60 protein-coding genes, 2 tRNA genes and 1 pseudogene are annotated in these 54,946 nt (G+C 63.9%); 40 read left to right on the forward strand and 23 right to left on the reverse strand.

What is annotated here, in order from left to right; translation table 11 throughout:
* Window positions 1-353 precede the first annotated feature (353 nt).
* Entirely contained in the window at window positions 354-1,133 is a 780-nt protein-coding gene (locus tag QCE64_RS05745; RefSeq protein WP_310003032.1) for an alpha/beta hydrolase, read from the reverse strand.
* Between the two features lie 355 nt (window positions 1,134-1,488).
* Between QCE64_RS05745 and QCE64_RS05750 the strand changes: the two genes are divergently transcribed.
* The 20 genes from QCE64_RS05750 (at window position 1,489) to ltaE (ending at window position 19,697) form a co-directional block, all read left to right on the forward strand.
* On the forward strand, window positions 1,489-2,022 hold the full coding sequence (locus tag QCE64_RS05750) for a hypothetical protein (protein ID WP_309915540.1): 534 nt from the start codon (window positions 1,489-1,491) through the stop codon (window positions 2,020-2,022).
* On the forward strand, window positions 1,946-2,812 hold the full coding sequence (locus tag QCE64_RS05755) for a hypothetical protein (RefSeq protein ID WP_310003034.1): 867 nt from the start codon (window positions 1,946-1,948) through the stop codon (window positions 2,810-2,812). The genes QCE64_RS05750 and QCE64_RS05755 overlap by 77 nt, the downstream gene beginning before the upstream one ends.
* A 200-nt stretch (window positions 2,813-3,012) precedes the next feature.
* On the forward strand, window positions 3,013-3,561 hold the full coding sequence (thpR, locus tag QCE64_RS05760; RefSeq protein ID WP_310003036.1) for an RNA 2',3'-cyclic phosphodiesterase: 549 nt from the start codon (window positions 3,013-3,015) through the stop codon (window positions 3,559-3,561).
* Between the two features lie 111 nt (window positions 3,562-3,672).
* Entirely contained in the window at window positions 3,673-4,236 is a 564-nt protein-coding gene (gene ddpX, locus QCE64_RS05765) for a D-alanyl-D-alanine dipeptidase (RefSeq protein WP_310003038.1), read from the forward strand.
* Between the two features lie 35 nt (window positions 4,237-4,271).
* A complete protein-coding gene (locus tag QCE64_RS05770) occupies window positions 4,272-5,864 on the forward strand; it encodes an ABC transporter substrate-binding protein (RefSeq protein ID WP_310003040.1) in 1,593 nt (530 codons plus the stop codon).
* Between the two features lie 8 nt (window positions 5,865-5,872).
* Window positions 5,873-6,940 carry an ABC transporter permease gene (locus tag QCE64_RS05775; RefSeq protein WP_309919660.1) on the forward strand — a complete coding sequence of 356 codons (1,068 nt, stop codon included), beginning with the start codon at window positions 5,873-5,875 and terminating at the stop codon, window positions 6,938-6,940.
* 45 nt (window positions 6,941-6,985) lie between these two features.
* Window positions 6,986-7,897: a nickel transporter permease gene (nikC, locus tag QCE64_RS05780; RefSeq protein ID WP_309931571.1), complete on the forward strand. Its 912-nt coding sequence runs from the start codon at window positions 6,986-6,988 to the stop codon at window positions 7,895-7,897.
* Between the two features lies 1 nt (window position 7,898).
* On the forward strand, window positions 7,899-8,771 hold the full coding sequence (locus tag QCE64_RS05785) for an ABC transporter ATP-binding protein (RefSeq protein WP_309915557.1): 873 nt from the start codon (window positions 7,899-7,901) through the stop codon (window positions 8,769-8,771).
* Window positions 8,768-9,526, forward strand: coding sequence for an ABC transporter ATP-binding protein (locus QCE64_RS05790; protein ID WP_310003042.1), 759 nt, complete (start codon window positions 8,768-8,770; stop codon window positions 9,524-9,526). The genes QCE64_RS05785 and QCE64_RS05790 overlap by 4 nt, the downstream gene beginning before the upstream one ends.
* A gap of 281 nt (window positions 9,527-9,807) precedes the next feature.
* Window positions 9,808-10,200: a DUF1992 domain-containing protein gene (locus QCE64_RS05795; protein WP_309919663.1), complete on the forward strand. Its 393-nt coding sequence runs from the start codon at window positions 9,808-9,810 to the stop codon at window positions 10,198-10,200.
* Window positions 10,197-10,823: a tRNA adenosine(34) deaminase TadA gene (gene tadA / locus QCE64_RS05800; RefSeq protein WP_404987298.1), complete on the forward strand. Its 627-nt coding sequence runs from the start codon at window positions 10,197-10,199 to the stop codon at window positions 10,821-10,823. The genes QCE64_RS05795 and tadA overlap by 4 nt, the downstream gene beginning before the upstream one ends.
* The gene (gene ldcA / locus QCE64_RS05805) at window positions 10,820-11,740 is read left to right on the forward strand and encodes a muramoyltetrapeptide carboxypeptidase (RefSeq protein ID WP_309915562.1); all 921 of its coding nucleotides are present in this window, start codon (window positions 10,820-10,822) and stop codon (window positions 11,738-11,740) included. Before tadA ends, ldcA begins: the two co-directional genes overlap by 4 nt.
* 303 nt (window positions 11,741-12,043) lie before the next feature.
* A complete protein-coding gene (locus tag QCE64_RS05810; protein WP_309915565.1) occupies window positions 12,044-12,799 on the forward strand; it encodes a GntR family transcriptional regulator in 756 nt (251 codons plus the stop codon).
* A gap of 324 nt (window positions 12,800-13,123) precedes the next feature.
* On the forward strand, window positions 13,124-14,617 hold the full coding sequence (locus QCE64_RS05815) for an NCS1 family nucleobase:cation symporter-1 (protein WP_309929897.1): 1,494 nt from the start codon (window positions 13,124-13,126) through the stop codon (window positions 14,615-14,617).
* Window positions 14,618-14,683: 66 nt separating this feature from the next.
* Window positions 14,684-15,418 (forward strand): aspartate/glutamate racemase family protein, encoded by a 735-nt coding sequence (locus tag QCE64_RS05820; RefSeq protein WP_309808113.1) that lies wholly within the window; start codon window positions 14,684-14,686, stop codon window positions 15,416-15,418.
* 146 nt (window positions 15,419-15,564) lie between these two features.
* Entirely contained in the window at window positions 15,565-16,515 is a 951-nt protein-coding gene (gene puuE / locus QCE64_RS05825; protein ID WP_309808114.1) for an allantoinase PuuE, read from the forward strand.
* The gene (gene uraD, locus QCE64_RS05830) at window positions 16,512-17,033 is read left to right on the forward strand and encodes a 2-oxo-4-hydroxy-4-carboxy-5-ureidoimidazoline decarboxylase (protein WP_310003044.1); all 522 of its coding nucleotides are present in this window, start codon (window positions 16,512-16,514) and stop codon (window positions 17,031-17,033) included. The genes puuE and uraD overlap by 4 nt, the downstream gene beginning before the upstream one ends.
* Before the next feature lie 40 nt (window positions 17,034-17,073).
* Window positions 17,074-18,087 carry an allantoicase gene (gene alc / locus QCE64_RS05835; protein WP_309915578.1) on the forward strand — a complete coding sequence of 338 codons (1,014 nt, stop codon included), beginning with the start codon at window positions 17,074-17,076 and terminating at the stop codon, window positions 18,085-18,087.
* Complete coding sequence (locus tag QCE64_RS05840; protein ID WP_309915582.1) at window positions 18,084-18,587, forward strand: ureidoglycolate lyase; 504 nt, start codon at window positions 18,084-18,086, stop codon at window positions 18,585-18,587. The genes alc and QCE64_RS05840 overlap by 4 nt, the downstream gene beginning before the upstream one ends.
* Window positions 18,588-18,692: 105 nt before the next feature.
* Entirely contained in the window at window positions 18,693-19,697 is a 1,005-nt protein-coding gene (gene ltaE, locus QCE64_RS05845) for a low-specificity L-threonine aldolase (protein ID WP_310003046.1), read from the forward strand.
* Between the two features lie 195 nt (window positions 19,698-19,892).
* Here ltaE and QCE64_RS05850 read toward each other — a convergent pair whose 3' ends face one another.
* The 4 genes from QCE64_RS05850 to uraH form a co-directional block, all read right to left on the reverse strand.
* Window positions 19,893-20,390, reverse strand: a complete 498-nt coding sequence (locus tag QCE64_RS05850; protein WP_310003048.1) for a hypothetical protein — start codon at window positions 20,388-20,390, stop codon at window positions 19,893-19,895.
* Between the two features lie 9 nt (window positions 20,391-20,399).
* A complete protein-coding gene (locus QCE64_RS05855; protein ID WP_310003050.1) occupies window positions 20,400-20,957 on the reverse strand; it encodes a hypothetical protein in 558 nt (185 codons plus the stop codon).
* Window positions 20,958-21,277: 320 nt separating this feature from the next.
* A complete protein-coding gene (locus QCE64_RS05860; RefSeq protein ID WP_309808121.1) occupies window positions 21,278-22,471 on the reverse strand; it encodes a urate hydroxylase PuuD in 1,194 nt (397 codons plus the stop codon).
* A gap of 87 nt (window positions 22,472-22,558) precedes the next feature.
* Complete coding sequence (uraH, locus tag QCE64_RS05865; protein WP_309915591.1) at window positions 22,559-22,912, reverse strand: hydroxyisourate hydrolase; 354 nt, start codon at window positions 22,910-22,912, stop codon at window positions 22,559-22,561.
* A 459-nt stretch (window positions 22,913-23,371) separates the two neighbouring features.
* Between uraH and QCE64_RS05870 the strand changes: the two genes are divergently transcribed.
* Complete coding sequence (locus tag QCE64_RS05870) at window positions 23,372-24,733, forward strand: 8-oxoguanine deaminase (protein WP_310003052.1); 1,362 nt, start codon at window positions 23,372-23,374, stop codon at window positions 24,731-24,733.
* Window positions 24,734-24,769: 36 nt separating this feature from the next.
* Here the strand turns inward: QCE64_RS05870 and QCE64_RS05875 are convergent, their stop codons facing one another.
* Complete coding sequence (locus QCE64_RS05875) at window positions 24,770-25,702, reverse strand: LysR substrate-binding domain-containing protein (RefSeq protein ID WP_310003055.1); 933 nt, start codon at window positions 25,700-25,702, stop codon at window positions 24,770-24,772.
* Window positions 25,703-25,973: 271 nt separating this feature from the next.
* Here QCE64_RS05875 and QCE64_RS05880 point away from each other — a divergent pair, with 271 nt between their 5' ends.
* From QCE64_RS05880 to QCE64_RS05895, 4 genes are all read left to right on the forward strand, one after another.
* Window positions 25,974-27,545, forward strand: coding sequence for an ABC transporter ATP-binding protein (locus tag QCE64_RS05880; protein WP_310003057.1), 1,572 nt, complete (start codon window positions 25,974-25,976; stop codon window positions 27,543-27,545).
* Window positions 27,546-27,552: 7 nt separating this feature from the next.
* Window positions 27,553-28,656, forward strand: a complete 1,104-nt coding sequence (locus tag QCE64_RS05885; RefSeq protein ID WP_309915597.1) for an ABC transporter permease — start codon at window positions 27,553-27,555, stop codon at window positions 28,654-28,656.
* A 21-nt stretch (window positions 28,657-28,677) separates the two neighbouring features.
* Complete coding sequence (locus QCE64_RS05890) at window positions 28,678-29,607, forward strand: ABC transporter permease (protein WP_310003060.1); 930 nt, start codon at window positions 28,678-28,680, stop codon at window positions 29,605-29,607.
* A 104-nt stretch (window positions 29,608-29,711) separates the two neighbouring features.
* Window positions 29,712-30,797, forward strand: coding sequence for a BMP family ABC transporter substrate-binding protein (locus QCE64_RS05895; protein WP_309915600.1), 1,086 nt, complete (start codon window positions 29,712-29,714; stop codon window positions 30,795-30,797).
* Between the two features lie 81 nt (window positions 30,798-30,878).
* Here the strand turns inward: QCE64_RS05895 and QCE64_RS05900 are convergent, their stop codons facing one another.
* From QCE64_RS05900 to QCE64_RS05915, 4 genes are all read right to left on the reverse strand, one after another.
* Entirely contained in the window at window positions 30,879-31,088 is a 210-nt protein-coding gene (locus QCE64_RS05900) for a dodecin (protein ID WP_309832023.1), read from the reverse strand.
* A gap of 255 nt (window positions 31,089-31,343) precedes the next feature.
* A complete protein-coding gene (locus QCE64_RS05905) occupies window positions 31,344-31,835 on the reverse strand; it encodes a hypothetical protein (RefSeq protein ID WP_309915602.1) in 492 nt (163 codons plus the stop codon).
* A 356-nt stretch (window positions 31,836-32,191) separates the two neighbouring features.
* Entirely contained in the window at window positions 32,192-32,635 is a 444-nt protein-coding gene (gene mscL, locus QCE64_RS05910) for a large conductance mechanosensitive channel protein MscL (RefSeq protein ID WP_309808131.1), read from the reverse strand.
* Window positions 32,636-32,817: 182 nt separating this feature from the next.
* Window positions 32,818-34,203, reverse strand: coding sequence for a DUF2252 domain-containing protein (locus QCE64_RS05915; protein WP_310003063.1), 1,386 nt, complete (start codon window positions 34,201-34,203; stop codon window positions 32,818-32,820).
* Between the two features lie 281 nt (window positions 34,204-34,484).
* On the opposite strand from QCE64_RS05915, the gene glgX reads away from it, so the two are divergent.
* Window positions 34,485-36,695, forward strand: coding sequence for a glycogen debranching protein GlgX (glgX, locus tag QCE64_RS05920; protein ID WP_309915605.1), 2,211 nt, complete (start codon window positions 34,485-34,487; stop codon window positions 36,693-36,695).
* Between the two features lie 161 nt (window positions 36,696-36,856).
* Entirely contained in the window at window positions 36,857-36,979 is a 123-nt protein-coding gene (locus QCE64_RS05925) for a hypothetical protein (protein WP_309808134.1), read from the forward strand.
* Window positions 36,980-37,060: 81 nt separating this feature from the next.
* On the opposite strand, the gene QCE64_RS05930 is transcribed toward QCE64_RS05925, so the two are convergent.
* From QCE64_RS05930 to QCE64_RS37900, 3 genes are all read right to left on the reverse strand, one after another.
* Window positions 37,061-38,263: a tetratricopeptide repeat protein gene (locus QCE64_RS05930; RefSeq protein WP_309915608.1), complete on the reverse strand. Its 1,203-nt coding sequence runs from the start codon at window positions 38,261-38,263 to the stop codon at window positions 37,061-37,063.
* Between the two features lie 160 nt (window positions 38,264-38,423).
* Window positions 38,424-39,104 carry a PspA/IM30 family protein gene (locus tag QCE64_RS05935; RefSeq protein WP_309915611.1) on the reverse strand — a complete coding sequence of 227 codons (681 nt, stop codon included), beginning with the start codon at window positions 39,102-39,104 and terminating at the stop codon, window positions 38,424-38,426.
* A 267-nt stretch (window positions 39,105-39,371) separates the two neighbouring features.
* The gene (locus QCE64_RS37900) at window positions 39,372-39,797 is read right to left on the reverse strand and encodes a plasmid mobilization protein (protein WP_404987299.1); all 426 of its coding nucleotides are present in this window, start codon (window positions 39,795-39,797) and stop codon (window positions 39,372-39,374) included.
* A 516-nt stretch (window positions 39,798-40,313) separates the two neighbouring features.
* Between QCE64_RS37900 and QCE64_RS05945 the strand changes: the two genes are divergently transcribed.
* Window positions 40,314-42,899, forward strand: coding sequence for a penicillin-binding protein 1A (locus QCE64_RS05945; protein ID WP_309915614.1), 2,586 nt, complete (start codon window positions 40,314-40,316; stop codon window positions 42,897-42,899).
* 91 nt (window positions 42,900-42,990) lie between these two features.
* On the opposite strand, the gene QCE64_RS05950 is transcribed toward QCE64_RS05945, so the two are convergent.
* From QCE64_RS05950 to QCE64_RS05965, 4 genes are all read right to left on the reverse strand, one after another.
* On the reverse strand, window positions 42,991-43,422 hold the full coding sequence (locus QCE64_RS05950; RefSeq protein WP_309915618.1) for a copper chaperone PCu(A)C: 432 nt from the start codon (window positions 43,420-43,422) through the stop codon (window positions 42,991-42,993).
* A 5-nt stretch (window positions 43,423-43,427) separates the two neighbouring features.
* The gene (locus tag QCE64_RS05955) at window positions 43,428-43,790 is read right to left on the reverse strand and encodes a copper resistance protein CopC (protein ID WP_309929912.1); all 363 of its coding nucleotides are present in this window, start codon (window positions 43,788-43,790) and stop codon (window positions 43,428-43,430) included.
* A 92-nt stretch (window positions 43,791-43,882) separates the two neighbouring features.
* On the reverse strand, window positions 43,883-44,278 hold the full coding sequence (locus QCE64_RS05960; protein ID WP_310003066.1) for a DUF2946 family protein: 396 nt from the start codon (window positions 44,276-44,278) through the stop codon (window positions 43,883-43,885).
* Window positions 44,279-44,489: 211 nt separating this feature from the next.
* Window positions 44,490-44,566, reverse strand: a tRNA-Met gene (locus QCE64_RS05965).
* A gap of 262 nt (window positions 44,567-44,828) precedes the next feature.
* On the opposite strand from QCE64_RS05965, the gene QCE64_RS05970 reads away from it, so the two are divergent.
* Entirely contained in the window at window positions 44,829-45,326 is a 498-nt protein-coding gene (locus tag QCE64_RS05970; RefSeq protein WP_309915627.1) for a heme-degrading domain-containing protein, read from the forward strand.
* 43 nt (window positions 45,327-45,369) lie between these two features.
* Window positions 45,370-45,708, forward strand: coding sequence for a multidrug efflux SMR transporter (locus QCE64_RS05975; RefSeq protein WP_309808146.1), 339 nt, complete (start codon window positions 45,370-45,372; stop codon window positions 45,706-45,708).
* A gap of 43 nt (window positions 45,709-45,751) precedes the next feature.
* Here QCE64_RS05975 and QCE64_RS05980 read toward each other — a convergent pair whose 3' ends face one another.
* Window positions 45,752-46,144 carry a hypothetical protein gene (locus QCE64_RS05980; protein WP_309915630.1) on the reverse strand — a complete coding sequence of 131 codons (393 nt, stop codon included), beginning with the start codon at window positions 46,142-46,144 and terminating at the stop codon, window positions 45,752-45,754.
* 330 nt (window positions 46,145-46,474) lie between these two features.
* Here QCE64_RS05980 and QCE64_RS05985 point away from each other — a divergent pair, with 330 nt between their 5' ends.
* The 6 genes from QCE64_RS05985 (at window position 46,475) to QCE64_RS06010 (ending at window position 49,876) form a co-directional block, all read left to right on the forward strand.
* Window positions 46,475-46,741, forward strand: a complete 267-nt coding sequence (locus QCE64_RS05985) for a hypothetical protein (protein ID WP_309915633.1) — start codon at window positions 46,475-46,477, stop codon at window positions 46,739-46,741.
* Window positions 46,738-47,094, forward strand: coding sequence for a hypothetical protein (locus QCE64_RS05990; protein WP_310003068.1), 357 nt, complete (start codon window positions 46,738-46,740; stop codon window positions 47,092-47,094). Before QCE64_RS05985 ends, QCE64_RS05990 begins: the two co-directional genes overlap by 4 nt.
* Before the next feature lie 160 nt (window positions 47,095-47,254).
* On the forward strand, window positions 47,255-47,548 hold the full coding sequence (locus tag QCE64_RS05995) for a DUF1488 domain-containing protein (RefSeq protein WP_309915639.1): 294 nt from the start codon (window positions 47,255-47,257) through the stop codon (window positions 47,546-47,548).
* Between the two features lie 231 nt (window positions 47,549-47,779).
* A complete protein-coding gene (locus tag QCE64_RS06000; protein WP_309808151.1) occupies window positions 47,780-47,959 on the forward strand; it encodes a hypothetical protein in 180 nt (59 codons plus the stop codon).
* A gap of 61 nt (window positions 47,960-48,020) precedes the next feature.
* On the forward strand, window positions 48,021-48,770 hold the full coding sequence (locus tag QCE64_RS06005) for a TetR/AcrR family transcriptional regulator (protein WP_310003070.1): 750 nt from the start codon (window positions 48,021-48,023) through the stop codon (window positions 48,768-48,770).
* The gene (locus tag QCE64_RS06010) at window positions 48,767-49,876 is read left to right on the forward strand and encodes an enoyl-CoA hydratase/isomerase family protein (RefSeq protein WP_309929922.1); all 1,110 of its coding nucleotides are present in this window, start codon (window positions 48,767-48,769) and stop codon (window positions 49,874-49,876) included. The genes QCE64_RS06005 and QCE64_RS06010 overlap by 4 nt, the downstream gene beginning before the upstream one ends.
* A 71-nt stretch (window positions 49,877-49,947) precedes the next feature.
* On the opposite strand, the gene QCE64_RS06015 is transcribed toward QCE64_RS06010, so the two are convergent.
* Window positions 49,948-50,373: a hypothetical protein gene (locus tag QCE64_RS06015; RefSeq protein WP_309929923.1), complete on the reverse strand. Its 426-nt coding sequence runs from the start codon at window positions 50,371-50,373 to the stop codon at window positions 49,948-49,950.
* 126 nt (window positions 50,374-50,499) lie between these two features.
* Entirely contained in the window at window positions 50,500-50,751 is a 252-nt protein-coding gene (locus QCE64_RS06020; protein WP_310003072.1) for a hypothetical protein, read from the reverse strand.
* 197 nt (window positions 50,752-50,948) lie between these two features.
* Between QCE64_RS06020 and QCE64_RS06025 the strand changes: the two are divergent.
* Window positions 50,949-51,570 (forward strand): annotated as a pseudogene (locus QCE64_RS06025) (IS3 family transposase).
* Between the two features lie 167 nt (window positions 51,571-51,737).
* Here the strand turns inward: QCE64_RS06025 and QCE64_RS06030 are convergent.
* Window positions 51,738-51,813: transfer RNA gene (locus QCE64_RS06030), tRNA-His, on the reverse strand.
* 121 nt (window positions 51,814-51,934) lie between these two features.
* On the reverse strand, window positions 51,935-52,939 hold the full coding sequence (dusA, locus tag QCE64_RS06035; protein WP_310003074.1) for a tRNA dihydrouridine(20/20a) synthase DusA: 1,005 nt from the start codon (window positions 52,937-52,939) through the stop codon (window positions 51,935-51,937).
* Between the two features lie 192 nt (window positions 52,940-53,131).
* Here dusA and QCE64_RS06040 point away from each other — a divergent pair, with 192 nt between their 5' ends.
* The 3 genes from QCE64_RS06040 to QCE64_RS06050 all read left to right on the forward strand — a co-directional run bounded on the left by QCE64_RS06040 (window position 53,132) and on the right by QCE64_RS06050 (window position 54,679).
* A complete protein-coding gene (locus tag QCE64_RS06040; protein ID WP_309915655.1) occupies window positions 53,132-53,434 on the forward strand; it encodes a hypothetical protein in 303 nt (100 codons plus the stop codon).
* Window positions 53,435-53,603: 169 nt separating this feature from the next.
* Window positions 53,604-53,807 (forward strand): hypothetical protein, encoded by a 204-nt coding sequence (locus tag QCE64_RS06045; RefSeq protein WP_309808158.1) that lies wholly within the window; start codon window positions 53,604-53,606, stop codon window positions 53,805-53,807.
* A 134-nt stretch (window positions 53,808-53,941) separates the two neighbouring features.
* Window positions 53,942-54,679, forward strand: coding sequence for an SDR family oxidoreductase (locus QCE64_RS06050; RefSeq protein WP_310003076.1), 738 nt, complete (start codon window positions 53,942-53,944; stop codon window positions 54,677-54,679).
* 46 nt (window positions 54,680-54,725) lie between these two features.
* Here the strand turns inward: QCE64_RS06050 and QCE64_RS06055 are convergent, their stop codons facing one another.
* Entirely contained in the window at window positions 54,726-54,926 is a 201-nt protein-coding gene (locus tag QCE64_RS06055) for a hypothetical protein (RefSeq protein ID WP_309808160.1), read from the reverse strand.
* Window positions 54,927-54,946: the final 20 nt, after the last annotated feature.

The following is a 54,946-nucleotide window of genomic DNA, read 5'->3' on the forward strand; positions in this document are numbered from 1 at the left end:
TGTACACCTGGTGCGGTACCTTGAACATCTATGCTTTCCTTTCTTTGGGTCGAGTTTATACGCGACCTGCTGGAAGGCGAAATTTCAGGGGAAGCTCAAACATTAAGGATGCAGGCGGACTGACGTGGCTCCAACATACGTTCCTGCGCGGCTTTACAGCAGACAATGTCACGAGCACCGCGATTCTCTGGAGTATCGCGTTGATATGCGGTGCGTCGATCGGCGTGATCCTGATCAAGAATGTACAAGCCCATTATGTGTATCAACAGGAATTGCTGGAGATGGCGCTGATGACGAAGGCTTCGGCCCGATTGACGCCTGAACACGAGCGCAGCCGCATCACGCGCCTGCCATCACCGCATCCGAAGCATGTCACTGATCGCCTCCGCCAACCCTTCCGGATTATCGTAAGCGATCATATGCGCGGTATCCGGCACGCATTGCACGACACACCCGGCCTGTTCGAACTTCCCGATATCCTCGCTGGTCGCCGAAGCCGACAAAATGATGCCTTTCTCGCATTCCAGCCGCGCGAGATCGCCGATCCAGTCGCTCGCGTTGTCATCCAGCGCTGACTGTGCCCACTGATGGATCGCATGCGGCGACGCGACTGAAAACGGCCCGAGCCACGCATCGTTCGTTCCTTGCGCTTCCAATTCCGCGAGAAACGCCGCAAAGCCTTGCTCGACGAATTCGTCTTCACTCATCGCGGTGATTTCAGACAGCATGGACACGCCATATTCGTTGAGTCCGGGCTCGCACAGAATGAGCGTGCCGCTTCGATCCGACAACGCCTGCGCCAGTTTCAGCGCAACGAATGCCCCGGCGCTGTGGCCGAAGAGATCGACGCCGGAGAACGTCTGAGCGTCGATGAATTTCGACAGCAATGCCGCCTGCGCTTCCGAGGAATACTTTCCCGAGTCGGGCTTGTCGCTGAAGCCCGATCCCATCAGATCCAACAAAAGCGATCGCTGTCTGGAATAACCCTTCGAAGCAATCACTGGCGGGTAATCGCTGCTCGACGCACAGCCTAAACCGTGAATGAAAAGCAGCGGCTGTTCCATATGCGAGTCCGGATAAAGATCGAAGAAACGGAGAATATCTTCTGATTCGTCTGCAACGAAGGTGTTCATTGTCATCCTTGAGAGCAATGCAAGCAGCAGAATGGCCCGGGTGATGAAGGCGCATTCTTCGATCGACAGGGAATGTCCAGTCCCATATTAAATCGACTCGACATCCGCAAAAGCCGTGCATTCAATTGTGACGATTCCAACCTTATGTCGTGCGGGGTGAGGGCGCTGTCGCTGCTTTGACGCAAGAAAAACTCCACCTGACCAGAATCCTGAAGCGAGGGGGCGTCGCGCTCGAACGCCACTGTCCACTCTCGTTCTAAAAAACCGAACACTACTGTCGCAGCGCGACACTTTTTTCACAAAGGACCGCGAATAGCATCAGGACCTGAACTCGGATGTTTGGGTGGAGCGCAACATGTCTTACAGGTCTTTCATGCCTTACAGATTTCGATCGGCAGCAACCAGCGCCCGCGTCGCGAATCTTGCCGTTCTTCTCGGCTTCTCGGTTTCCTGCGAGGCGGCGGCGTCTCGTTCTGGCTCGGTTCCGAACTTTCTTGCGCAAACCACGCTGGGCGCCGGCGTCAACCCCAACGGCATCGTGGCGTTCAACGAAGGCGCCGTGTTCGTGGCCACGACCGTTACGAATCAAAGCGGCACGCCGGTCGCCGAAGTGCTGATCTTCGGGAAGGTCAACAACACGTACCAACAAATGGGCATGGTCATGCTGAAGGTCGGCGGCTGGGCGGAAGGCATGAGCATCAAGCCGGACAAGACGAACTTGGTCGTTGCAATTAACCAGGGCAGCGTGGCGCCGGTGGACATCCGCGACGCGCTGGCCGGCACGGCGAAGCCTTCGTTCGTCAACCAAAGCAATGGCGGCACGATCGCCAACCCCGGCACCTTCGGGACATCCCACGCCGGACGGCAAATATGCGTTTATCGCCAATGAATGGGGCAAGCTGACGCCCACGTCCGATAAAGGCAACATCGGGATCATCGCGCTCGACAAGCAGCGCGACGGGCGAACCACAGGCACGCAGGTGGGCTTCATACCGATTGTCGGCAGTGGGCTGGCGGGCGTGTCCTTTTCCCCGAGCGGCAAGCGAGCCTTCGTGCCCGCCGAGTACGTGAACGCCACCGAAAACGAAACGCTATCGGGTACCAACAATGCATCGCTCATCAGCACGCAATGCTTCAAGGACAGTCCTCAAGCGACAGGTTCGAATGGCGCGCTCAATGTCATCGATGTGGCAAAGGCCATCCAAGGTGCCGCGACGTCAGGCAGTGCGCCGAACGTCATCAGCAATGCTGTCGTGACCTCTGTCGCTGCGGCCTGTTCGCCGGTTCGGGCCGAGGCAACTCAGGACGGATCCTCCGTGTGGATCACGGCGCGGGAAAGCAATGAACTCCTGCAATTCGATCGCGCCAGACTCGCCGTCGATCCTGACCATGCGTTGTTGCAGAGCGTGGGCAGCAATGGCCTGTTGCCGGTCGGGCTGTACCTGGATCCGGTGCGTCCCTATCTGATGGTGACGAACACGAATCGCTGGACACGAGCCCGACGAGCGCGACGAGCGGGGTGGCTCCGCCCCTCAACCCGGTGGACCTTTCGGTCTTTGATATCTCGGCGCCGCACGCCTGGCTGGTTCAGACGCTCCCGACCGGGCTGTTTCCACGCGAGATTGCCACGATCGACCGCGGGCGAACCGAATTTGTCTACGATTTCGATTCCTCCGTAGTGAGCGTGTTCAGGCAAACGGACGAGGGAACGGACTCCGGCGGCGCGGGCATCAGCCCGTCTGGATTCTTCGGCGCGCGCCCGGAACGGCGTTAATCTCATGGGGCGGACGACCGCGCGATCCGCAACCGCCCCTGAGGAACCCGCCGACATGCTTCGAACTCTCCTGTTTCGGCCCCTGATCGCATCGCGCGGCCCGACGTGAGCGCGCCTGCCACCGACTCGCTGTTCTTCGCCTTGTTCCCGGACGAAGCCGCGGCCGCGCGTCTTACCGACCTGTCCGCGCAACTCCGCACGCAGTACGGCCTGAAGGCGAGGGCGATACCGCCCGAGCGGCTCCACGTCACGCTGCATTATCTCGGCGCGTTCGCGGGCCTTCCAGACGAGCTGATTGCCCGGACGCATGCCGCTGCTTCAAGCATCGCGCTGCCGCCCGCCGAAATCGAACTCGCCTGGATCGAAAGCTTCCCGGGCCGTCGCGCGAAGCGTCCGCTGGTGCTTGCAGGCGATGCAAGCCCATCGTTTCACGCTCTCGAACGCACTCTCCACGCCGCGCTCGCTGACGCGGGCATCGCCGTCAAGCCTCATCCGCGATTCGTGCCGCATGTGACGCTGCTCTACGACGAACAGCGCGTGCCGCCCCATGCGGTCGCGCCGGTCGGCTGGCGCGCTGGCGAATTCGCGCTGGTGCGCAGCCTGCTCGGCCAGTCGCGCCACGAAGTCCTCGCGCGCTGGCCGCTCGAAGGCTGATCCGGCAAAACCATCGCACGGAAAGGCTTTCGAAGATTTTTCTGACGGGTTAAGGTTCGGGTATCGATACCCAAGCTGCACGCAACAGCGCTCCGCCCGGATCTCGAATACATGACTCGTTCCCGTCTGCTGCACGTCACGCCCGATACGCATCATGTCCAGATCGATCTGGTCTACGCGACCGATCGCAACCTCACCGGCAAGCCCATCTACAAGGCCCAGCACTGCCTGCTGCTGGAACCCGCAGAAGCCGCGTTGCGCAAGGCCGTCGGGATTGCGCGCAGCATCGGCATGACGCTCAGGATCTTCGACGCCTACCGTCCGCCGCAAGCCCAGAAGGTGCTGTGGGACTTCCTGCCCGATCCGACCTTCATCGCCGAACTCGGACGCGGCTCGAACCACAGTCGCGGCACGGCGCTGGACCTGACGCTCGTCGATCGCGACGGCCAGGAACTCGACATGGGCACCGGATTCGACGCGATGGTGCCCGCGTCCGAACACTTCCACGCGGTCCTGCCGGAGCACGTGCAGCGCAACCGCACCTTGCTGCTGGGCGTGATGCATGGCGCGGGCTTCACGCACATCAAGAGCGAGTGGTGGCATTACGAACTGCCGGGCTCGCGCGAACTCGAGGTGATCGACAACGAAGACAGCGGCCCGCTGCGGCTTATGTGATGGCGGCATTCAAAAGATCCACAGGACGACACCCGATGAAGAAGGCATTGACGGCGCTCGCGTTCGCGGCTGCGCTGACGGCAGGTTTCGGCACGCAGCCGGCGGGCGCGGCCACGCCGAAGGACATGTTCGTCATGGCGACCTTGCTCGACGAATTCACGTCGCTCGATCCCGGCGAGATCTACGAACTGGTGCCGGAGGAATACGTCGCGAACACGTATGACCGGCTGGTGCGCGTGGACCTGAAGGATCCGTCGAAATTCAATGGCGATGTCGCCGAGTCCTGGACCGTGAGCCCCGACGGCCTGACCTTCACCTTCAAGCTGCGTCCGGGCCTCAAGTTCCATTCCGGCAATCCGCTCACCGCCGCCGACGTCGCCTGGTCGATCCAGCGCACCGCGCTGCTCGACAAGGGCGCGGCGGCCGTGCTCGCGGGCATCGGGCTCACGAAGGCGAACGCGCTGCAGAACGTGAAGAAGCTGGACGACACCACGGTCTCCGTGACGACCGACCGCCGCTACGCCCCGACCTTCGTGCTGAACGTGCTCGGTTCGTGGCCGGCGTCGGTAGTGGATCGCAAGCTGCTCGAAACGCACGCGAAGGGCAATGACTACGGCAATGAGTGGCTCAAGACCAACGAAGCCGGCTCGGGCGCCTACAAGCTCGTCAAGTGGACGGCGAACGACAGCATCGTGTTGCAGCGTTTCGAAGGCTATCGCGTGCCGCTCGCGATGAAGCGCATCGTGCTGCGCCACGTGACCGAGGCCGCGAGCCAGCGGCTGATGATCCAGAACGCCGACATCGACGTGGCGCGCGATCTCTCGCCCGACGACCTCGACACGCTGTCGAAGTCCGGCGTCATCAAGGCGACGGCCGTGCCGCAGGCCACGCTGATGTACCTCGGGCTCAACAACAAGAACCCGAATCTCGCGAAGCCCGAAGTCTGGGAAGCCATGAAGTGGCTGATCGATTATCAGGGCATCCAGAAGAACGTGATCCGCACCACCTACAAGGTGCATGAAACCTTCCTGCCTGAAGGCTTTCTCGGCGCCTTGAACGAAAACCCGTATCACCAGGATGTCGCGAAGGCCAAGGCGCTGCTCGCGAAGGCCGGGCTCCCGAACGGTTTCACCGTGAAGATGGACGTGCGCAACGACTATCCTTACAGCGAGATCGCGCAGGCGGTGCAGGCCAATCTCGCGCTCGCGAACATCAAGGTGCAGCTCGTGCCGAGCGACAACAAGCAGACGCTCGGGCGCTATCGCGCGCGGGCGCATGACATCTACATCGGCGAGTGGTCGGCGGACTATATCGATCCGCACAGCAACGCCCAGGGCTTCGTGTGGAACCCGGACAACTCGGACGCATCGAGCTACAAGATGCTCGCGTGGCGCAACGCGTGGGACATCCCGCAACTGACGAAGGAAACCGATGCCGCGCTCGCCGAGAGCGACACGAAGAAGCGTGCGCAGCTGTACGAGAAGATGCAGCGCGAGGTGCTGGCGAAGTCGCCGTTCGTGATCATGTTCCAGAAGGTGTCGCAGGTGGCGGCGCGTCCGGGCGTGACCGGCCTCGAAGTCGGGCCGATCAACGATCTCGTGTCCTATCGCAATCTCAGGAAGCAGTGAGCGACGCCGTGCGCACGGTGAGCTTCTTCGAGCGCGTGCGCGCCGCCGGCGCGCGGCGCGGCGGCGTGCGCTTCGCGTGGGCGCTGCTGCGCTGGTTCGCGATGCTCGCCATCACCTTCACCGGGCTGCTGGCGATCACGTTCTTCATTGGCCGCAAGATTCCGATCGACCCCGTGCTGGCCATTCTCGGCGACCGCGCGTCCGCCACCGCCTATGCCGCCGCGCGGCTGCAACTCGGCCTCGACAAGCCGCTCGTCGAGCAATTCCTGATCTACGCGCGCGATGTGCTGCATGGTCATCTCGGCATCTCGCTGCTGACAGCGAATCCCGTCATCGATGACATCAAGCGCGTGTTTCCCGCCACCCTCGAACTGGCGACGCTGTCGACCTTCATCGGCGTGGCGATCGGCGTGCCGCTCGGCGTTGTGGCAGCAGTGCGGCACAACCGGATCGTGGATCATGTCGCGCGCGTGATCGGGCTTGCGGGCAGTTCGGTGCCGGTGTTCTGGCTTGCGCTGATGGGCCTGCTGCTGTTCTACGCACGGCTGCATTGGGTGTCGGGTCCGGGCCGCATCGATCCGCTCTACGACGGCATGGTCGATACCCGCACCGGCAGCCTGCTGATCGATGCGCTGCTCGCCGGCGAGTGGGATGTCTTCAAAAACGCGTTCTCGCACATCGCGCTGCCGGCGGGCGTGCTGGCGTTCTATTCCATCGCGTATCTGTCGCGCATGACGCGCTCGTTCATGCTCGAACAACTGAGCCAGGAATACGTGACGACGGCGCGCGCCAAGGGCCTGCCCGAGCGCCGCGTGATCTGGCGTCACGCGTTCGGCAATATCGCGGTGCCGCTGCTGACGGTGATCGCGCTCGCCTACAGCTACTTGCTCGAAGGTTCAGTGCTGACGGAGATCGTGTTCGCGTGGCCCGGCATCGGCTCTTATCTGACGGGCGCGCTGCTCAACGCCGACATGAACGCCGTGCTCGGCAGCACGCTCGTGATCGGCGCGACCTTCATTGCGCTCAATCTGCTGACCGATGCGCTGTACCGCGTCTTCGATCCCCGCGCGCGCTGACATGGAGCCCACACGCCGATGCAATCGCCCGCGGAACGCACGCCGATGACACGCGAACGTGGAAGCTTACGCGCCTGGCTGCTCACCGACACGCCCGCGTCCGCGCGTCAGGCGTCGCTCGGGCGCGCGTACCGGCGCTGGCGGAGTTTCGCGTCGAATCCACTCAGCATGCTCGGCCTCGCGATCCTGCTGGTGCTCGTGCTGATGGCCGCGTTCGGGCCGCTCGCCGTCACGCGCGATCCGTTGGCGCAAGTGCTCGCCGAACGCCTGACGCCGCCGGGCGCGGCGCACTGGTTCGGCACCGATCAGCTCGGCCGCGACATCCTCTCGCGGCTCGTGTACGGCTCGCGCCTGACGCTGGCGATCGCGCTGCTGGTGGTCGTGCTCGTCGTGCCGGTGGGCTTGCTGATCGGCACGGTGGCGGGGTATTGCGGCGGCATCGTCGATACGGTGCTGATGCGCGTCACCGACGTTGCGCTCGCGTTTCCGAAGATCGTGCTGGCGCTGGCCTTCGCCGCGGCGCTGGGGCCGGGCGTGCTGAATGCGGTCATCGCGCTCTCGATCACCGCGTGGCCGCCGTATGCGCGGCTCGCGCGCGCCGAGTCGCTGCGGCTCGCGCAGTCGGACTATATCCACGCGGCGCGCCTGCAAGGGGCCTCGCATCTGCGCATCGTGCTGCGTTATATCGTGCCGATGTGTTCGTCGTCGGTCATCGTGCGCGCCACGCTCGACATGGCCGGCATCATTCTCGCCGTCGCGGGGCTGGGCTTTCTCGGGCTGGGCGCGCAGCCGCCGAGCCCGGAATGGGGCTACATGGTCGCCGCCGGCCGCAACGTGCTGCTGGACGCCTGGTGGGTCGCGACCATTCCCGGCCTCGCGATCCTCGCGGTGAGCCTCGCCTTCAACCTGCTCGGCGATGGTCTGCGCGACGTCTTCGATCCCCGTCATGGAGGCTGACATGGATGAGCCGCTGGCACGGATCGACGGCCTGAAGGTGGCCTTCACCGCCACCGACGGCACGCTCACGCCTGCCGTGCGCGGCGTCTCGCTGACGGTGCAACGCGGCGAACGGCTCGGCATCGTCGGGGAATCGGGCTCGGGCAAGTCGCTGACCGGGCGCGCGCTGCTCGGCTTGCTGCCGCCCGAGGCGCGCTGGTCCGCCGACGCGCTGCGCTTCGAAGGGCAGGATCTGCTGGCGATGCGGCCGAAGGAACGGCGCCGGTTGTGCGGCACGCGCATGAGCATGATCCTGCAGGACCCGAAGTACTCGCTGAATCCGGTGATGACGGTCGCGCAGCAGATGCGCGAGACCTTCGTCCGGCAGACGCCCGGCGAGAGCCGGCGACAGCTGCGCGAGCGCATCGTCGCGGCGCTGGAAGCGGTGCATATCCGCGATCCGCAGCGCGTGGCCGATGCCTATCCACACGAGCTGTCGGGCGGCATGGGGCAGCGCGTGATGATCGCGATGATGGTGAGCGCGGGGCCGCGACTCCTGATCGCCGACGAGCCCACGAGCGCACTCGACGTCCTCGTGTCGATGCAGGTGCTGGCCGTGCTCGACGAGATGATCGAACGCCACGACACCGGGCTCGTGTTCATCAGTCACGATCTGCCGCTGGTGATGTCGTTCTGCGACCGCGTCGCGGTGATGTACGGCGGTCGCATCGTCGAGACCTGTGCGGCGCGCGATCTGCGGCACGCCACGCATCCCTATACGCAAGGTCTGCTCGCCGCGCATCCGCCGCTCGATCATCCCCCCGACGAACTGCCGACCTTGCGTCGCGATCCCGCCTGGCTCGCGGAGACGTTCGACGCGGGAGTCGCGCGATGATCGAAATCGAGCGCGCGCTGATCCGCTTCAGCACCCGCACCGGTCACGTCGATGCCGTGCGCGACGTGTCCTTGCAAGTGGAGGAGGGCGAGGTGTTCGGGCTCGTCGGGGAATCGGGCAGCGGCAAGTCGACGCTCCTGCGCGGCCTCGCCGGTCTCGTGCCGCTCGCAGGCGGGACGATGCGCATCGGCGGCGAGACGACGCCGCGCCGCGCGCGCCGCGATGTGCAGATGGTGTTCCAGGACCCGTACGGCGCACTGCATCCGCGCTTCACCGTCGACAAGACCTTGCGCGAGCCGCTCGCCATTCACGGCATTGGCGACCCGGACGCGCGCATCCTCGCCGCGCTGGGCGAAGTCGGGCTCGGGCCGGCCTTCAGGTTTCGCTATCCGCATCAGTTGTCGGGCGGCCAGCGGCAGCGGCTGTCGATCGCGCGTGCGCTGATCGTCGGGCCGCGCGTGCTGCTGCTCGATGAACCCACGTCCGCGCTCGACGTGTCCGTCCAGGCCGAAATCCTGAATCTGCTGCGGCGGCTGCATCGGGAACGCAAGCTTACGATGGTCCTCGTCAGCCACAACCTGTCGGTCATCGGCTTCCTGTGCAGCCGGATTGCCGTGATGCGCAATGGCGAGATCGTCGAGCAGGTGAGCGTGGACGCGGTGCGCGCGCGCCGCGTCGAACACGAGTACACGCGGCGCCTGCTCGCCGCCACCGAAGGCTATACGCGTCGTCCGCATGGGGCGCCACGGACGTAGTCGTCGTACAAGCATATCCGGCAGCGCGCGGTCAAACGCATGTTGCGCAAAGGACGCATATCGATGTCAGTAAGCCCTGTATACGGTGCTAACCCACAGAGCGCGCTTCATCAGACGAAAACCGCTCCGCGCCCGCTGATAGAATAGGCACTGGATTGTCGAGACGTGCCGAACACCACACGAATTGGGTCTTCCGGCTGCCCTCCGACTTCAGGCTAACCAACGCAAATCGTGACAGACCGTGCCCGCCCCAGACGGGCGCCAACCGGTCGAAATCCCCGATGAAATTGCTAGATGCTTTGGTCGAACAGCGGATCAATGAAGCCGCCGCACGTGGCGAGTTCAACGACTTGCCGGGCGCGGGCGCTCCGCTCCAGTTCGCAGACGACGTCCTCGTACCCGAGGAAGTGCGCGTCGCCAATCGAATTCTCAAGAATGCGGGCTTTGTCCCGCCTGCCGTCGAGCAACTCCGGGCCCTGCGCGGCCTCCAGGAGGAGTTCGACCGGGTGACGGATCCCGCCGCCCGCTGCCAGCTGCAAGCCAGGATGCTCGCCCTCGACATGGCCCTCGAATCGTTGCGTGGCGGCGGTTGCGTGCCGCACGAATATCGCCGGCGTATCGCCGAACGGCTCTCGGAGCGCGCGCTGTCCCGCGCGGCGCAACCGCCGAAGTGACCGTCACTTCCGACGCGCCGCCTCCGGGCGACTTGCCCGCAGCGCTTTCTGTTGCGGATTTCCCCAGCGAACGCGACCGCCGTTTCATGGCGCTCGCGCAGCGCGCCGCCGACGAAGCCCGCCGCGCGGGCGAGGTGCCGGTGGGCGCCGTCATCGTGCTGGGCGATGAAGTCATCGCCACCGGTTTCAACCATCCGATCCACGCGCACGATCCGTCCGCACACGCCGAAATGGTCGCGCTGCGCGCCGCTGCACAGAAGCTCGAAAATTACCGGTTGCCGGGCTGCGAACTCTATGTGACGCTCGAGCCCTGTTTGATGTGCTCGGGTGCGATCATGCATGCACGCATCGCACGCGTCGTCTACGGCGCCACCGATCCGAAAACGGGTGCCTGCGGCAGCGTAATCGACGTGTTCGCGAACGGGCAGCTCAATCACCACACGTCGGTGACGGGCGGCGTGCTTGCCGACGAGTGCGGCCACGCGCTGAAGAATTTCTTTGCCGAACGCAGGCGCCTGGCCCGGGAAGAACGCGATGCACGTCGCGCGCGGGAAGCCGCGGCTGCGTCGGGCGCGGGCGTTTCTTCTTCCGCAACGATCACGAATCCAACGACAACACCGTGAAAACACGCACCATCGACCTCGTTGCGCCCTCCGGTTATCCGGGCGATCCCGCCGCAGTGGAGCGCGGACTCACGCGTTTGCGCAGGGAAGGGCATCGGCTGGAGAACGCCGAGGCGACGCGCCGGCGCTTCCAGCGTTTCGGCGGCACGGATGCGGAGCGCGCGGCGGATCTGAACCGTCTCGCCGATCCTGGGCGTCCGCTGCCCGATATCGTGCTGGCGGTGCGCGGCGGCTACGGCGCGACGCGTCTTCTGCACGGGCTCGATTATCTGGGCCTGCGCCGTCTGGCGGATCAGCCGGTGGCGATCGTCGGTCACAGCGATTTCACGGCGATCCAGTGCGCGCTCTACGCGCATGCGGGCGTGAAGAGTTTCGGCGGGCCGATGTTCGCAGGCGATTTCGGCGCCGAGAACCTGAGCGCCTTCACGATGCAGCACTTCTGGAACGCGATCTCGCACGCGGAGTTCACGGTGCGGAGCAACGTGCCGCAGCGTGAGTCGGTCGATGCCACCGGCATGCTGTGGGGTGGCAATCTGGCGATTCTGGCGTCGCTGGTGGGTACGCCGTATCTGCCGCCGGTCGAAGGCGGGATTCTGTTCATCGAAGACGTCAACGAGCATCCGTTCCGTATCGAGCGGATGATCTATCAGCTGCATCAGGCGGGCGTTCTCGGGCGGCAGCAGGCGATCGTGATGGGCGAGTTCTCCGGTGGACGGCTCTCGGACTACGATAACGGCTATTCCCTCGACGCCATGATCGAGCAGGTGCGCACCGTGACGGGCGTTCCGGTGATCACGGGCCTGCAATTCGGGCACGTCGAGAACTTGCTGACGCTGCCTTTCGGTGCGACGGCGCATCTCGTCGCCGAGCCGCGCGGATTCATGCTGAAGCTGTCCGACTATCCGCACCTGAGTTGAGGCTCAATGCGGAACCGCAAAAGGCGCCGCAAGGCGCTTTTTTTTTCGTCTCCACGGGCAACTAACCGCCGAATTTTGCTTTGCACGCCGTATCAGGTACCGCCATTGGCCGCGAACGATTGTCGACAAAAACGTGCGTGCAATGCTGACAAAAACGGAAGTAATGGGCTGAGAGGCCCTTATTTACGGCGTCTCAGCGTGCATGAGCTGCTGAAAACAGTCGATTCGCAGCAATTAATTGAAATTGATTGTTGACAATCATTATGTCGCTTCTAAGATGGTCAACATGCAAGCGAGCACATCATGTCCGACGCCCAGTCCACTGCCGCACTGAATGCCTTATCGAGCGCCCCCGGCAACCCGGGCGCGGCGAATGCCGAGTCGATCGCCGAGAACATCCGCGACGCGATCCTCGAACATCGTCTGGCGCCAGGCGCCAAGCTGACCGAGGCGCAACTATGCGAAGTCTTCGCGGTGAAGCGCGGCACGGTACGTCAGGCGCTGGCGCAACTGGCGAACGAACGGCTCGTCGATCTGGAGCCGAACCGCGGCGCCTTCGTCGCGAGTCCGTCGCTGCAGGAAGTGCATGAAGTGTTCGAGATGCGCCGCATCATCGAGCTGGCGGTCGTCGAACGGATCGCGCAGGGGCATGGCACGCGCCGCCTCAAGTCGATCAGCGCGACGATCGGACGGGAACGCCGCGCCTTCGAAAGCCACGATTTTTCGTCATGGATCCGGCTCTCCGGCGAGTTCCATACGGAGCTCGCGGCGCTCACCGGCAACACGGTGCTGTGCGACTGTCTCGCCGGTCTGGTCGCGCGCTCGACGCTGATCTCGGCGCTGTACGAGTCACTCGGCAAGAGTTCGTGTTCGTTCGAGGATCACGAAGCCATCCTCGCCGCGCTCGACGCAGGTCGCGCACCCGAGGCCGCCGAATTGATGGCCCGCCATCTGCGCGATGTCGAACTGAAGATGCTGGAGCGGCCGGCGCGCGGCGCGGTCGATCTGAGGGAAGTATTCGCAAGGCCCGCCGGACGCGACACGCCGTCCGACACGTAGTAACCACACGATTCAGTCACACCGCGCCCCGTCATATACCGGGCGCGCGGCAAGTCGCATGCGTCGAAAACGCAATGCGCGTTGCATTGAACCGCACGCTCACATGAGCAGCACATGAGCGGCAGATGAACAACCGCCGCCGGGCGGGCGCCAAGGCACATGCCTGAAGCGCTCTCGGCTTCACGCCCGGCGGCGCAAACGCAAATCCAAAGAGTATCGCGCTGCGCCGGACAGGAAAGGACGACAGCGAAGGTATCCGGCCCGCAAGGGTCTTTCGGGAATCTGCAGTCATTCATCACGCAAGCAGCCAATGAAGGAGACGTCATGGCCCAGTTCAGTGCATCAGGCAGCTCAGCCCTGCCGCAATACGAAGAGCAGGCCCCCGGACACGATCCGGGCATGCCCGCCGGTTACAGCGACCGCCTCTACAACGAAGACCTCGCCCCGCTCAAGAACCAGACCTGGGGCGCCTACAACATCTTTGCCTTCTGGATGTCCGACGTGCACAGCGTCGGCGGCTACGTGTTCGCCGGCAGTCTGTTCGCGCTCGGCTTGACGAGCTGGCAAGTGCTGGTGTCTCTGTTGATCGGCATCGGCTTCGTCAATGTGCTCTGCAACCTGATCGCGAAACCGAGCCAGGTTGCGGGCGTGCCGTATCCGGTCGCGTGCCGCGCCACCTTCGGCGTGCTCGGCGCGAACATTCCGGCCGTGATCCGCGGCCTCATCGCGGTGGCGTGGTACGGCATCCAGACCTATCTCGCCTCGAGCGCACTGGTGATCGTGGTGCTGAAGTTCGTGCCTTCGCTGATGCCCTATGCCGATGTCCACAAGTACGGCTTCGTCGGGCTCTCCGCGCTCGGCTGGGCGGGCTTCATGCTGCTGTGGGTGCTGCAGGCCGTCGTGTTCTGGCGCGGCATGGAGATGATCAAGAAGTTCATCGACTTCGCCGGTCCCGCCGTCTACGTGGTCATGTTCATGCTCGCCGGCTACATGGTGTGGCGCGCGGGCATCAGGAACATCGGCCTGAACCTCGGCGGCGTGAAGTATCACGGCATGGAGGTGATCCCGGTGATGATCACCGCGATCTCGCTGGTCGTGTCGTACTTCTCCGGTCCGATGCTCAACTTCGGCGACTTCTCGCGCTACGGCAAGAGCTTCCGCAGCGTCAAGCGCGGCAACTTCTGGGGATTGCCCGTCAACTTCCTGGCGTTCTCGCTGGTCACGGTCATCACCACCGCGGCCACCTTGCCGGTGTTCGGCCAGCTGATTACCGATCCGGTCGAAACCGTCGGCCGCATCGATCATCCGACCGCCGTGATCCTCGGCGCGCTGACCTTCACGATCGCGACCATCGGCATCAACATCGTCGCGAACTTCGTGTCGCCGGCCTTCGACTTCTCGAATGTCGCGCCGAAGCTCATCAGCTGGCGCATGGGCGGCATGCTCGCCGCGACCGCGTCGATCTTCATCACGCCGTGGAACCTGTTCAACAACCCGGCCGTGATCCATTACACGCTGGATATCCTGGGCAGCTTCATCGGACCGCTGTACGGCGTGCTGATCCTCGACTTCTACATGGTCAAGCGCGGCAAGCTCGCCGTCGACGATCTCTACACCGTCTCTGAGCAAGGCCGCTACTGGTACACGAAGGGCGTGAACCGCCGTGCGGTGATGGCGCTGCTGCCGGCCGCCGTGATCGCGATCCTGTGCGTGATGCTGCCGTCGCTCGAAGGCGCTGCGAACTTCTCGTGGTTCATCGGCGCGGGCCTGGGCGCGCTGTTCTATTACTTCCTCGCGGACCGCAAGCATCCGGTCTGATGCCGTGGACCGACAAGACCAACAAGAACCTGAGAGCCTTTTCGAAGCAGTACGTGGAGAACCGCAATGCGCATCAAACTGATCAACCCCAACACGACGCAGCGCATGACCGACGCGATGGGCCACTGCGCCCGGCAAGTGGCCGCGCCCGGCACGGAGATCGTGGCGGTAAGCCCGACGATGGGCCCGCCGTCGATCGAAGGCTATTACGACGAAGCGGTGGCCTCGCTCGGCCTGCTGGCCGAGATCGAGGCGGGAGAGAAGCAGGGTTTCGACGGCTATGTGATCGCCTGTTTCGGCGATCCCGCCCTGTACGCGGCGCGCGAACTGGCGCGCGGACCGGTGATCGGCATCGCGGAGGCCGCGATGCATGCGGCGAGCGTGATCGCGCCGGGCTTCTCGGTGGTGACGACCTTGCAGCGTACGGTCGGCATGGCGTGGCATCTGGCCGAGCGCTACGGCATGTCGCGCTTCTGCAAGAACGTTCGCGCCACCGACGTCGCCGTGCTCGAACTGGACGAGCCGGGTTCGTCGGCGCGGCAAACGATCATCGACGAATGCCGGCGCGCGCTCGACGAGGACGGCTCGGACGCCATCGTGCTCGGCTGCGCGGGCATGGCGGAGTTCTGCCGCGAAGTGGAGGACGCGGTGGGCGCGCCGGTCGTGGAAGGCGTCACGGCGGCCGTGAAATGGACCGAGGCGCTCGTCGCGCTGAAACTCCATACCGCCAAGCGCGGCGACTACGCGCGGCCGCTGGCGAAGCGCTACGACGGCGTGCTGGCCGATTTCAGTCCGCGCTGAGCCTGCAACGGCGCGCCGGCGGGTTCCACATACCGCTGGCGTGACCCGGATTATCTGCCCTGATGTATGGGCGCGTCCGGGTCTTTTGGCTACACTGAATCGTCAACAATCCCGCTTTTTCAACGCCAGACTGCGAACGCCCAGCCATGTCACACGATCCGAACTATCCACGCGACCTGATCGGCTACGGCCGCCACCCGGTCCAGGCCAACTGGCCGGGGAATGCACGCATTGCCGTGCAATTCGTGCTCAATTACGAGGAAGGCGGCGAGAACTGCGTGCTGCACGGCGATCCGGGCTCGGAACAGTTCCTGTCGGAGATCGTCGGCGCGGCGTCGTATCCGTCGCGTCACATGAGCATGGAGTCGATCTACGAATACGGCTCGCGCGCAGGTGTGTGGCGCATCCTGCGCGAGTTCGAGAAGCGCGGTTTGCCGCTCACCATTTTCGGCGTGGGCATGGCCATCGAACGTCATCCGGAACTGGCGAAGGCGTTCGTCGAACTGGGACATGAGATCGCGTGCCATGGCTATCGCTGGATTCACTATCAGGATATGTCGGCGGAGCGCGAAGCGGAACACATGCGCCTCGGCATGGAAGCGATCGAACGCGTGACCGGCGTGCGGCCGCTCGGCTGGTACACCGGCCGCGACAGTCCCAACACGCACCGGCTGGTGGCGGAGTACGGCGGCTTCCTCTATGACTCGGACAACTACGGCGACGACCTGCCGTTCTGGACCGAAGTGGAGGTGACAGGCGGCGAGAAGAAACCGCATCTGATCCTGCCGTACACGCTCGACACCAATGACATGCGCTTCGCGACGCCGCAAGGCTTCAATACCGGCGATCACTTCTTCACCTATCTGAAGGACGCGTTCGACGTGCTGTACGCCGAGGGCGACGAAGCGCCGAAGATGCTCTCGATCGGCATGCATTGCCGTTTGCTGGGCCGTCCGGGCCGCTTCCGCGGCCTGCAGAAATTCCTCGATCACATCGAGCAGCACGACCGCGTGTGGGTCACGCGGCGCGTGGACATCGCGCGGCACTGGCGCGAGCACCATCCTTTCGATCAATCCAGCAACGGGACGGCGGCATGAAGGCGATGCACTACTCACTCGACCAACTCAATTCCATGCCCGCCGACACCTTCGTGACGGTGCTCGCCGGCATCTTCGAACATTCGCCGTGGGTGCCGGAAGCGGCGGCGCGGCAGCGTCCCTTCAAGGACATCGACACGCTGCATGCGGCGATGTCGCGCATCGTCGAGACGGCGGGCGAAGATAAGCAGCTCGCGCTGATCAACGCCCACCCGGAACTCGCGGGCAAGGCGGCGGTGCGCGGCGAACTGACCGCCGAGTCGACGCGCGAGCAAAGCGGCGCGGGCCTCGACCTGTGCACGCAGGAAGAATTCGACCGGCTGCAATCACTCAATACGCGCTATCGCGAGAAGTTCGGCTTTCCGTTCATCCTCGCGGTGCGCGGCTATGACCGGCACGGCATCATCGCGAACTTCGAGCAGCGCGTGCATCACGATCGCGCCGAAGAGCTGCGCACGAGCCTCGACCAGATCTACCGGATCGCCCGTTTCAGGCTGAACGACCTGATCCAGGCTTGATCCGCCTTCACCGCCACGCTCCACGATAAGGACTTGATAAATGGCTATTCCGACACTCGATCCCAACGCACCCGAATTCACGCGCCGCCATGTGAACCTGGCGGATCCGCGTCTGGGCGCGCAGGCACTCGAGGCGAGCGACGATTTCTTCGCGCCGAAGGAGCGCATGCTGAATCCCGAGCCGGCCGTGTTCATTCCCGGCAAGTTCGACGATCACGGCAAGTGGATGGACGGCTGGGAAACCCGCCGCAAGCGTTCGACCGGCTATGACTGGTGCATCGTCAAGCTGGCGCGGCCGGGCGTCATCAAGGGCATCGATCTCGATACGAGCCACTTCACCGGCAACTTCCCGCCGGCGGCGTCGATCGAGGGTGCGCATGTGATCGAAGGCGCGCCGAACCAGTCGACGCAGTGGACCGAGATCGTGCCGTCCACGACCTTGCAGGGCAACAACCATCACTATCTGGACGTGAAGACGGAGCAGCCGTTCACGCATTTGCGCGTGAACATCTATCCGGACGGCGGCATTGCGCGGCTGCGCGTCTATGGCCAGCCGCAGCTCGACTGGAGCCGTGCGGACCGCAATACGCTGGTCGATCTCGGCGCGATGGAAAACGGCGCCTATCTGGTCGGCACCAACAACCAGCACTTTGGCTTGGCGTCGACGCTGCTGATGCCGGGCCGCGGCGTCAACATGGGCGACGGCTGGGAAACGCGCCGCCGACGCGAACCGGGCAACGACTGGTGCATCGTCGCGCTGGCGCAACCGGGCGTCATCAAGAAGGTGGAAGTGGATACCGCGCACTTCAAGGGCAACTATCCCGACCGCTGCTCGCTCCAGGCGGCGTATGTGAAAGGCGGCACGGACAGCTCGCTCGTCACGCAGGCGATGTTCTGGCCGGTCCTGCTCGGCGAACAGAAGCTGCAGATGGACAAGCAGCATTTCTTCGAATCCGAGCTCGAAGCGCTCGGTCCGGTGACGCACGTGCGCTTCAACATCTTCCCTGATGGCGGCGTGTCGCGCCTGCGTCTTTTCGGAACCCTGGCATCATGAAGAAACTCGTCATCGAACCGTTGACGCGCGCTGCATTCGAGCCGTTCGGCGATGTCATCGAGCTCGATGGCGCGAAGCAGATCCCGATCAACCTGGGTACGACGATCCGTTTCCACGATCTGTGCCGTGTCGATGTGACGGACGGCGGCGGTCACGCGATCGTCAATCTCTTTCGCGGGCAGCCGCGCGCGCTGCCGTTCGAATGCACGATGCTGGAACGGCATCCGTTCGGCAGCCAGGCGTTCATTCCGCTGGATGACCGGCCGACTCTGGTGGTCGTCGCGCCCGCGGGCGATCTCGACGAAACGAAGATTCGCGCTTTCGTCACGCGCGGCTGGCAGGGCGTCAACTACGCGAAGGGCGTATGGCATCATCCGTTGCTCGCGCTGGACAAGGTGAGCGATTACATCGTCGTCGATCGTGGCGGCGGCGAAGGGCATAACCTCAACGAGCAGGACCTGAGAGAGTCGTTGTGGCTGACTGAAGAAGCCATGCGCTGAGACGCATCGTCGGGCGGACAGGCAAGGACCGGTTGCAGTCGAGCCGGTCCTTTTTGTTTTGGGGCGTTAAGATAGGCGGCTCATTTCCCCGACGACCCACACACGATGATCGATCTGCGCAGCGATACCGTTACCCGTCCCAGTCAGGCGATGCTCGCCGCGATGTCGGCGGCCGAAGTCGGCGACGACGTCTGGGGCGACGATCCCACCGTCCTCAAGCTCCAGGCGACGCTCGCCGAACGCACCGGCAAGGAAGCCGGACTGTTCTTTCCGAGCGGCACGCAAAGCAATCTCGCGGCACTGATGGCGCATTGCGCGCGCGGCGACGAGTACATCGTCGGGCAGGCGGCGCATACCTACAAGTACGAAGGCGGCGGCGCCGCGGTGCTGGGCAGCATCCAGCCGCAGCCCATCGAGAACGCAGCGGACGGCTCGCTGCCGCTCGAGAAGATCGCGGCGGCCATCAAGCCTATCGACAATCACTTCGCGCGCACGAAGCTGCTCGCGCTCGAGAACACCATCGGCGGGAAGGTGCTGCCGGCGTCGTATGTCGACGAGGCGACGCGTCTTGCACGCGCTCGCGGGCTGTCGGCGCATCTGGACGGCGCGCGCGCATTCAATGCGGCGGTGGCGTCGGGCAGGCCGATTGCGGACATCTGCGCGCCGTTCGACAGCGTGTCGATCTGTTTTTCGAAGGGGCTGGGTGCGCCGGTCGGCTCGGTGCTGGTGGGGCCGCGTGCGTTGCTGGACGTGGCGGGCCGCTGGCGCAAGGTGCTGGGCGGCGGGATGCGGCAAGCGGGACTGCTCGCGGCTGCTTGTCTGCATGCGCTGGACCATCATGTCGAAGGGCTCGCGCGGGATCACGAGAACGCCGAGCGTCTCGCCGCGGGGCTTGCGCAGATCGAACCGATCAAGGTGCTGTCGCAAGCGACGAACATGGTGTTTGCGCAGATTCCTGAAACGCATTGCGCTTCGCTGGAGGCGTATCTGAAGGAGCGGGGCATTCTGATGCAGATGCTGTATGCGTCGCGGTTCGTGACGCATCGGGATGTGTCGCGGGACGACATCGATACGGTGATTCAGGCGGTCAAGGGGTATTTTGCGCGGTGAGGTGTTTCGATTGCGTATCGGAGAGGCGGGCTCGATGAAATCGTCTGCCTGGTTGAATCGGCTCGGAGGAAAGGGCCGATTCAACCAGCGGTCAGCAGGAGCAGGGAGCATCCGATAGATGCTTCACTCATCCCGGAATTCGATTCCCTTCGGATATGCGAAGTCGAATTCAACGACTGTCGATAAAAAACTCGTTCAGCCGGATCTGCGCCAATAACCGTCTTCCGTTGCTCCAAACGCAAGCTTTTCATTGATTGCGTACCAGGAGGCCGCAGTGAACCAGGACAGATAGAGCGTGCCGTTTGTGCGTTCGTAGTAGATCCTCGGCTCTTCAATTCCTCCCGCGCGATTGTTTGAATCGACATCCGTCGAGAAGGTGAGTACGGACAGTGGCGCCTCGACATACGGGAAGGTGCAATCAATCCATTGCGCCGGATTCGCCAGAATATCCCAGTCAATCACTCGCTTTCTTGAATCGAGCGCCATTGAGAACGAACTGCCTGTGAGAACGTAGCCACGGGGATGGATACTGAACTGGCAGTCGAGCGCCTGACTTAGCGTCCCGGTGTCTGTCGTAGGTTCGCCATCACCATAAGTAATCTCGCACATCAATGAACAGGCGTTAACATCCCAGTAGCTTTTGACCAAAGGAGGTTCGTGCGGTGCCGGCTCTACCTTGATCATCAGGTTCATTTGATCTGCTTATAGAGAAAATGAAGAAATAGTATAGTCTTTCTCGCGTACCAGCACTTCGAGCACATACGCATTCCCGTTAATCTTGATGGCTTGTTCATACATGGATAACCCTTTCATGTTTCTCGGATCCGGGCCACGCTTTCCAAACATTATTGCGAGTCGCAGGATATGCACGGGCACGAATCGATGGGGGTTTCTCATGTGCGTCAGCGGTTGAGCCGCAAACTTTATCGGTGCCTGCGCCATCGCAAGATAGCGCGATCGCAATCCGGATAAGGTATGTTCGCCGACAGCCGCCCCTATACCCCGAAGTCCCGAGCGAGTAAAACTTTGCATTCCTGCGCGCCAATACCCTCCGACCATCAAGATAATGTCGAGTGGATCGAGCAACGGTGTTTCCAGTGATTTTTCCGTTAAATGCAAGATCCCGCCGAGCGAGTAAATCCGGGAAACGCCCGCAATCTCATCCTGATACCCAATGACGGCGTTCAGATATTCGTCGTAGATTGGTTTCGCCCGTTGTGGGACACCGGGCGGACGCAATTCGAAAATGTCAGGTGTCACTGGTTTATGCTTATCATCCCAGTGGTACGACGGCTCAGTATGGTCATACTGTACGGACGCTGGAAAATCCATTGTTGACTAACCCGTATCAGAATAAGCGCACAAGCGCGCTATCCAGGCGATACTCTCGCGCCGGATCGAAGGCTGATACACGAATAGTCTTAAAAATACGGGTCTGTTCTCGTAAAGCGGTCGCGAACGTATTCGATACCCCGCAATCGGCGCTGCAAAACAAAAACCCCGGTTTCCTGGACCGAAGTCCACCGAAGCGGGGTTCCGTTCAAACTTGAACCAGGCTTTTTCAAGCCAGAAGCACCACCTTACTCCACCGCCCCTCCCGCAAACCACGCCGCCACCTTCTGCCGCTCGGCATCGGTCATCTGCGTGACATTCCCCAGCGGCATCGCCTTCAGCGTCACCGCCTGCTGATTCACGCGCTGCGCGTTCTGCTTGATCTCCGCCGGCGTATCCAGCAACACGCCCGCCGGCGCGCTGCCCATCATCGTCGGATGCGCGGAATGACACGTCGCGCAGCGCTGCTGAATGATCGGCTGGATATCCGCGACCTTGATCGTCGGCGCACCGGCGGCCTGCGCGACGGGCATCGTCGGCGCGGGCATCGTCCACGCGAACGCGCCCAGCACCAGCACCAGTCCCGCGACTGGCATGTACCACAGCACCTGGCCGCGATGACGCATCACGAAGAACTGGCGGATCAGCGCGCCGGCCAGCATGATCAGCACCAGAATCAGCCAGTTGAACTTGTGCGTGTAGGTCATCGCATAGTGGTTCGACAGCATCGCGAACACCACCGGCAGCGTGAAATACGTGTTGTGCACCGAGCGCTGCTTGCCGCGCTTGCCGTAGATGGCATTCGGCGTTTCGCCCTTGAGCATCGCGGCGACCATCTTGCGCTGCCCCGGAATGATCACGAAGAACACGTTCGCCGACATGATGGTCGCAATCATCGCGCCGGTGATCAGGTAGGCGGCACGGCCCGCGAACACGTGGCACGCGATGAACGCCGCCACCAGCACATACACGCCTACGCAGATGCCGAGCAGCTTGTCGTTGGTGCCGAGCAGGCGGCACAGCGTGTCGTACACGATCCAGCCGGCCATCAGGAAGCCCAGCGCCGCCGACACCGCGACCACCGGGCCCATGTCCAGCACGCTCTTGTCGATCAGATACGTCGACGGCGACAGCAGATACAGCACGAAGAAGAGGCCGAAGCCGGACATCCACGTCGTGTACGACGGCCAGAACGACCAGTGCAGGTTCTCCGGCATGTCCTGCGGCGCGACAGAATACTTCTGCATGTGATAGAACCCGCCGCCGTGCACGTGCCAGAAGTCGCCGAACACGCCGCGACGGCGCGCGTTCGGGTCGGTCGGCGGTTTCAGGCTGTTATCCAGGGCGACGAAGTAGAACGATTCGCCGATCCAGGCGATCGCCACGATGACGTGCAGACAGCGCAATACGAGATTGAGCCAGTCGGTGACAAAGCCTTCCATGTACTCCTCCACTACCGATTTGTTTTATGCGCGCCGTCTGCGAGGGGACCAGGGGCAGGGCGCGAAGTCATTGTCTTGAGCGTGTTCTCAACTGCCGCGATACGTGCTGTACGCCCACGGCGAAACCAGCAGCGGCACGTGATAGTGCGACGCCGCGTCCGCGATGCCGAAGCGCAGCACCACGCGGTCGACGAAACGTGGTTCGGGCACTTTCACGCCCAGCTTCGCGAAGTAATCGCCCGCATGGAACACGAGTTCGTATTCGCCGATGCGGAATTCGGCGCCTTCGAGCAGCGGCGCATCGGCGCGGCCGTCGTCGTTGGTGTGGATGGTCTTGAGCGCGCGGCGCGAGTCGCCGTCGAGCGCGAACAGTTCGACCTGAAGATGCGCGCCCGGGCGGCCGTGCGCGGTGTCGAGGACGTGGGTAGTGAGCTTGCCCATTCGCAGTTTCCTTGAGTTATGCGAGATCTGGCGGAGCGCTGATCCGAAATTCCGCGTCCCCGGGGCGGGATGCGTGTGCGGCGGATCGAGGCTCCACGTCAGTGGCTACATACCCGTCGGCGTTTCGGATGCGCGCCGTGTACAGCATTGTAGGAAGTCGCCGCGCGCTGTGCGCCCGCGATAGGAAAGATAATGCCCAACGCATGAGCGCGGTCCGAACAGCCCTCGCGCGCATCTGCCGGGGTCTCCCGGCGATGCTAACCGCGCCAAAAATCAGGAATATATCGGCGGGCTGAGGACGACCATGACGGGAGTCTGATTGCGTCCGAATTTTTGGCTGCGGACAGTGGCAGTGCGCGCACGATATCTGGATACTGTGCCGCGTCCCGAAGACGGCGTCCTGCGCTGGGTAACCGGGGCTTCACCGGACCCCATCACCGTTTTCAGGAGAAACAATCGATGCAAGCCAGAACCCTGTTGGTCAGAAACGCCCACATGCTCGTCACGATGGACGCGCAGCGCCGCGAAATCGCCGACGGCGGCATGTATATCGAAGGCAACCGCATTGTTGCAGTCGGCCCGATGAGCGAACTGCCGTCAACCGCCGACGACATCCTCGACATGCGCGGCCAGCTTGTGATTCCAGGCCTCGTCAACACTCACCATCACATGTACCAGAGCCTGACGCGCGCGATTCCTGCCGCGCAGAATGCCGAGCTGTTCGGCTGGCTCACTAATCTCTACAAGATCTGGGCGCATCTCACGCCGGAGATGATCCACGTTTCCACCCAGACTGCGATGGCCGAGCTGCTGCTCTCCGGCTGCACGACGTCCAGCGACCATCTTTACATCTACCCGAACGGCAGCCGGCTCGACGACAGCATCGCGGCCGCGCGCGAGATCGGCATGCGCTTCCACGCGGCGCGGGGCAGCATGAGCGTCGGCCAGAAGGACGGCGGTCTGCCGCCCGATTCCGTCGTCGAGCAGGAAGACGCGATCCTGAAGGACACGCAGCGCCTCATCGAGACGTATCACGACGCCGGCCGCTACGCGATGCTGCGCGTCGTCGTGGCGCCGTGCTCGCCGTTTTCCGTGAGCCGCGAGCTGATGCGCGACGCCGCGCTGCTCGCGCGCGAACACGGCGTCTCGCTGCACACGCATCTGGCCGAAAACGTCAACGACGTCGCCTACAGCCGCGAGAAATTCGGCATGACGCCCGCCGAATACGTGGAGGATCTCGGCTGGGTCGGCCATGACGTATGGCACGCGCACTGCGTGCAGCTGGATCGCGCCGGTATCGAACTGTTTGCGCGCACCGGCACCGGCGTCGCGCATTGTCCGTGCTCGAACATGCGGCTGGCTTCCGGCATCGCGCCGATTCGCGCCATGCGCGATGCCGGCGTGCCGGTGGGGCTCGGCGTGGACGGCTCTGCGTCGAACGACGGCGCGCAGATGGTCGCGGAAGTGCGCCAGGCCTTGCTCTTGCAGCGCGTGGGCTTCGGCCCCGACGCGATGACCGCGCGCGAGGCGCTCGAAATCGCCACGCTCGGCGGCGCGAAAGTGCTCAATCGCGACGACATCGGCGCACTCGCGCCCGGTATGGCAGCGGACTTCGTGTCGTTCGATCTGGCGCAGACGGCGTTCGCGGGCGCGCTGCACGATCCGGTCGCGGCGCTGGTGTTCTGCGCGCCGTCGCAGGTATCGACGAGCGTGATCGACGGCAAGGTTGTCGTGAAGGACGGCCGCCTGACGACGCTCGATCTCGGCGCGGTCGTCGAACGGCACAACCGTCTGGCGGGCGAGCTGGCAAACCAGGCGTAAAAAGCAGCGGGGCGCCCGAAGGCGCCCCGTGCGGCATCACGGCTGATCGATCAGCGAGCGCGTCGCCTCCGCGACGAGCCCGCGCAGCCAGCGGACTTCATCGGAGTAATGGCAGCGCTCGTGCCACAGCTGGTAGTACTGCATCGGCGGAAAATCCAGCGGCGCGGCCACGACGGCCAGCGGCAGGAAGCGCGCGTAATGATCCGCGAAGAGCCGCGTCGTCGTGAACACGAGGTCCGACTTGATCAGCACGTATGGCGCGAGATTGAAGTACGGCAGCGTCACGACCACATGGCGCTTGAGCCGCTCGCGCGCCAGATGCACGTCGATCGCGCCGCGCTGGCCGACCGAATAGGGCGTCGGCGCGAGATGCGGGGCGTTCAGGTACTGGTCGAGCGTCAGGCCGCCGCGCTTGGCGAAGGGATGCGTATTGCTGACGAGACAGACGATCTTGTCGACGAACAGATTGGACAGATGCAGTTGCTCGGGCGGTTCGGGCCAGTTGCCGACGACGATATCGAGCTTGCCGTCTTCCAGCGCGAGCTCGTAGTCGAACGCCGGGCCGAGCGAATGAAATTCGAGCGTGGCGTCGGGCGCGGCCTGGCGAAAGCGTTCGACGACCGTCGGCACGAACAGCACGTTGAGATAATCGGGGCAGCCGATGCGATAACACCGGACCGACGTCGACGGGTCGAAGTTGTGCTGCTGCACCTTGATGCGCTCGATTTCGCGCAAGGCGTTTTGGGTGGGTTCGAGGAGGCGCAGGCCGTATTCGGTGGGCACCATGCCGGACTTGCCGCGTACCAGCAGCGGGTCGCCGGTGATGTCGCGCAGGCGGCGCAGCGCTGCACTGATAGCCGGTTGCGACTGGTTGAGCTTGACGGCCGCGCGGGTCACGCTGCGTTCCATCAGCAGGGTGTGCAAGACGCGCAATAAGTAAGTATCGATCGCCTCGCGTTGCTGACTCATGTTATCTCCACTATACGTTCTGCCTGATATCAGCAGGGGTTGTCCATATCATTTTTAATATGTAGCAAAAATTTCGTCAAGGTGTGGCTTACCCGCAAAGCCTGGCTGTACGTGATTTGGCGCGTTATTTTGAGTGATCGACTTGGAGACCCGAATTCTGTACATTCTGCCCGCGGCCCGATTTGCGTGACGTCCATTTGTCGCGCGCCGGTTTCGCGGTAACTTTTTCCAGCCTGGCCTGCTCGGTGGCCGGGCGCATCTCTGGATCTCAATGGGCGACGCCATCCAATCGTCGACAACGCCACCGCGCCTGGCGTTGTCAGGCATCAGCAAGCAGTATCCGTCGGTCAAGGCGAACGACGGCGTGAATCTGGTCGTCATGCCGGGTGAAATCCACGCCGTGCTGGGCGAAAACGGCGCGGGCAAGTCCACGCTGATGAAGATCATCTACGGCGCCGTGCGGCCCGACGAAGGCGAGATCCGCTGGGAGGGCGAGGCCATCGAGATCGGCAGCCCGGCGGCGGCGCGCAAGCTCGGCATCGGGATGGTGTTCCAGCATTTCTCACTGTTCGAAACGCTGACGGTGGGCGAGAACATCGCGCTCGCGCTCGACGAAAAGTTCGACATGAAGGCGCTCGGCAAGCGCATTCGCGAGGTGTCGAAAGACTACGGGCTCGATGTCGATCCGCAGCGCCATGTCCACAGCCTGACGGTCGGCGAGCGGCAGCGCGTGGAGATCGTGCGCTGCCTGCTGCAGAATCCGCGTCTGCTCATCATGGACGAGCCCACGTCGGTGCTCACGCCGCAGGCGGTCCAGAAGCTGTTCAAGGTGTTGCGCCGGCTCGCGTCCGAAGGCTGCAGCATTCTCTACATCAGCCACAAGCTCGACGAAATCCAGTCGCTTTGCGAGAACGCCACGGTGATGCGCGGCGGCCGCGTGACCGGCAATGCCGATCCGCGCCGTGAGACGCCGGCGTCGCTCGCGCAGATGATGGTCGGCCATTCGCTGCCGGACTACACGCGGCGCGAGCACCAGCCGGGCGAGATCCGGCTCGCGGTGAAGAACCTGTCGGCGGCGAGTCCGGATCCGTTCGGCACCTCGCTCGACAACGTCTCGTTCGCCGTCCACGCGGGCGAGATCTTCGGCATCGCGGGCGTGTCGGGCAACGGCCAGGCCGAATTGCTGGCGGCGCTCTCGGGCGAGATCCGCGACAAGCACATCGCCGCCGATGCCGTGTCGATCTGCGGCAAGCCCGCCGCGCGCCTGAGTGCGGGCGGACGGCGGCGGCTGGGCTTCGCGTTCGTGCCGGAAGAGCGGCTCGGACGCGGCGCGGTCCCGGCGATGTCGCTCGCGGACAACGGCCTGCTCACGGCCCACAGAGAGAACATGGTGCGCGGCGGCTGGATCCGCTCGGGCGCGGTGCAGGCGTTCGCGGATCGCTGCATCAAATCCTTCGACGTGCGCTGCGGCGGCAGCGGCGCGCTCGCGCAGAGCCTGTCGGGCGGCAACCTGCAGAAGTTCATCGTCGGGCGCGAGATTCTCCAGGAGCCGAAAGTGCTGGTGGTCGCGCAGCCCACCTGGGGCGTCGATGTCGGCGCGGCGGGCTTCATCCGACAGCAACTGCTCGATCTCGCGGCGCGCGGCGTCGCGATTCTCGTGATCTCCGAGGAACTGGAAGAACTCTTCGACATCTGCGACCGGCTCGCGGTGATCGCGGGCGGCAAGCTCTCGCCGGTGCGCCCGACCAGCGAAACCAACGCGGAAGAGATCGGCCTGTTCATGGCCGGCCTGTTCGACGGCAAGCGCGCGCAGGCGGCCGAACTCGATTCACTCCCGAAGTAAGCGAACGATGATCTTTCCCTATCGACTCGAAGCGCGCCCGACGCCGTCGCGCGCCATGCAGCTTGCCGTGCCGGTGGTCGCCGCGGTCGCGACGCTCGTCATTGGCTTTCTGATTTTCAGCCTCGTCGGCCAGGATCCGCTGCGCGCGATGCACGCGTTCTTCATCGAACCGCTCTCGAGCGTCAACGGCTGGTCGGAACTCGTGCTGAAGGCTTCGCCGCTGTGCCTGATCGGTCTGGGTCTCGCGGTCGGCTATCGCGCGAACGTGTGGAACATCGGCGCGGAAGGGCAGATGCTGCTGGGCGGCATCGTCGCGGGCGGGATCGCGATCCATGCCGGCGATGCCTCAGGCTGGTGGACGCTGCCGCTGATGATGGCGGGCGGCGTGATCGGCGGCATGTTGTGGGCGGCGATTCCGGCGTTGCTCAAGAGCCGTTTCAACACCAACGAAATCCTGACGAGCCTGATGCTCACCTACGTCGCGGCCCAGTTGCTGATCTATCTGGTGAGCGGCCCGTGGCGCGACCCGGACGGCATGAACTTCCCGATCTCGGCCATGTTCGGCGACGACGCGCTGTTCCCGCGCCTCTACGGCGACTGGCACTGGGCGTGGCTCAAGGGCACGCGCATCAACGCGTCGGTGTTTCTCACGGCAATCGCGATTCCCTGCGTGTGGGTCTTCATGCGCAAGAGTTTCGCGGGCTTCCGGATGAACGTCGGCGGCCTCGCGCCGCTGGCCGCGCGCTATGCCGGCTTCTCCGACAAGAAGACCATCTGGACCTCGCTGCTGCTCTCGGGCGGCCTCGCGGGCTTGGCCGGCATGGGCGAGGTGGCCGGGCCGATCGGCCAGCTGCAGGCGGGCTGGTCGCCCGGCTATGGCTTCACGGCGATCATCGTCGTGTTCGTCGGCCGGCTGCATCCGGTGGGCATCGTGCTCGCGAGTCTGCTGATGGCGCTGCTCTATCTCGGCGGCGAAGCCGTGCAGACCTCGCTGCAACTGCCGCAGGCGCTCGCGGGCGTGTTCCAGGGCCTGCTGCTGTTCTGCCTGCTCGGCTGCGATCTCTTTGTGAACTACCGCATTACGCGGCGTTCGGCGCATCACACCGCTTAAGCTTAACGAGAGCAGAAGACCATGGATATCAATCAGGCCAGCAACCTCGCCTCGAGCGCCGTCATCGCCGCGATCCCGCTGATGTACGCCGGCGCGGGCGAACTCGTCGCCGAGAAGTCGGGCGTGCTCAACCTCGGTGTGGAAGGCATGATGCTGATGGGCGCCGTCACCGGCTACGCCGTCACCGCGATCACCGGCAGCCCGTGGCTCGGCATTGTCGCCTCGGTGTTCGCCGGACTCGCGATGGCCCTGCTGTTCGGCTTTCTCACCATCACGATGCTCGCCAACCAGGTCGCCACCGGCCTCTCGCTGACGATCTTCGGCATTGGCTTCTCGGCCTATGTCGGCAAGCCGTACACCTCGGCGGCGGTGCGCGCGAGCATCGACGTGATGCCGATTCCCGGCCTTTCGTCGATTCCCGTGCTCGGCCCGGCGGTGTTCTCGCTGACGCCGCTCGGCTATCTCGCGTTCGTCATGTTCGCGGTGATCGGCTGGTTCCTCTACAAGACGCGCGCGGGGCTCGTGCTGCGCTCGGTCGGCGAATCGCCGGCGGTCGCGCATTCGGTGGGCTTTCCGGTCGTCGGCGTGCGCTACGGCGCGACGCTGTTCGGCGGCGCGATGGCCGGCATCGCGGGCGGCTATTACTCGATCGTCTATCTGCACGTCTGGCAGGAGCAACTGACCTCGGGTCGCGGCTGGATCGCGCTCGCGCTCGTCGTGTTCGCGACCTGGCGGCCGGGACGCCTGCTGATCGGCGCGCTGCTGTTCGGCGCGGTGATGGCGCTGCAGTTCTACGCGCAGGCCATCGGCGTGCCGGTGCCTACACAGTTTCTCGCAATGCTGCCGTACATCGCGACGATCGTCGTGCTGGTGCTGATCTCGCGCAACCTGAACACGATCAAGCTCAATGCGCCGGCGTCGCTGGGCAAGCCGTTTTTCGCGGCGAGCTAGCGGTCCGTCACGGCACGCCCGGCGGTTTCGTCCGTTTTTTTGGCCGACCACACTCTGTCACACGCACAACCGATTCACACACAACATCGACCAGGAGAATCACAATGAATAAACCATGGCTCAAGGCCGTCGCCGCGACGGTCGCGCTGTCGGCCAGCGTCGCCGCGATGAGCACGCAGGCCGCCGATGCGCCGGGCGTCGCGTTCGTCTATCTCGGCAATCCGGGCGATGCCGGCTGGACCTTCGCACACGACGCGGGCAGCAAGGAAGCCGAAGCGAAGTACGGCAGCAAGATCAAGATCACGCGCGTGGAGAACGTGCCGGAATCGGCCGACTCGGAACGCGTGTTCCGCGATCTCGCCAACAAGGGCAACAAGGTGATCTTCGCGACGAGCTTCGGCTACCAGGATTTCGCGCTGAAGGTCGCGAAGGACTTTCCCGACACCACGTTCCTGACGGCCACCGGCTTCAAGAAGGCGAAGAATTTCGGCACCTATGACGTGCGCATGTACCAGGGCGCGTATCTCGCGGGCGTCGCGGCCGGTTACGTGACGAAGACCAACACGCTGGGCTTCGTCGCCTCGGTGCCGATTCCGGAAGTGGTGCGCAACATCAATGCGTACACGCTGGGCGCGCGTTCGGTGAATCCGAAGATCCACACGAAGGTCATCTGGATCAACAGCTGGTTCGATCCGGGCAAGGAAAAGCAGGCGGCTGAAACGTTGATCGGCCAAGGCGCCGACGTGCTGTTGCAGAACACGGATTCGAACGCGACGCTCAACACGGCCGCCGAGAAACACGTGTATGCCTTCGGCTGGGATTCGAACATGAAGAAGTTCGGCCCGAACGCGCATCTGGGTTCGGTGGTCGCGCACTGGGGCGTCTATTACAACGACGTGATCCAGAAGGTGATCGACGGCAAGTGGAAGAACGATCCGGTGTGGCTCGGCATTCCGCAGAAGGCCGTGGACCTCGAAGACCTGAATACCGGCGTGATTCCCGCGAAGGCGGTGCAGGCCGTCGCCGCGAAGCGTGACGAAATGCATGGCGGCAAGTGGGATGTGTTCAGCGGTCCGATCAAGGATCAGTCGGGCGCGGAGAAGGTGCCGGCCGGCAAGACGCTGACGGATCCGGAACTGCAACGCATCAACTGGTATGTGGAAGGCGTGGACGGTTCGCTGCCGAAGTAAGGATGCTGGCTGCCGTCGAAACAAAAGCCGCGCTTCGTTGTGAAACGAAGCGCGGCTTTTTGCATCCGGCGTGTGAACGCGTCAATCCTCGAGGCGGATGCCGACCTTGAGCGTCACCTGCCAGTGCGCGACCTTGCCGTCCTCCACGTGGCCGCGCGTTTCCGTGACTTCGAACCAGTGAATGTTGCGCAGCGTCTTCGAGGCTTTGGACAGCGCGACGCGCACGGCGTCGTCGCTGGACTGGGGCGAGGAACCGGTGAGTTCGATCTGCTTGTAGACGTGTTCCGACATGGTGTTCTCCGTTCTTGATGATGGGCGGCGCGAATGGCCGGTGGCGTCGCGAGAAGCTTGCAATGTCGTTGCAGCAAGGCGCGCGCCATTGTCTGCGGCGGCGCGCGGCTTCCATTAGAGAACATGCAGGCGTGCGGGAATAGTCGGGGTTTGCGCGAGGGACGTGCCTGAACCCAGGCCCTGAACGCATCGGGCCTCGCAGGGAGGCCCGATCGTTTCATGCTGCTTCACGCTACCGGAGGTTCGGAAGAGAACTCAGCGCAGCGGACGCGATGCAGCGTCGCCCGCATCCTGCCGGCGCGCGCCGCGCCGCCTGCGCGCCGAGACGGTCGCGCCGAAGTCGTTCAGGATCTGGGTGCGGGCGCGGCTTGCGAAAACCAGGAAGCCGAAGCCGTTGGCTTCATACCAGTAGCCGCCGTTCTCGAGTCCGTCGAGCGGTTGTTCGAGCGCATTGGTGATGGATTCGACACAGCGCCGGTGCAGTTCATCGATGGCTGGATAGGGCGGCTGGGCGCCGCGCACGCTGCACAGGAGGACATCGAGTCCGGGCAACGCATGGGCGTAGAGCACCGGTTCGTCCTGCGCGCGAGCGCGCGCGATCTTGGTGTCTAGCTGACCGAAAGGCCTGAAATGCCGGAGCACGGCGAGAAACGACTCGTCGCCGTCGGCTTTCACGCGTCTACGCTTTTTCGGGAAGGACATAAAAACTCGCCTGAAAAAGAATTGCAAGAAACGCAGCGTCCTCATGCGGCCACTCCCGTCTTGCGCGCCGCACGTCGATCTTTTATAGCGCATCGATGTGAATAGGTCACGGTGATTCGGGCCAAGGATCACGACCGGCGATTTGCACGGCCTCCTGCCTGATTGCACGATCCTGGCGCACGATTCATGCCGTTGACCGATTGGCGGCCCGCTTGGCATCCATCTGGGCATCCCTCTGAGCATCTAATCCCAATAATAGTCCCGCTCCTGCCCGCAAGAACAGCTTTCGTAAAGAAAAAAGCGGCAGGGCGCACTAATGGACACCCACGGAAGTGGGCTGCTGTGGTTGGAGACCCGCGCACGCCGCGCGGGTTCCTGAAAATCTCAATCCACAGGCGTGGCTAGACGCGCGGCGCGTTCTTCAGTTCGTCGCGGATTTCGCGCAGCAGCAGCACATCTTCCGGCGTGGACGGCGGCGGGGCGGCTTCGGTGGGCTTGCGCAGGTTGTTGATGAACTTGACCATCAGAAAGATGATGAACGCGAGGATGATGAAATTGATCAGCACCGTGATGAACGAGCCGTAGCCGAACACGGCCACGCCCGCGGTCTGCAGGTCCTTGTACGAATCCGGGTTGCCCTTGAAGGTTGGGGGTATGGGCCCGAGTTTGATGAAGAGATTGGAAAAGTCGAGGCCGCCGGTGGCGAGGCCGACCACCGGCATGATCAGGTCTTTCACAACGGAGTTGACGATCGTCGAAAATGCGCCGCCGATGATGACGCCGACCGCGAGGTCCATGACATTGCCCTTCAGGGCGAAGTTCTTGAATTCTTCGATCATGCTCATGCGCGGCTTCCTCCAGTTGAAGTTCGAAACGATGAATCGGGGTAAGGCGACAGCAAGGGCTATGCCATTGAAACGCCGGCGAGCCGCGCCGCGTCGGGCATTGCGGCGTGGACAGCGTCCATGATAGTCAATTCGACTGGGAGCCGCCCGCGCACCGCACATCTCATCCTGCTGCCCAGGCGTTACTTCGCCGGCACGCGTCCCTGGCTGATCGCCGCGCAGAACGCGGCGTGATCGGCCACGGTCTGCGCGCCATAGCGCTCGGCCCAGGTCGCATAGGCGGCATCGAGCCGGTCCGAACTGCCGCAATAGCCGGCAATGAGCGCAGCATCGCCCGTGCGGGCGTGGGCGCGCGCGAGCAGCATGCCGAGGCACCAGGCGTAGAAATCGAAGGTGGCGCCGTGCAGCCAGTCCACCGGAATCGAGCCGCGAATCTGCTTCATCTGGCGTACGTAGAAGTCGCGGCCGGAGATCGTGGTCCAGCCGAGCAGGGCGTCCGACGAGCTCTGCATCAGCCGCTGACCGTGCACGACGCGCCGTCCCTGATGCTGGTACGGCTCGTCCAGCGGCGGCACGAACGGCGCTGCGGCCGGCACGATGCCTTCCTTCACCTGCACGAACAGCGGATCGCCGAGCGCGCGGCCGAGCATCAGCACCAGGTAGGCGCGCGTGCCGACGCTGCCCACGCCGACCACCCGGTGCGCGACATCCGCCACATCATAGCGTTCGAGCATCATGCGCCACTCGCCGGCGATGGTCTGCAGATAGGCCTTCAGGCCATCGATCACATGATTTTTCTCGGCGGCGTCGAGTTGCGTGAGGATCGGCGGATCGACCTTGAAGCGATAGCCCTTGCCCACCGGCTCGGCGACCTTCGCGAGCATGGTCGCGTGCGAGCGCTTCATCGCGCGCTCGACGGTCTTCTCGATGGTGGCTTTCTCGTCGGCGTCGAGCCGGGTCGGCGCATCCATGTGCAGGGCGCTCGCGTAGCTGCGCATCTGCCAGAGATCGTACGGATTCACCTGCCAGAGCGTCGCCATGGTCGTGCGATAGCCCGCGCACGCTGACCGCACCGCGCGCTCGCGTCCGGCCGCGTCCACGCCGTTCTCGCGCGCCGCGACATTGATGCTCGCAGTCAGGCGTTTCAGGTCCCATTCCCACGGTCCGACGAGCGTCTCGTCGAAGTCGTTCAGATCGAACACCACGTCCTGACGCGGCGTGCGGAACAGGCCGAAATTATTGATATGGGCGTCGCCGTCGATGATGACGTTGTGCCCGATCGAAGGCGATTTCGCCAGGTCCCATGCCATCACAGTGGCGGAGCCGCGCAGGAATGCGAACGGTGACTCCGCCATGCGCTGCATGCGCAGCGGAATGAGTCGCTCCTGCCGGCCGGCGTTGCCCGCGAGGACGCGCTCGACCGGATCGGGCCGGGCAGGGTCTGGCTGCCATGCGGCGTGCTGCTCGAACGGCACCGCGTCGCGCAGCGCGCGCCCGGCGGCGCGGCTGGCTTCGGCCGTGCCGCCGGCCTGGGGATTCGTCGGAGTGGAACCGGGGCGCGTGGACAAGGCAGGTTCTCCTTGGGACTTGAATGCGGTGGAGCGTCGGGCAGATGCGCAACGGTGTCATGGACAGGCACGTTTTACACGCTGTACGCGTCGGGCGGACGGCAGCGCACACGAGCACGCGGCGCATCCACGTCCAAGGGAGCGCCAGCAAGCCGCGCGCCGTGCCCTTCCATGGGCACGCAAAATGCTGTTTTCGATCCGCCTTACACGTCCGCAATGCACGCAGCACACACCGTACGATCCCGACGCCGCGCGCGTCATTACTCGAATCCGATCATCTCATGCCGAACGAATTCCGCATTGCCGAAGGCTCCCCATTTCCGCTCGGCGCCACCTGGGACGGTAACGGCGTCAACTTCGCGCTGTTTTCCGCGAACGCCACCCGGGTCGACCTGTGCCTGTTCGACGAGAAAGGCGAACAGGAACTGCAGCGCATCGAACTGCCCGAATACACCGACGAAGTCTGGCACGTCTATATCCCCGACCTCAAGCCCGGCGCCGTCTACGGCTATCGTGTGCATGGTCCTTACGAGCCGGAAGCCGGCCATCGCTTCAACCCGAACAAGCTGCTGCTCGACCCGTACGCGAAGGCGCATGTCGGGGAGCTGAAATGGGACCCGGCCGTGTTCGGCTATACGCTGCTCGCCGAAGGCGACGATCTCACCTTCGACGAGCGCGACAGCGCGCCCTTCATGCCGAAGTGCCAGGTCGTCGACCAGAGCTTCTCCTGGACGCACGCCACCCGCGTGCGCGTGCCCTGGGAACACACGATCTTCTATGAGACCCACGTGCGCGGCTTCACGAAGCGCCATCCGGCGGTGCCCGAGCACCTGCGCGGCACCTTCGAGGGCCTCGGCCAGAAGGAAGTGGTGGAGTACATCAAGAGCCTTGGCGTGACATCGGTCGAACTGCTGCCGATTCACGCGTTCGTCAACGACAGCCATCTCACCGACAAGGGCCTGACGAACTACTGGGGCTACAACACGATCGGCTTCTTCGCGGCGGACCCGCGTTACTTCGCGCGCGGCGCGGGCGTCGTCGCCGAATTCAAGGAGATGGTGGACCGTCTGCACGAAGCCGGTCTCGAAGTGATTCTCGACGTGGTCTACAACCACACGGCGGAAGGCAACGAGCGCGGCCCGACGCTGTCGTTCCGCGGCATCGACAACGCGTCGTACTACCGGCTGATGCCGGAAGAGTCGCGCTATTACATCAACGATACCGGCACCGGCAACACGCTGAACCTGTCGCATCCGCGCGTGCTGCAGATGGTCACCGACAGCCTGCGCTACTGGGTCACGGAGATGAACGTCGACGGCTTCCGCTTCGACCTCGCGACGATTCTCGGCCGCGAGCCCTATGGCTTCGACGAAGGCGGCGGGTTCCTCGACAGCTGCCGTCAGGATCCGATTCTGTCCAGCGTCAAGCTGATCGCCGAGCCGTGGGATTGCGGCCCGGGCGGCTATCAGGTCGGCGGTTTTCCGCCGGGCTGGGCCGAGTGGAACGATCGCTATCGCGACACGGTGCGCGCTTTCTGGAAGGGCGACGAGGGCGAAGCGCCCGAGCTGGCGACGCGCATGACCGCGTCCGGCGACAAGTTCAACAAGCGCGGCCGGCGTCCGTGGGCGAGCGTGAACTTCATCACGGCGCACGACGGCTTCACGCTGAACGATCTCGTCTCCTACAACGACAAGCACAACGAGGCGAACGGCGAAGACAACAAGGACGGCCATTCGGATAACAAGTCGTGGAACTGCGGCGCCGAAGGCCCGACCGACGATGAAGAGATCCGCACGCTGCGCGAGCGCCAGAAGCGCAACCTGCTGGCGACGCTGCTGTTTTCTCAAGGGACGCCGATGCTGCTGGCCGGCGACGAGTTCGGCCGCACGCAGCAGGGCAACAACAATGCGTATTGCCAGGACGACGACATCAGCTGGGTGAACTGGGACATCGATGAAAACGGTCTCGCGCTCACCGAGTTCGTGCGCAAGCTGACGACCTTGCGGCATACGCTGCCGGTGCTGCGCCGGCAACGCTTCCTGACCGGGGAATATCGCGAGGATCTGCAGGTCGCGGATGTCCGGTGGCTCAGTCCGAGCAGCGACGAGCTGACGCAGGAGCAATGGGACGATCCGAACATGCGCTGCTTCGGCGTTGTGATGGACGGGCGCGCGCAGGCGACGGGCATTCGCAAGCCGGCGTCGGATGCGACCTTGCTGCTGATCGTGAATTCGTACCACGATGTCGTCGACTTCACGCTGCCGGACGTTCCGGGACCGGACGAGTGGATCTGTCTGATCGATACCAACGCGCCGGTCCGCGAGGAGCTGCCGGTGTTCGGTTCCGACGATGTCTACCAGGTGACGGGCCGCTCGCTGCTGCTGTTCGCGCTTCAGCCGCGCGGCGCGACGCGACGCATCTTCAAGCGCCTGGAAGAAGCGCTGACGGATGAGATCCCGCCGCAGGACGAGTCGAAGCCGACGGATCAGTAAGACGGCAGGTGAGTCGCTGATCGGGGGGGCGGTATCATGCGATCTTTGCGATGGCAATCGAAGGCGGCGCGAGCCGCCTTCTTTTTTTCTCCGATTTCGCCGATGGCCGCTTCAACCTTGCCTGACCGCGCGCGGTTTCTCTGCCGCGCCGCGCGCGCCGCATGATGCTGCGAACGCTGCTCTATCTCGCGAACTGGGATCAGCTCGAACGGATCTGGGCGTTCGTCGTCGGCTTCTTCAAGTTCCTGTGGGGCCTGCTGCGCTTTCTCGGCGGAGGCGGCTGAGCGCGCGTGTTACTCGCGCCAAAAAACAAGGCCCCGCGTGCGGGGCCCTGGCTTATGCAGATGAGGCGGATACGAGGCGGATCAGGTGTCGCGCCAGCCGTCGTCGTTGTTGCCGAGATCCATGCCGCCGCCGCCGCCGTCGCTCCAGTCGTTGGAGCCATTGCCGAAGTCGAGGCCGCCACCGCCGCCGTTGTTGCCGAAGTCGAGACCGCCGTTGTCGTTCTGCGCCGGACGATCGACCGGCACATCGCGCTCGATCACGCGATCGCGTCCGTGCGACAGCGCCTCGCCGAGCAGCACGCCGGTCAACAACCCGCCCATGCCGCCGCCGAACCCGCCGCCGCCTTGCTGGATGATGACGGGCGGTTGTCCCTGCTGCGGGGGATAGGGTCCTTGCTGTTGCGGATAAGGCGGCTGCTGGCCGCGGCCGAAGCGCTCGGCTTCCTGCGCATACGGCGACGCGTTCGGGGCGCCAGCCTGCGCAGCGGCGGCCGGGTCCGGGCGGCCTTCGGCGCGGGCCTTGAGGCTCGCGACCTGATTCTCCAGATCCTCGATGGCGTACGGCGGCACCGGATTCTTCGCGTTCGTCAGGGACTCGACGGTGTCGCGCAACTGCGCTTCCGCGCCCTCGACGTCCTTCAGCAGCGCCTCATGTCCCGGCGCGGTCGAGAGCCGCACATCGAGCTTGAGCGAGCGCACTTCGTTGAGGAGGTCGGTGGCGCGCTTCAGTTGCCCGCGGCGGTCGGTTTCGGCCTGGCCGTCGTCGCGTGCCCGCGCGCGCCGCAAGCCCCAGCGCAGCACCAGCGCGATGGCCGCGATCAGCACCGCGAAGCCGATCCACGCACCCATGCCGATACCGTGCTTCTGCGGCGCGGCAGCGGCGGCCTGATCCTGGTTGAACGGATTGCGCACCGCCGTGGTGTTCGCGCCGTTGTCCGAGCGCGGCGAGATGGTCGCGCGGGTCGAATCGGCTTGAATGCGCGCCTGGGTGGCGGCGAAGCGCGACGGGTCGGTGAAGCTCAGCGAAGGATCGATGGCCTTGGCCTGCTGCAGATGCGACAGCGCATCGCTGTAGCGTCCTTCGCGATCCAGCACCTGCGCGTACAGGTAATGCGCGTGGGCATTCTTCGGATGGGCGTCGAGCACTTCGCTCAACTGCGAGTCGGCTTTCTGCCAGTTGCCTTGGGTCATCGATTGCTCGACCTGCTGCACCGTCGGTAGGGCGAAGGCGAGCGGCGAAGCGAGCGACAGCGACAAGGCGAGGGCCGTCAAAAACTTTTTCATGAGGCGGGCCGGACGCGATTAACGTCCGTCTCCTTTCGAAGCTGCAAACATGTCCTGCTCAGAGTCCTGCTCAAGATAGCGCATCACGCTCCGGCGCGTTGCGAACCGGTGAGTCCACGGCGCGCCAGATGATTCAACTGCACATGCAGCCATCGCGCAATTACTGCGCCGGCGGATTGACCTGCTTCTTCAGCGCTTCGAGGCGGTCTTCCACCGACGGCCCGCGATTGAGCGCGGCAAGCTTGTCGTCGAGCGCCTTGCCGGATTTCTGGTCGGCGGAGTTCAGGCGGGCGTCGGAGCGCGCGTTGGCCAGCTGGATCTTGTCTTCGAGCTTCTGAAAGTCCTCGGAAAGATTCTTTCCGCCGATCCCGCCCAGCGCCGTGGCCGCGGTGTCCTTCGCCTGCGCGATCTGCTGCTTGGCCTGGAGGATGTTCGAACGCGCGTTGAGGTCGTTGCGGCGTTGACGCATGTCGGCGATCTGCGTCTTCAGATGCTCGACCGACGGTTCCAGCGTCTGCAGTTCACCGGCGAGTGCGTCGCGCTCGGTTTCGGCGTTGGCTTGCGCCGCGAGCGCTTCACGCGCCAGGCCTTCGTCGCCGGATTGCAGCGCGCGGCGGGCGCCGTCCTCGTACTTCTTCGCCTTGTCGGCGGCGGCGTCGCGCTTGCTTTGCTGCGTCGCGACCTGCGCCTCGATCTCGATGAGCGAGTTCTCCGCCTTCGCAATGCTGTCGTCGAGCTCGCGCACGATCTGGCGCGCGTCACGCGACGGGTCCTGCATGGTGTCGGCGGCGTCGTTCAAGAGACCCTTGACCGTGCGGGTGATCGAATCGAAAAGCGACATGTATTTCTCCTGGATGAAGACTGCGGCTCGCCTTGTGCCGCGTGCCCCTGTGCACGTTCAGCAGGCGTGCGCGGCGCGTAGGTGAAGGGCAAGGTGCGGGATTGCAAGCGTGGCTCGAGAAAAACTTCCGGCGAGGGCTTGCGCGACCGTGCGAATGCGTCGGGTTGATCCGCCCATTAGAGCACGCCCGGGCTTAATCCGACCTTAACCTGACGTTAGGGAGTGTAACGAAGGACGCGTCAAGGCTGGTACGGAGGCGAGACGGCCTCAATGACCGGAGCGCGAGCCATCGGTGAGCGAGGCGTCTTCGCCTGTACCGATCGAGTTGTCTTCGTTGAGGGAGTCGGCCGTGTGCGGGGTCGTGGCGCCGGCGCCAGGCAGTTCCGGCCGAATCCGGGGCGTCAGGGCAGCGCGCTTGGTGGCGCTTGCCGCCGCTTCACGCGCCTCGCGGGCGGCGGCCTTGGCGGCGACGCTCTTCAGCGCGACATCGAGCGGATCGGGCGCCTTCGGGGCGCGCAGGCGGTCGACGATGCCGGCCGCCTTGATCTGCTCGCTGGTGGCGTTGAAGTTCAGCACGGCGCGGCGCATGAGTTCGCTCACGCTGATGCCGAGCGTATCCGCTGTCTTGCTGATGGCCAGCTTCTGCGCGGGAGTGACAAAGACAACGATGCGTTCGCTGGGTTTGGTCGACATGGGCGGCTCGCAAACAGTAAGGCGATCGTAACCGGACGAGTGGCGGGACGAATCGCAACTTCGGTTCATCAAACGGCACGACATCTTTACCGCAGGGTTCGCGCATGACCGACCGGAAACCTGCAATCCATGCATCCATCATATCGGTTTGCGCGCGGGCGTGGGTTGGGGAAGCGGTGTGCCGCCGCTCGCTGATCACGCTTTGAGCACGCACCGAAACTGCCGTGCGTTCAAACACTTGCCTATATTCTCATACAGTTGTCCACAACTCTGTGCTCAACCTCTGTGGGTAACCCAACACAAGTGCGGTTACGGGCGCCGTGCGCATCCATCCGCGCACTCACTTACAAAAAAATCCGTGCGGTTTTGGGGTGACGCGCGCGAATTCTTTAAAATGCGCTGTTACCCTCGGTCGACACCGGCCCGCTCATTCGCTCGCCCGTCTTTGCAGTCGCGCCCGCACAGCAGTGCAGCGGCGCAGCGCGCGCCACCGGCGCACGCCGAACGAACCCAGTCATGCCAATCATCAAACGACCCGACTCATCGAATTCCACGCGACACGATCGCGAACCCAGCTGGAACGAATCACGTAACCAGGCACGCAACGACTCCGACGCCGGCAGCCGCAATGGCCGCGGCGGCGGTGATGGCGGCGGCCGCCGAGGCGGCGGCAACGGCCGCAATGATCGCAACGGCAGGAACGGCGGAGGCGGCCGTGGCGGCCGCTCCGTGCTCGGGCGCATCGCGCTCTGGTGCGCCGGCCTCGTGGCGCTGGGCGCCGTGGTGGGCGGACTCATCGTCGGCTATGCGCTCGTCGTAATGGAGCCGAACCTGCCGTCGCTGAATGCGCTGATCGACTATCGGCCGAAGGTGCCGCTGCGCGTCTACACGGCGGACCACGTGCTGATCGGCGAATTCGGCGAGGAACGCCGCAGCCTCGTGCGCTTCCAGGATATCCCCGACCAGATGAAGAAGGCCGTGCTCGCGATCGAGGACTACCGCTTCTACGATCACGGCGGGGTGGATTTCGTCGGCATCCTGCGGGCGGGGGTCGCCGACCTGATGCACGGCGGCGCGTCGCAGGGCGCCAGCACGATCACGATGCAGGTGGCGCGCAACTTCTTCCTCTCCAGCGAAAAGACCTACACCCGCAAGGTCTACGAGATGCTGCTCGCGTACAAGATCGAGCGCGCCTTGAGCAAGGATCAGATTCTCGAGCTGTACATGAATCAGATTTATCTGGGCGAGCGCGCGTATGGCTTTTCGGCTGCGGCGCGCGTGTACTTCGGCAAGGACCTGAAGGACATCTCGCTCGCCGAGGCCGCGATGCTCGCGGGCCTGCCAAAGGCGCCTTCCGCGTATAACCCGGTGGTGAATCCGAAGCGCGCGAAGGTGCGCCAGCAGTACATCCTGAAGCGCATGCTGGACCTGAACTTCATCACGCGCGAGCAGTACGACCAGGCCGCTGCGGAAGAAATCCACACGAAGTCCGCCGGCACCGAGTACGGCGTGCATGCCGAATACGTCGCGGAAATGGTGCGGCAGATGATGTACGCGCAGTACAAGGAAGAAACCTACACGCGCGGCCTGACGGTGGTCACGACTATCGATTCCGCGGATCAGGACGCCGCCTACAAGGCCGTGCGCAAGGGCGTGATGGACTATGAGCGTCGCCACGGCTATCGCGGTCCGGAAGGCAACATCAACCTGCCGTCGAACGCGGACGATCGCGCCGAGGCCATCGAGGACGCGCTCGTCGATCACCCGGACAACGGCGAACTCGTGTCCGCCGTGGTGACGTCGGCGAGCCCGAAGCAGGTGACGGCGCAGTTCGTCGGCGGCGATACCGCGACGCTATCCGGCGATGCCCTGCGCTTCGTCGCGGCCGCGCTGCGCAGCAATGCGTCGAAGGCGCTGGCCATCAAGCCGGGTTCGATCGTGCGCCTCACGCGCGACGACAAGGAGAAGGGCGGCTGGCAGATCACGCAGCTGCCGCAGGTCGAAGGCGCGCTGGTGTCGATGGTGCCGCAGGACGGCGCGATCCGCGCGCTGGTCGGCGGCTTCGACTTCAACAAGAACAAGTTCAACCACGTGACGCAGGCCTGGCGCCAGCCGGGTTCGAGCTTCAAGCCGTTCATCTACTCGGCGGCGCTCGACAAGGGGCTCGGGCCGGCGACCATCATCAACGACGCGCCGCTGTACTTCCCGGCGACCAACGGCGGCGATCCGTGGGAGCCGAAGGACGACGACCAGCCCGATGGCCCGATGTCCATGCGCACCGGCTTGCAGAAGTCGAAGAATCTGGTGTCTATCCGGATCCTGTCGTATATCGGCACGAACTACGCGCAGGACTTCGTCACGAAGAACTTCGGCTTCGACAAGGACAAGACGCCGCCGTACCTGCCGCTCGCGCTCGGCGCGGGTCTTGTCACGCCGCTGCAGCTGTCCGGCGCGTATTCGGTGTTCGCGAACGGCGGCTATCGCATCAATCCGTATCTGATCGGCGAAGTCGACGACGCGCGTGGCGCCGTCATCTCGCGCGCCAATCCGTTGACGGCGGGCAGCAATGCGCCGCAGACGCTGGAGCCGCGCAACGCCTACATCATGAACAGCCTGCTGCACACGGTGGCGACGCAGGGCACGGGCGCGGGCACCAACGTGCTGAAGCGCAACGACCTGCAAGGCAAGACCGGCACGACCAACGATGCAAAGGATGGCTGGTTCGCGGGCTATCAGAAGCAGCTGGTTGCCGTGGCCTGGATGGGCTATGACCAGCCGAAGACGCTCGGCAGCCGCGAGTTCGGCGCGCAATTGGCGTTGCCGATCTGGGTCGAGTACATGGGGCGCGCGCTGCGCGGCATTCCGCAGCAGGAGATGACCCAGCCCGACGGCGTCACGACGGTCGACGGCGAGTTGTTCTATGCCGATCGGACGCCGGGCATGGGCTTCGTCGCGAGCGTCGGGCTCGACAACACCAATCCGATGGCGGGCGATGCGACCACCATGGGCGGTGTCGGTCCGGCGGGCATGCAGGCGCCGCCGCCGCCGCAAGTCACCACCGACGAGCGCAAGCAGATCATGGACATGTTCAGCAAGCCTTAGGCTGTGCTGTTTTCAGACGCTGCGTCGTAAAGCAAACGCGCCGGGTTCTTTCCGAATCCGGCGCGTTTTTTCTGGGTCAGGCGGCCGCTGGTCAGTGACCGGTCGCTCCCGCCGGCTTGACCGAGCAGTTCATGTTCAGCGTGGACTTGTCCGCGAACGTCAGCGTCAGCGGAATCGTGGAGCCCACCTTGAGCGGCTTTGCCGGTTCCTCGAGCATCAGGTGATAGCCCTTCGGCGCGAAGTCGAGCTTGCCGTGGGCGGGGACATCGACGGAATCGACGGGCGACATCGTGGCCGTGCCGCTCTTCATTTCGGACTTGTGCATCATCGCCATGCCGAAGGCAGGGGTTTGCGCGTCGGTGAGCGTGACGGGCGTGTCGCCGTTGTTGGCGAGGCTGAAATACCCCGACGACGGCAGCGTGGGCGGCATCGCGCGAATCCAGCAGTCATGCGCTTCGAGCGTGGCCGCCTGAGCGAGGGACGCGCACGCGAGCGCGCCTGTGAAGAAAGCGATTTTTTTCATGATGCTCACTTGACGGTGAAGTTGTAGTGGCCTTGCGTGCGATGTCCGTCCGCGGCAAGCGCGGTCCATTGCACCTTGTAGACGCCCGGTTGCAGCGCAGGAAGCGCGACGCTCATGTGCTTCTTGTCGTTGTCGGCGACCACGGACTTTTCGGTGTTGACCTGGGTGCCTTGCGCATTCGTGACGATGAGCTTGCTGAAGGTCGGTTCGAGCGCTTCGCCGAAGTCGATGGCGACTTCGTGCGGCGCGCTGACGGTCGCGCCGGGGCCGGGCTGCTGCAATTTGGGCAAGGCGTGGGCGAGCGTGAGTTGCGCGGCCAGGGCGCAGGCGAGCGCGAGCGCGCCGCGCACAAGCGATGATGACTTCATGACGTGTCCTTGAAGGTTCCGGACGGGGTGCGTCGCGGAAGGGTGTTGAAATGGAGGCGCGGCGTGGTGGTTTCAGGCGCGCGCGTCAGACGTCAGAAAGCGGCGGGCGGGGCGCGGGGCTGTGCGGCGCGCAGTCGTGCGCTGAATGGTGCGTCGGCGGGAGCTTGGGTCACGAACGGCTCGCGCGTGGCTTGCAGAATGTTGGAGCTGGATGGCGTTGCGGGCGGAGTGGGCGCGTGCGCGATGAAGTCGCAATAGGCGCAGGCTTGCAGGTGCGCGAGACTGTCGTGTTTAGTGCGATGCGCGGGAGGCTGCTGGTCTGACAGCGCGGTGGGTGCAACGGAAGCGCAGACTGAAGCGAGCAATGCATCGATGCGCGCGTGTTCGAGCGCCTGCGACGTGACGGGCACAAGCGAGAGCAGCAGGATCGCGCAAAGTGCCGCGATTCCGCCGATCTTCCTGACGATGGCCCGACGCAAATGATGCATGCCGCGTTCGATGGTTGGACGATGCTGAGCGAGGGATTATGCCATGGGGGTCTGGCGGGGCGGCGTCTCGGGGAGCGACGGTTCGACGCGGAGGAATGCAGAAGAAGAACGGCAGACAACAAAAAACCCGCTCGATGGCGGGTTGAAGTGTACGACGTGTTGCCTGATTCACTCGTCTTGACTGACGCGCTGCTGCATGAATCTTCAACTGTGGTTGCGGGGGTAGGATTTGAACCTACGACCTTCGGGTTATGAGCCCGACGAGCTGCCAGACTGCTCCACCCCGCGTCCGTCGAAGAAAAGATTATAAGTCATCGCTTACTTGAGCGCAATGGCTTGCTCGTCTTTCGATGCATGTCGAACCGAATTGCCTGAACGAGACGATGCTGCATCGAGTCGCTTTAGCACCGATGCATGGCCGGTTCGCATGTTGCTGTTGCATCCGCGCATGTCAAAATCGCAAGCCTCGGCCGTGTGCCACGCACAGAGGTGCCGTGACTCAAGCGCGGCACACACCCACCAGACAAGCCAGTCAAGGAGTCGCACGCTCATGGACATTCCACACGTTCTGCAGGCCATCGCGCATCAGGAACGCACGCTCGTGTTCCCGCAGTTCCATGCCGAACAGGCGTGGCAGATCGGCTCGCAATTGCGCGAGATGGCGGTGGCGCGCGGCGCGGCCGTGGCCATCGATGTGCGCACCTTCGGCCGCAAGCTGTTCTATATCGCGCTCGACGGCACCACACCCGACAACGCGCGCTGGATCGAACGAAAGTCACGCACCGTCGAACACTTCCGCCGCAGTTCGTATGCGCTCGGGCTCACGCTGCAACAGGCGGGCACCACGCTCGCCGACAAGTTCAGCCTCGATCCCGCCGAGTTCGCCACGCATGGCGGAGCCTTTCCGCTGCGCGTCGCGGGCGCGGGCGTGATCGGCTCGGTGGCGGTCTCGGGACTGGCGCAGCGCGACGATCACCAGATGGTCGTCGAAGCGCTCTGCGCGGTACTTGGCCACGACTTCAGCCAGCTCTCGCTCGGTCAGGACTGACGTACGACGACCGACACGCAACCTCCCAGCCTTGAAGGAATCGATGCGCTCAACCGCTTATGTCCTGCTCGCGATCGCGATCGTCGCCGAAGTCATCGCAACCTCCGCGCTGCGCGCCTCCGATGGCTTCACGCGCCCGCTTCCCGCGGCGATCGTCGTGGCCGGATACGGAGTGTCGTTCTATCTGCTGTCGCTGACGCTGCGCGCGTTGCCGGTCGGCGTCGTCTATGCCGTGTGGTCGGGCGCGGGCATCGTGCTGATCACGCTGGTCGCCGCGCTGCTCTTCAAGCAGACGCCTGATCTGCCCGCGATGCTCGGCATGGGTCTCATCGTGGCGGGCGTCGTCGTGCTCAACGCGTTCTCGAAGATGAGCGCGCACTGAGAACCATCGAATGATCGGGACCGCGCGTGCGAACGCTGCGGCGTTATTTGCAGCGGACGATCATCGAACGATTCTTCACGTTCGCCGAGATCACGTTGGTGATGCCGCCGCCGGTGGGGCCGCCTTCCTCGTTGTCCTTCGACACGATGTCGTAGCCGGTCGCGCCGCATTTCTCGCCGGCCAGGACGTAGCAGCTGGCCCAGCTGGATCCGGCATCGGCGCCGCTGCAGTTGACCGCGTAGCCCGTCTGGCCATCGGGCAGGTTGATCAGCGAAGCATCGTTCGACGATGCACATGCGCCGAGACTCGCCATTGCGAGCGCGGCCGCGCCAGTCAGCGCGGCACGCAGCCAGGAAGCCTTCGAAGCAACGTCCGAAGCGTCGGGTTGAATTGCGCATGCGGAGTGTCGGCGCGTGCGCCGGCCGTGATCCTTCATCTTTACCTCGTGAAAACGAATGATGTTGCGCCGCTCACAGGACGGTCACAGGACAGTCGCATGAGGGCCTTTTTGAGAGAGCGCATTGTCCCATACACGCCTTACGCAACACGTAAGCGCTTGTTAGCGAAGCCGTCCGCCGGGCGCGATGCTTGCGAAAGAAGGCTGAAGGACCTACGCCGCGGCGAGACGACCGCGGCGCCGATGAAACAATGGGAACGAATGAACTAATTTCCGGATCCGACGCCTTACTGTTCTGATCGGCGGTTGAAATTGCCTGATCGAAGCGTCGTGAGCCGCGGCGCGCGGTCCGTCAAAGGAGGAAGAAACATGGCAGAACGAGTCACGGGGCCATACCGGGGCTACTACATCAGCGCTTCGGCGCGGCTCGTGCAGAACCACGAGCCACAGAGCGAGGCCGGGCCGATCTACGTCGGATCGGTGAGTCTCGCGCAGGGCGGCCCGGACGACGTGCATCGTTTCGAGGCGCTCGTCGACCTCGGCCCGGAGCAGCGTTTCTCGACCGAAGACGAGGCGCTCGCCCACGTCGAACAGGCAGCGCGCGAGTATATCGACCGCTTGCTGCGTCCGGCATGATACGCCCCATTCACCTGAGACACGCGGTGCTGTTCGACGTCGCGAGCTGCCTGGCCGACTTGTTTCCGAGCGGCGCAGACATCGCGGAGATCGGACTGGAGGCGGCGCCTTCGCTGTTCGTCAGTTGGCGCACGGGTGGGGTGGCCAATCATCCTGGCAACATCGCATGGGGCGTGCATTACCGCTTCGATGCGCAGGTGCTGCGCACCTATCCGCAGCTCGCCGACGACGCCCGCGAGCGGGTCTGCGAGCGCGTGCGCGAGATGAGCCGTCTGCTGGATTTCAATTACGCCGATCCCTTGGCGAGCTCGCTGCTGGTGGTCGATATCCACGAGCACGTGCTTGCTGCGTAACGCACTCGCTGGCGTTATCGCGAAGGCCGCGGGGTATGGACCGCACGACGGCCGCGCAGTTACCATAGTCGCCGCACCGCTTTACGCGAAGCATGAGCCGGTCGAGCGCTCCGCATCATTCGCGTGGAGCGGGCCGTCACGGCCAAGCTACGAGACCATCATGGACATCCGATTTCTTCAGGACGCGCCCGACTATCGCGATTCCAATCTGACCGTCGAATTCGCCGCGCTCGTCGATGGCCGGCGCGTGCCCTGCGCGATCTCGGTCGAAGCGCTCGAAGATCATTTCGGCGCGCAGACCTATGACAGCGCGGGCTGGATCAATGCGTTCGACGCCGCGCGCACGCACATCGAAGCCGTGGCGCGCGAGCATTTGCGCGTGACCAACGGCATGCCGGTGCTCCTGAAAAGCGGCCACTTCCCGCCCGGTCCGGTAACGCCGACGCAGCACTGAAGCCCACGCGAATTCCACTCTTACATGGCGCGATGTAAGACCTGCATCGCGGTGTTTGTGCCCGCCGATAAAAAGATGCGAACGCCCCCGAGCGTCTGCTTTCGCGTTATCACGCAACGGAGTACCATCTCCAGACTCGCCGCACGCGATGCGATTCGCTCGGCATAGTACTTGCTCGACGCCATGCGCTCGGCTTGAGCAACCACATTATAAAAATCGCACGGGGTCGTCATGTTCCATTCCTTTCTTCACTCGCTTGTCGAGTCCAATGCGCTATGGCTCATCTGGGCAGCCGTCGGTGTGCTGATTCTGGCGGTATGCATCGTGTTCGCTTCTGTCGTCCTGCGCGACTCGGACGAGCCGCTGTACGAGTCGGTCGCGCGGCCGGACAACGACCGCATGCCGGTCTGACCGGGTCATCGGCGGCGCAGGGCGGGGCCGCGAATTGACTTCGAAATTGACGGTGCCGACAATGCCTCGCATGGGACCGCGAGCGCACCGCACCGAGCAGAGACGCGAGCAGCGCATGGCGCTGCGCGAGCGCATACTTGAAGTCTCGCGCGAGATCGTCAGGCGGGAAGGCTTCGCTTCGCTGTCGATGAGAAAGCTTGCCGGAGCCATCGATTATTCTCCCGCCGCGCTCTATCTTCACTTCAGGAGCCGCAGCGAGATTGCGCGGGCGCTGTGCATGGAAGGCCACCTGCGTTTGCGCGAGGCGTTCGTTGCGCAGGCGAGCATCGTGGACCCGGCCGCCCGTCTGCATGCGATGGCGCGCGCGTACGTCGAATTTGGTCTGGCCGAACCGCAGACGTATCGGCTGATGTTCATGGAGCCGGCGCTCTCCGGCGAAGCCGCGACGGATGATGTCGGGGCGCAGGCTCCAGCAGATGCTCAAGAAGCCTCCGGCGCCGTTGCGGCCATGCTGGCGCCGATCGCCGACGCGTTCCTCGAGCTGCGCGCGGCCGGACGCCTGCCGCCGCACGCCGTGCCCGCGGCCTGTGCGGAAGGACTCTGGGCGAGTCTGCATGGCATCGTCGCGCTGAAGCTGAACGGCGCGGCATGGCCCGCCACATTAGTGGAAACGCTCGTCGAGCTGTCGCTCGAAGCGTGGTGCAAGCAGGCGGACGAGCGCGCCGGCCAGACGCGAAACACGGGAACCAAACCTCGGAAAGCAGAACCTCAAGGCAATTCAGCGAACCGACCCGACACCTCAACACGATGACCACCGAAGACATCCGAATCGACACCGCCAACGGCATCGGCTTCATTGCGCTCGAACGTCCGAAGGCACTCAATGCGCTGACCGCGCCGATGCTGGGCGCGATCAGCGAGGCGCTGCGCGCATGGCGGCACGACCAGGCGATCCGCGCAGTCGTCATCTTCAGTCCGCACGTGCGCGCGTTCTGCGCGGGCGGCGACATCCGCTTCCTGTACGAATCGGCGAAGGCGGGCGAGCGCGAAGCCATCGACGCTTTCTTCACCGAGGAATACAAGCTCAATCACGCGATCTTCACGTTCCCGAAACCATATATCGCGGTGGTGAACGGCGTCGTGATGGGCGGGGGCATGGGTATCTCGCAGGGCGCGCATCATACGGGCGGCCTGCGTATCGTCACGCAATCCACCAGGATGGCGATGCCCGAGACGCGCATCGGGCTGTTTCCGGATGTCGGCGTGAGCTGGTTTCTTGCGCGCGCGCCGGGCGCGATCGGCCGCTATCTCGCGGCCACCGGCGCGACCATGGCCGCTGCCGATGCGCTCTATGCCCGCATGGCCGACGCCTATCTCGACGACGGCGCGTTGCCCGGCTTGATCGAATCGCTGCGACATCAGCGCTTCCTCGATGGCGTGGAGATCGTGCGTTTCGTGCAGGGTGAAACCACGAAGTACAAGGTGGCGCCCATCCCCGAACGCAGCGCGCTCGCCGATGCGCGCACCCTGATCGACAAGCATTTTGCGGCGGGCAATGGCGCGTCGATCCTGGCGTCGCTCGAGCGCGATGCCGATGCCGGTCAAGAGTGGCCGCGACAGACGGCCATGGAATTGCGCGAGCGTTCGCCGCTATCGGTCGATGTGGCCTTGCAGCAAGTGGACCGCGCGAAGTTCTCGACCATGGCGGAGACCTTGCGTCGCGATCTCGACCTCACGCGCACGGTATTCGAACGCGGCGACGTGGTGGAGGGCATCCGCGCGCGCATCGTCGACAAGGACAATCAGCCGCAATGGAAGCTGGCGCGGCTGGAAGACGTGAAGGCCGCGGACGTCGAGCGCATGTTCGAAAGCGCGTGGACGCCGGCGGCGCATCCGCTCAGGCTTTTGAAGGATTGAACGGGGGAGCCTCGCGGCGTGCAAGCGGCCCGGTCGGGCCGTTTTTGTTTTATTTGCGGCGTGAGCGCGGATCAGCGTGTGTCGCTGCCTGCCATCAAGGCGCGCATGAAGACGAGGGCGCCCCAGCCCCAGATCGCGTTGGCGATGAAACTGGGCGCGAGGCGCGGCAGCATGTTGCCGGCGGGCCAGATGCCGCGGATGGGATCGATGATGAACGCGCCGACCGCCGTCAATACGATGCCGCCGAACACAAGTGCCCCGATCCATGGTGCGCTGCGGTCCGGCGCGACACGCAGCAGCCACGCCATCAGAACGCCGAAGACCGCGCTCCAGAGCGCGTTGGCGATGAATTCCGGGATGCCGAGCGGAAGGAAGGGCAGGGTGGAGAAGCCAGCGGGATCGATGAGGCCTGCCGCGTGCAGCAGTGCCAAGGTCGATTCGCGAAAAAAGAGTGCGGCGAGGAAACCGGAAACGAACGGCAGAATGATTTTTTGCATTGGCAGGACCGCTTGGATCGCTTGAACATGTCAAGCCCGGAGCCGCGGTTCTCTCGGAGTATCGTGACGAGCGCCATTATAGGGGCGTCGCGGGTGCTTCCAGCCTGCGACCGGCGCCGTGCATGACTATTTCGCGATTGCGTCGCTCGCGGGGCTGTGGTGCAGCATGCGATCGCTGTTCTGCGGCGGAGTGGGGCGCTTGACCGGCATGTTGTCGGGGTTGTCGGGACGGGTCGCGCTTGCGGATGGCGCACCGGGCGTGGTCGGCGGTTTGACCATCGAGGCGCCGTTGTCCGGGCGGCTGGGCTGGGCTTGCGCTGTGTGGGCAAGCGCGGCGCTGAGAAGGAGAGCAGCTGTCGCGAGACGATGGCGGGGCATGATGGTTCTCCGGGCGGCGTAGGCGAAATGCCTTGGCTGAGTGCACGGAGAAGTACAGCAAGTTTCTGCCCAGCCCGGAGAGGTTAAGTGGACGGGCCTTCTGTCCAGTCGTACGCGGGTCTGCGACCGGACTAGGGTGAGGTCGGCTGAAAAAAGTGGAAGCCAACGTTTCGTACAATCGTGAAACGGAGGCATGAATGAATCGAATTCCCAAAGCGGTCTACACGAGCGAGTTTCGCGAGGAGGCGGTCAAGCAGGCATTGACTGAAGGTGTCGGTGTTTTGGAAGCGGCACGCCGGCTCTCGGTTCCGCTCAAGACACTGGCGAACTGAGTGCGTTCAGCCAAGGCAGGCAAACTGCAGAAGGTCGGCAGGGACCAGAAGCCGCTGACCGAACTGGAGGCCGAGCTGGCGCGCGTGCAGCGAGAACTGGCGGAAGTGAAAATGGAGCGCGACCTGTTAAAAAAATTCGCGACGTACTTTGCGAGGGAGTCGCGGTGAAGTACGGCGTGATTGAACAGATGCGACAGGATTATCCGGTGCCACCGATGTCCAGAAGCTCCTCAGGCAGTTCGGCATGCGCGCGTCGATGAGTCGCCGCGGAAATTGCTGCGATAACACGCCGATCGAATCGTTCTGGGGGGCACTCAAGAACGAACTGATCTATCATCAGCGCTTCGCAACGCGCGAGCAGGCCAGGCTCGCCATCGCCGAGTACATCGAAATGTTCTACAACCGGCAGCGCACGCAGGCACGTCTGAACTACCTGTCGCCTGCCGCATTTACGCGGCGATTCTATCTGGATCGTACCGTTGCTTAACGCGTTGGCCTCCACTGATTCCGACCGACCTCATGCGCGAGCGAGCGCTCGCCTGAGAAGAATGCAAACATCATTTTCGCGTTGCCCGGATTGCCGACCTAGCGCAAACACGAACCCCGAAAAGCAAAAAGCCCAGTTCATGGAACTGGGCTTTTTGCATGAATTCTTGGGGTGGCTGATGGGACTCGAACCCACGACGACAGGAATCACAATCCTGGACTCTACCAACTGAGCTACAGCCACCACTGTTACTGCGATCCCGACTGCTTTGAAACAGCTACCGCAGCAATCAAGAAGCGAGATTATACGAACAAAGACCACACTTGACTAGTCCTTTTGAGCGTCTTTTTCCGCCCATCGGCGTTCACGATTCGATTGCTTCCATCGCCTCACGCAGATGCCCGCGCGCTTCGTCGAAGATCGCGAGATCGCCGGTGGCGAGGCGGCGGCTGTCGGACAGGACACGACGCCATCCGCGCGCACCCGCCACGCCGCGATACAGTCCGAGCGCATGCCGTGTCACCGCGCCGAGATAAGTGCCGCGCGCGAGCTCGCCGCGCGCATATGCAATCAGCGCTTCCTCGATCTCTTCACGCGAAGGCACTGGCGTGGACGCGCCATAGAACCGCGTGTCCACGGCTGCCAGCACGTAGGGGTTGTGATAGGCCTCGCGGCCGAGCATCACGCCGTCGACGTGCTTCAGATGCTCTTCGACTTCGTCCAGCGTCTTGATGCCGCCATTGATCGAAATCTCCAGATGCGGAAAATCCCGCTTCAGCCGATACGCATAGTCATACTTCAACGGCGGAATCTCGCGATTTTCCTTCGGGCTTAGCCCTTTCAGGATCGCGTTGCGCGCGTGCACGATGAAAACCTCGCAACCCGCGTCCGCCACGGTCCCGACAAAATCCCGCACGAACGCGTAATCCTCGACCTCGTCCACGCCGATGCGATGCTTGACCGTGACCGGTATCGATACGGCGTCGCGCATCGCCTTCACACCGTCCGCGACGAGCTGCGGCTCCTTCATCAGGCACGCACCGAACGCGCCGCGCTGCACGCGCTCCGACGGGCAGCCGCAATTGAGGTTGATTTCGTCGTAGCCCCACTGTTCGCCGAGCTTCGCGCTGCGGGCGAGATCGGCTGGCTCGCTGCCGCCAAGTTGCAACGCGACGGGCGCTTCGGCCGGCGTGAAGGCGAGATGACGGGCGACGTCGCCATACAGCAGGGCGCCGGTCGTCACCATCTCTGTATAAAGCCAGGTGTGCCGTGACACCAGACGATGCAGAGAACGGCAATGGCGGTCGGTCCAATCCATCATCGGAGCGACGGAGACACGACGGGACTTGAGCTTGGGTACGGCGGCCATGAGCGAATGAGCAACGGGCCCACTGAACGCGAGCCGCTTGAAAATAAAGGGAATTTGCGATTTTACCGCACTGCGGCGGAAAACCGGGCAGGAAGGCGTCGCGCGGCGTCCGGGACCCCGTTCGCTCCGCCCACCCCCACGCCACCCCATGCTACGATTTTCCCTTCCCCCGGGACGAAATTGGAGGCAGCCATGGCAACCTTGGCGATCGACGGCGTGCGCTGGGTCAACGACCGCGTGACCAGCGTGCGATGGGGCAGTTTCGATTCATCCACTAACGACTGGACCGCGCCCACCACCATCGTGGACGTTCAGCAGGTCGTGGACGCCATCCACAGCGGCAAGGAAGTGCGCACGCTGTTCACGCTCGGCGGGCGGACCTTTCTCGGGCCGAAAGTGGGCGCGCTGCCTTATACAAACGGCCACGTGGGCATCGAGGCGCGGGTTCAGGACGGGCAGATCGAGAAATCGCTCGAGGATCTCCCCGCCGTCTGATCCCGGCGCGGTCCGTTTCCTGCGACATCCGATCGCGCGTGCGCAAGCGGCGCTGCCCTCATCGCACGCGTGATGCTGGCCGACGGCTGCGCCCGTCCAGCCAGTGCAACACGCAGCGGCGCTGCATTCGCGACGCCGCCGGTGCGTCACCATCCACGAGGAGGTCGGTATGGCATCGTCGAATGAAGGGAATCTGCGCGCGTTCGTACAAACCGCGGAACAGGCGGGCGGTTTCGTCTGGGTCATCGCGCTGGTTGATTTTTCCGCGAAGGAGGTCAAGCGTGCATTGGTCTCGGAGGAAAATTTCTCGACCGCCGACGCCGCGCGCGATGCCGGCAATGACCGCCTGAAAGGCATGTCGAACGACCGCTGAACCCATCCGTCGCACAAAGCTGGACAGAAACTCGTTCGATGACTTCGAACGAGTTCGCCAAGCTGCTTGTACGGCAACGCGCAAACCCGCGCCCATAATGCCTTCACACAGATCAACGTTCAAAGGAGAACGTCATGAATCGCTTCGAAGGCAAGACAGTCCTGGTTACCGGCGGCAACAGCGGCATTGGCCTGGCGGCCGCGCAGGCGTTTGCGGCTGAAGGCGCGCGCGTCGTCATCACGGGTCGCGACGAGGCTTCACTCGCCGAGGCGCGCGCCACGCTCGGCGAACATGCGCTCGCGATCCGCAACATCGCGGGCACGGTCGCCGCCGCACGTGAACTCGCGCAGCAACTTTCAGACGCTCAAATCCGCCTCGACGCGGTATTCGTCAATGCGGGTATCGGCATCTTCGCGCCGTTCACCGACATCGACGAAAACGCCTGGGACGACACTTTCTCGATCAACGTGAAAGGCCCGTACTTCCAGATCCAGGCGTTGGTGCCTCTGTTCAACAAAGGTGCATCGATCGTGCTGAACGGTTCGATCAACGCGCACATCGGCATGCCGACGTCTTCGGTCTACGCAGCCAGCAAGGCGGCGCTCGTGTCGCTGGCGAAAACGCTCTCGGCGGAACTGCTGCCGCGCGGCGTGCGCGTCAACGTGGTGAGCCCCGGTCCGGTCTCGACGCCGTTGCACGAAAAGCTCGGCATCGTCGATGACGCGCGTGCGCAGCTGCAAGCCCAGATTCCGCTCGGCCGCTTCGGCAAGTCGAGCGAAGTGGCGGCGACGGTTTTGCATCTCTCCGCGCCGGAGTCGGGATTCATCGTCGGGACGGAGATCGTGATCGACGGCGGGATGAGCCAGCTCTGATCTCATCCAATACGGCATGGACCTGCTTCCGGCCATGCCGCGCGGATCACTGCATCGGCCACCAGGCGCCGATGCCGGGCTCGGCGTCGAGGGCGCGCAGGAAGTCGTCGGCGAAGGCGGCGCTGGCCAGCTCATGTTCGAGCGAGCCTGCGGTGAAGTCGTGAGGATTCTTGAGGCCTTTGGCGTGGCGGATGACGGCGACCGTTTCGGTCAGGGCGGCGATGGAGTCGAGCGTGTGCGAGTTCATAGCGCACTTTTACGGCAGGG

Source organism: Caballeronia sp. LZ043 (genome assembly GCF_031451075.1).
Taxonomy (GTDB): domain Bacteria; phylum Pseudomonadota; class Gammaproteobacteria; order Burkholderiales; family Burkholderiaceae; genus Caballeronia.

Excerpts from the sequence above, each read along its gene's own strand:
- QCE64_RS05745 (WP_310003032.1), bottom strand. The coding sequence starts at position 1,133 with ATGAACACCTTCGTTGCAGACGAATCAGAAGATATTCTCCGTTTCTTC.
- QCE64_RS05750 (WP_309915540.1), top strand. The coding sequence starts at position 1,489 with ATGTCTTACAGGTCTTTCATGCCTTACAGATTTCGATCGGCAGCAACC.
- QCE64_RS05755 (WP_310003034.1), top strand. The coding sequence starts at position 1,946 with ATGGCGGCACGATCGCCAACCCCGGCACCTTCGGGACATCCCACGCCG.
- ddpX (WP_310003038.1), top strand. The coding sequence starts at position 3,673 with ATGACTCGTTCCCGTCTGCTGCACGTCACGCCCGATACGCATCATGTC.
- QCE64_RS05770 (WP_310003040.1), top strand. The coding sequence starts at position 4,272 with ATGAAGAAGGCATTGACGGCGCTCGCGTTCGCGGCTGCGCTGACGGCA.
- nikC (WP_309931571.1), top strand. The coding sequence starts at position 6,986 with ATGACACGCGAACGTGGAAGCTTACGCGCCTGGCTGCTCACCGACACG.
- QCE64_RS05785 (WP_309915557.1), top strand. The coding sequence starts at position 7,899 with ATGGATGAGCCGCTGGCACGGATCGACGGCCTGAAGGTGGCCTTCACC.
- QCE64_RS05790 (WP_310003042.1), top strand. The coding sequence starts at position 8,768 with ATGATCGAAATCGAGCGCGCGCTGATCCGCTTCAGCACCCGCACCGGT.
- QCE64_RS05795 (WP_309919663.1), top strand. The coding sequence starts at position 9,808 with ATGAAATTGCTAGATGCTTTGGTCGAACAGCGGATCAATGAAGCCGCC.
- QCE64_RS05810 (WP_309915565.1), top strand. The coding sequence starts at position 12,044 with ATGTCCGACGCCCAGTCCACTGCCGCACTGAATGCCTTATCGAGCGCC.
- QCE64_RS05815 (WP_309929897.1), top strand. The coding sequence starts at position 13,124 with ATGGCCCAGTTCAGTGCATCAGGCAGCTCAGCCCTGCCGCAATACGAA.
- QCE64_RS05820 (WP_309808113.1), top strand. The coding sequence starts at position 14,684 with ATGCGCATCAAACTGATCAACCCCAACACGACGCAGCGCATGACCGAC.
- puuE (WP_309808114.1), top strand. The coding sequence starts at position 15,565 with ATGTCACACGATCCGAACTATCCACGCGACCTGATCGGCTACGGCCGC.
- uraD (WP_310003044.1), top strand. The coding sequence starts at position 16,512 with ATGAAGGCGATGCACTACTCACTCGACCAACTCAATTCCATGCCCGCC.
- alc (WP_309915578.1), top strand. The coding sequence starts at position 17,074 with ATGGCTATTCCGACACTCGATCCCAACGCACCCGAATTCACGCGCCGC.
- QCE64_RS05840 (WP_309915582.1), top strand. The coding sequence starts at position 18,084 with ATGAAGAAACTCGTCATCGAACCGTTGACGCGCGCTGCATTCGAGCCG.
- ltaE (WP_310003046.1), top strand. The coding sequence starts at position 18,693 with ATGATCGATCTGCGCAGCGATACCGTTACCCGTCCCAGTCAGGCGATG.
- QCE64_RS05850 (WP_310003048.1), bottom strand. The coding sequence starts at position 20,390 with ATGAACCTGATGATCAAGGTAGAGCCGGCACCGCACGAACCTCCTTTG.
- QCE64_RS05860 (WP_309808121.1), bottom strand. The coding sequence starts at position 22,471 with ATGGAAGGCTTTGTCACCGACTGGCTCAATCTCGTATTGCGCTGTCTG.
- uraH (WP_309915591.1), bottom strand. The coding sequence starts at position 22,912 with ATGGGCAAGCTCACTACCCACGTCCTCGACACCGCGCACGGCCGCCCG.
- QCE64_RS05870 (WP_310003052.1), top strand. The coding sequence starts at position 23,372 with ATGCAAGCCAGAACCCTGTTGGTCAGAAACGCCCACATGCTCGTCACG.
- QCE64_RS05875 (WP_310003055.1), bottom strand. The coding sequence starts at position 25,702 with ATGAGTCAGCAACGCGAGGCGATCGATACTTACTTATTGCGCGTCTTG.
- QCE64_RS05880 (WP_310003057.1), top strand. The coding sequence starts at position 25,974 with ATGGGCGACGCCATCCAATCGTCGACAACGCCACCGCGCCTGGCGTTG.
- QCE64_RS05885 (WP_309915597.1), top strand. The coding sequence starts at position 27,553 with ATGATCTTTCCCTATCGACTCGAAGCGCGCCCGACGCCGTCGCGCGCC.
- QCE64_RS05890 (WP_310003060.1), top strand. The coding sequence starts at position 28,678 with ATGGATATCAATCAGGCCAGCAACCTCGCCTCGAGCGCCGTCATCGCC.
- QCE64_RS05895 (WP_309915600.1), top strand. The coding sequence starts at position 29,712 with ATGAATAAACCATGGCTCAAGGCCGTCGCCGCGACGGTCGCGCTGTCG.
- QCE64_RS05900 (WP_309832023.1), bottom strand. The coding sequence starts at position 31,088 with ATGTCGGAACACGTCTACAAGCAGATCGAACTCACCGGTTCCTCGCCC.
- QCE64_RS05905 (WP_309915602.1), bottom strand. The coding sequence starts at position 31,835 with ATGAGGACGCTGCGTTTCTTGCAATTCTTTTTCAGGCGAGTTTTTATG.
- mscL (WP_309808131.1), bottom strand. The coding sequence starts at position 32,635 with ATGAGCATGATCGAAGAATTCAAGAACTTCGCCCTGAAGGGCAATGTC.
- glgX (WP_309915605.1), top strand. The coding sequence starts at position 34,485 with ATGCCGAACGAATTCCGCATTGCCGAAGGCTCCCCATTTCCGCTCGGC.
- QCE64_RS05925 (WP_309808134.1), top strand. The coding sequence starts at position 36,857 with ATGATGCTGCGAACGCTGCTCTATCTCGCGAACTGGGATCAGCTCGAA.
- QCE64_RS05930 (WP_309915608.1), bottom strand. The coding sequence starts at position 38,263 with ATGAAAAAGTTTTTGACGGCCCTCGCCTTGTCGCTGTCGCTCGCTTCG.
- QCE64_RS05935 (WP_309915611.1), bottom strand. The coding sequence starts at position 39,104 with ATGTCGCTTTTCGATTCGATCACCCGCACGGTCAAGGGTCTCTTGAAC.
- QCE64_RS37900 (WP_404987299.1), bottom strand. The coding sequence starts at position 39,797 with ATGTCGACCAAACCCAGCGAACGCATCGTTGTCTTTGTCACTCCCGCG.
- QCE64_RS05945 (WP_309915614.1), top strand. The coding sequence starts at position 40,314 with ATGCCAATCATCAAACGACCCGACTCATCGAATTCCACGCGACACGAT.
- QCE64_RS05950 (WP_309915618.1), bottom strand. The coding sequence starts at position 43,422 with ATGAAAAAAATCGCTTTCTTCACAGGCGCGCTCGCGTGCGCGTCCCTC.
- QCE64_RS05955 (WP_309929912.1), bottom strand. The coding sequence starts at position 43,790 with ATGAAGTCATCATCGCTTGTGCGCGGCGCGCTCGCGCTCGCCTGCGCC.
- QCE64_RS05960 (WP_310003066.1), bottom strand. The coding sequence starts at position 44,278 with ATGCATCATTTGCGTCGGGCCATCGTCAGGAAGATCGGCGGAATCGCG.
- QCE64_RS05970 (WP_309915627.1), top strand. The coding sequence starts at position 44,829 with ATGGACATTCCACACGTTCTGCAGGCCATCGCGCATCAGGAACGCACG.
- QCE64_RS05975 (WP_309808146.1), top strand. The coding sequence starts at position 45,370 with ATGCGCTCAACCGCTTATGTCCTGCTCGCGATCGCGATCGTCGCCGAA.
- QCE64_RS05980 (WP_309915630.1), bottom strand. The coding sequence starts at position 46,144 with ATGAAGGATCACGGCCGGCGCACGCGCCGACACTCCGCATGCGCAATT.
- QCE64_RS05985 (WP_309915633.1), top strand. The coding sequence starts at position 46,475 with ATGGCAGAACGAGTCACGGGGCCATACCGGGGCTACTACATCAGCGCT.
- QCE64_RS05990 (WP_310003068.1), top strand. The coding sequence starts at position 46,738 with ATGATACGCCCCATTCACCTGAGACACGCGGTGCTGTTCGACGTCGCG.
- QCE64_RS05995 (WP_309915639.1), top strand. The coding sequence starts at position 47,255 with ATGGACATCCGATTTCTTCAGGACGCGCCCGACTATCGCGATTCCAAT.
- QCE64_RS06000 (WP_309808151.1), top strand. The coding sequence starts at position 47,780 with ATGTTCCATTCCTTTCTTCACTCGCTTGTCGAGTCCAATGCGCTATGG.
- QCE64_RS06005 (WP_310003070.1), top strand. The coding sequence starts at position 48,021 with ATGCCTCGCATGGGACCGCGAGCGCACCGCACCGAGCAGAGACGCGAG.
- QCE64_RS06010 (WP_309929922.1), top strand. The coding sequence starts at position 48,767 with ATGACCACCGAAGACATCCGAATCGACACCGCCAACGGCATCGGCTTC.
- QCE64_RS06015 (WP_309929923.1), bottom strand. The coding sequence starts at position 50,373 with ATGCAAAAAATCATTCTGCCGTTCGTTTCCGGTTTCCTCGCCGCACTC.
- QCE64_RS06020 (WP_310003072.1), bottom strand. The coding sequence starts at position 50,751 with ATGCCCCGCCATCGTCTCGCGACAGCTGCTCTCCTTCTCAGCGCCGCG.
- dusA (WP_310003074.1), bottom strand. The coding sequence starts at position 52,939 with ATGGCCGCCGTACCCAAGCTCAAGTCCCGTCGTGTCTCCGTCGCTCCG.
- QCE64_RS06040 (WP_309915655.1), top strand. The coding sequence starts at position 53,132 with ATGGCAACCTTGGCGATCGACGGCGTGCGCTGGGTCAACGACCGCGTG.
- QCE64_RS06045 (WP_309808158.1), top strand. The coding sequence starts at position 53,604 with ATGGCATCGTCGAATGAAGGGAATCTGCGCGCGTTCGTACAAACCGCG.
- QCE64_RS06050 (WP_310003076.1), top strand. The coding sequence starts at position 53,942 with ATGAATCGCTTCGAAGGCAAGACAGTCCTGGTTACCGGCGGCAACAGC.
- QCE64_RS06055 (WP_309808160.1), bottom strand. The coding sequence starts at position 54,926 with ATGAACTCGCACACGCTCGACTCCATCGCCGCCCTGACCGAAACGGTC.